This window comes from Xanthomonas sp. GPE 39, from assembly GCF_000963005.1.
GTDB lineage: Bacteria > Pseudomonadota > Gammaproteobacteria > Xanthomonadales > Xanthomonadaceae > Xanthomonas_A.
This window is the reverse complement of sequence record NZ_JZHZ01000007.1, coordinates 397,317-454,987: the sequence shown is the minus strand read 5'-3', so window position 1 is coordinate 454,987 and position 57,671 is coordinate 397,317. Positions and strand designations below refer to the sequence as shown.

General features: G+C 63.1%; 50 protein-coding genes and 1 tRNA gene (2 of these 51 cut by a window edge). 28 read left to right on the top strand and 23 right to left on the bottom strand.

Annotated features, from left to right (window positions below; all coding sequences use genetic code 11):
- The 3 genes in view from XALGPE39_RS01760 to XALGPE39_RS01750 are tightly spaced (at most 10 nt apart) and all read left to right on the top strand, a layout consistent with a single transcriptional unit that may run on beyond the window.
- Nucleotides 1-10, top strand: the 3' end of a protein-coding gene (locus tag XALGPE39_RS01760) for a hypothetical protein (protein ID WP_045726736.1). 284 nt of this gene lie to the left of the window's left edge; only the last 10 of its 294 coding nucleotides appear in the window; the start codon falls outside the window, past its left edge; it ends in the stop codon at nt 8-10.
- The gene (locus XALGPE39_RS14830; protein WP_052689959.1) at nt 7-483 is read left to right on the top strand and encodes a DUF5675 family protein; all 477 of its coding nucleotides are present in this window, start codon (nt 7-9) and stop codon (nt 481-483) included. Before XALGPE39_RS01760 ends, XALGPE39_RS14830 begins: the two co-directional genes overlap by 4 nt.
- 10 nt (nt 484-493) lie before the next feature.
- Nucleotides 494-871: a 3TM-type holin gene (locus tag XALGPE39_RS01750; RefSeq protein WP_045726735.1), complete on the top strand. Its 378-nt coding sequence runs from the start codon at nt 494-496 to the stop codon at nt 869-871.
- Between the two features lie 5 nt (nt 872-876).
- Here XALGPE39_RS01750 and XALGPE39_RS01745 read toward each other — a convergent pair whose 3' ends face one another.
- Nucleotides 877-1,113: a hypothetical protein gene (locus tag XALGPE39_RS01745; RefSeq protein WP_045726734.1), complete on the bottom strand. Its 237-nt coding sequence runs from the start codon at nt 1,111-1,113 to the stop codon at nt 877-879.
- 202 nt (nt 1,114-1,315) lie between these two features.
- Here XALGPE39_RS01745 and XALGPE39_RS01740 point away from each other — a divergent pair, with 202 nt between their 5' ends.
- Nucleotides 1,316-2,830, top strand: a complete 1,515-nt coding sequence (locus XALGPE39_RS01740; protein ID WP_082061799.1) for an MASE1 domain-containing protein — start codon at nt 1,316-1,318, stop codon at nt 2,828-2,830.
- On the opposite strand, the gene XALGPE39_RS01735 is transcribed toward XALGPE39_RS01740, so the two are convergent.
- Nucleotides 2,814-3,251: a hypothetical protein gene (locus tag XALGPE39_RS01735; protein ID WP_052689956.1), complete on the bottom strand. Its 438-nt coding sequence runs from the start codon at nt 3,249-3,251 to the stop codon at nt 2,814-2,816. The genes XALGPE39_RS01740 and XALGPE39_RS01735 overlap by 17 nt on opposite strands.
- Before the next feature lie 599 nt (nt 3,252-3,850).
- Nucleotides 3,851-3,927: transfer RNA gene (locus XALGPE39_RS01730), tRNA-Arg, on the bottom strand.
- 204 nt (nt 3,928-4,131) lie between these two features.
- Between XALGPE39_RS01730 and ubiA the strand changes: the two genes are divergently transcribed.
- Entirely contained in the window at nt 4,132-5,034 is a 903-nt protein-coding gene (gene ubiA, locus XALGPE39_RS01725) for a 4-hydroxybenzoate octaprenyltransferase (RefSeq protein WP_045726733.1), read from the top strand.
- A 148-nt stretch (nt 5,035-5,182) separates the two neighbouring features.
- Here the strand turns inward: ubiA and XALGPE39_RS01720 are convergent, their stop codons facing one another.
- On the bottom strand, nt 5,183-5,914 hold the full coding sequence (locus XALGPE39_RS01720; protein WP_152624797.1) for a ComF family protein: 732 nt from the start codon (nt 5,912-5,914) through the stop codon (nt 5,183-5,185).
- A gap of 49 nt (nt 5,915-5,963) precedes the next feature.
- On the opposite strand from XALGPE39_RS01720, the gene bioB reads away from it, so the two are divergent.
- The 4 genes from bioB (at nt 5,964) to bioC (ending at nt 10,388) form a co-directional block, all read left to right on the top strand.
- Nucleotides 5,964-7,007 carry a biotin synthase BioB gene (gene bioB / locus XALGPE39_RS01715; protein WP_045726731.1) on the top strand — a complete coding sequence of 348 codons (1,044 nt, stop codon included), beginning with the start codon at nt 5,964-5,966 and terminating at the stop codon, nt 7,005-7,007.
- 100 nt (nt 7,008-7,107) lie between these two features.
- Nucleotides 7,108-8,313, top strand: coding sequence for an 8-amino-7-oxononanoate synthase (gene bioF, locus XALGPE39_RS01710; RefSeq protein ID WP_045726730.1), 1,206 nt, complete (start codon nt 7,108-7,110; stop codon nt 8,311-8,313).
- 251 nt (nt 8,314-8,564) lie between these two features.
- Nucleotides 8,565-9,326 (top strand): pimeloyl-ACP methyl ester esterase BioH, encoded by a 762-nt coding sequence (gene bioH / locus XALGPE39_RS01705; protein WP_045726729.1) that lies wholly within the window; start codon nt 8,565-8,567, stop codon nt 9,324-9,326.
- A gap of 165 nt (nt 9,327-9,491) precedes the next feature.
- Nucleotides 9,492-10,388: a malonyl-ACP O-methyltransferase BioC gene (bioC, locus tag XALGPE39_RS01700; RefSeq protein WP_045728880.1), complete on the top strand. Its 897-nt coding sequence runs from the start codon at nt 9,492-9,494 to the stop codon at nt 10,386-10,388.
- 150 nt (nt 10,389-10,538) lie between these two features.
- Here bioC and XALGPE39_RS01695 read toward each other — a convergent pair whose 3' ends face one another.
- Together XALGPE39_RS01695 and XALGPE39_RS01690 are read right to left on the bottom strand one after the other, a co-directional pair.
- Complete coding sequence (locus tag XALGPE39_RS01695) at nt 10,539-11,153, bottom strand: YdcF family protein (RefSeq protein WP_045728879.1); 615 nt, start codon at nt 11,151-11,153, stop codon at nt 10,539-10,541.
- Between the two features lie 133 nt (nt 11,154-11,286).
- Entirely contained in the window at nt 11,287-11,508 is a 222-nt protein-coding gene (locus XALGPE39_RS01690) for a hypothetical protein (RefSeq protein WP_235429729.1), read from the bottom strand.
- A gap of 180 nt (nt 11,509-11,688) precedes the next feature.
- Between XALGPE39_RS01690 and XALGPE39_RS01685 the strand changes: the two genes are divergently transcribed.
- The gene (locus tag XALGPE39_RS01685) at nt 11,689-12,156 is read left to right on the top strand and encodes a hypothetical protein (protein ID WP_045726727.1); all 468 of its coding nucleotides are present in this window, start codon (nt 11,689-11,691) and stop codon (nt 12,154-12,156) included.
- 494 nt (nt 12,157-12,650) lie between these two features.
- Complete coding sequence (gene mnmG / locus XALGPE39_RS01680; RefSeq protein ID WP_045726726.1) at nt 12,651-14,543, top strand: tRNA uridine-5-carboxymethylaminomethyl(34) synthesis enzyme MnmG; 1,893 nt, start codon at nt 12,651-12,653, stop codon at nt 14,541-14,543.
- Between the two features lie 17 nt (nt 14,544-14,560).
- On the opposite strand, the gene XALGPE39_RS01675 is transcribed toward mnmG, so the two are convergent.
- The 6 genes from XALGPE39_RS01675 to XALGPE39_RS01650 form a co-directional block, all read right to left on the bottom strand.
- Nucleotides 14,561-15,520, bottom strand: coding sequence for an alpha/beta hydrolase (locus XALGPE39_RS01675; protein WP_045726725.1), 960 nt, complete (start codon nt 15,518-15,520; stop codon nt 14,561-14,563).
- Nucleotides 15,521-15,791: 271 nt separating this feature from the next.
- Nucleotides 15,792-16,649 carry a PA4780 family RIO1-like protein kinase gene (locus XALGPE39_RS01670; protein WP_045726724.1) on the bottom strand — a complete coding sequence of 286 codons (858 nt, stop codon included), beginning with the start codon at nt 16,647-16,649 and terminating at the stop codon, nt 15,792-15,794.
- Nucleotides 16,650-16,896: 247 nt separating this feature from the next.
- Complete coding sequence (locus tag XALGPE39_RS01665; protein WP_045726723.1) at nt 16,897-18,336, bottom strand: efflux transporter outer membrane subunit; 1,440 nt, start codon at nt 18,334-18,336, stop codon at nt 16,897-16,899.
- Entirely contained in the window at nt 18,333-21,461 is a 3,129-nt protein-coding gene (locus XALGPE39_RS01660; protein ID WP_045726722.1) for an efflux RND transporter permease subunit, read from the bottom strand. Before XALGPE39_RS01660 ends, XALGPE39_RS01665 begins: the two co-directional genes overlap by 4 nt.
- Nucleotides 21,462-21,471: 10 nt before the next feature.
- On the bottom strand, nt 21,472-22,536 hold the full coding sequence (locus XALGPE39_RS01655; RefSeq protein WP_304413336.1) for an efflux RND transporter periplasmic adaptor subunit: 1,065 nt from the start codon (nt 22,534-22,536) through the stop codon (nt 21,472-21,474).
- Between the two features lie 364 nt (nt 22,537-22,900).
- Nucleotides 22,901-24,211, bottom strand: coding sequence for an MFS transporter (locus XALGPE39_RS01650; protein ID WP_045726720.1), 1,311 nt, complete (start codon nt 24,209-24,211; stop codon nt 22,901-22,903).
- Nucleotides 24,212-24,475: 264 nt separating this feature from the next.
- On the opposite strand from XALGPE39_RS01650, the gene XALGPE39_RS01645 reads away from it, so the two are divergent.
- The gene (locus XALGPE39_RS01645) at nt 24,476-25,015 is read left to right on the top strand and encodes a gamma carbonic anhydrase family protein (RefSeq protein WP_045726719.1); all 540 of its coding nucleotides are present in this window, start codon (nt 24,476-24,478) and stop codon (nt 25,013-25,015) included.
- Nucleotides 25,016-25,220: 205 nt separating this feature from the next.
- Here the strand turns inward: XALGPE39_RS01645 and XALGPE39_RS01640 are convergent, their stop codons facing one another.
- Together XALGPE39_RS01640 and aceE are read right to left on the bottom strand one after the other, a co-directional pair.
- Nucleotides 25,221-25,862: a hypothetical protein gene (locus XALGPE39_RS01640; protein WP_235429728.1), complete on the bottom strand. Its 642-nt coding sequence runs from the start codon at nt 25,860-25,862 to the stop codon at nt 25,221-25,223.
- A gap of 364 nt (nt 25,863-26,226) precedes the next feature.
- Complete coding sequence (aceE, locus tag XALGPE39_RS01635; protein WP_045726718.1) at nt 26,227-28,917, bottom strand: pyruvate dehydrogenase (acetyl-transferring), homodimeric type; 2,691 nt, start codon at nt 28,915-28,917, stop codon at nt 26,227-26,229.
- A gap of 194 nt (nt 28,918-29,111) precedes the next feature.
- Here aceE and XALGPE39_RS01630 point away from each other — a divergent pair, with 194 nt between their 5' ends.
- From XALGPE39_RS01630 to XALGPE39_RS01610, 6 genes are all read left to right on the top strand, one after another.
- Complete coding sequence (locus XALGPE39_RS01630; RefSeq protein ID WP_045726717.1) at nt 29,112-31,103, top strand: SpoIIE family protein phosphatase; 1,992 nt, start codon at nt 29,112-29,114, stop codon at nt 31,101-31,103.
- Entirely contained in the window at nt 31,100-31,540 is a 441-nt protein-coding gene (locus XALGPE39_RS01625; protein WP_045726716.1) for an ATP-binding protein, read from the top strand. The genes XALGPE39_RS01630 and XALGPE39_RS01625 overlap by 4 nt, the downstream gene beginning before the upstream one ends.
- The gene (locus XALGPE39_RS01620) at nt 31,537-31,920 is read left to right on the top strand and encodes an STAS domain-containing protein (protein ID WP_045726715.1); all 384 of its coding nucleotides are present in this window, start codon (nt 31,537-31,539) and stop codon (nt 31,918-31,920) included. The genes XALGPE39_RS01625 and XALGPE39_RS01620 overlap by 4 nt, the downstream gene beginning before the upstream one ends.
- A 169-nt stretch (nt 31,921-32,089) precedes the next feature.
- Nucleotides 32,090-32,362, top strand: coding sequence for a hypothetical protein (locus tag XALGPE39_RS15405; RefSeq protein ID WP_152624795.1), 273 nt, complete (start codon nt 32,090-32,092; stop codon nt 32,360-32,362).
- Nucleotides 32,359-33,354: a radical SAM protein gene (locus tag XALGPE39_RS01615; RefSeq protein ID WP_045726714.1), complete on the top strand. Its 996-nt coding sequence runs from the start codon at nt 32,359-32,361 to the stop codon at nt 33,352-33,354. Before XALGPE39_RS15405 ends, XALGPE39_RS01615 begins: the two co-directional genes overlap by 4 nt.
- 89 nt (nt 33,355-33,443) lie before the next feature.
- Nucleotides 33,444-33,881 (top strand): hypothetical protein, encoded by a 438-nt coding sequence (locus XALGPE39_RS01610; protein ID WP_052689955.1) that lies wholly within the window; start codon nt 33,444-33,446, stop codon nt 33,879-33,881.
- 119 nt (nt 33,882-34,000) lie between these two features.
- Here XALGPE39_RS01610 and XALGPE39_RS01605 read toward each other — a convergent pair whose 3' ends face one another.
- Both XALGPE39_RS01605 and XALGPE39_RS01600 read right to left on the bottom strand, forming a co-directional pair.
- On the bottom strand, nt 34,001-34,630 hold the full coding sequence (locus XALGPE39_RS01605) for a YceI family protein (RefSeq protein WP_052688111.1): 630 nt from the start codon (nt 34,628-34,630) through the stop codon (nt 34,001-34,003).
- 80 nt (nt 34,631-34,710) lie between these two features.
- Nucleotides 34,711-35,301: a malonic semialdehyde reductase gene (locus tag XALGPE39_RS01600; RefSeq protein WP_045726713.1), complete on the bottom strand. Its 591-nt coding sequence runs from the start codon at nt 35,299-35,301 to the stop codon at nt 34,711-34,713.
- A 129-nt stretch (nt 35,302-35,430) separates the two neighbouring features.
- On the opposite strand from XALGPE39_RS01600, the gene XALGPE39_RS01595 reads away from it, so the two are divergent.
- Nucleotides 35,431-36,402 carry a mitochondrial fission ELM1 family protein gene (locus XALGPE39_RS01595; RefSeq protein WP_082061798.1) on the top strand — a complete coding sequence of 324 codons (972 nt, stop codon included), beginning with the start codon at nt 35,431-35,433 and terminating at the stop codon, nt 36,400-36,402.
- Nucleotides 36,403-36,468: 66 nt separating this feature from the next.
- On the opposite strand, the gene XALGPE39_RS01590 is transcribed toward XALGPE39_RS01595, so the two are convergent.
- Complete coding sequence (locus XALGPE39_RS01590) at nt 36,469-38,361, bottom strand: S53 family peptidase (protein WP_045726711.1); 1,893 nt, start codon at nt 38,359-38,361, stop codon at nt 36,469-36,471.
- 792 nt (nt 38,362-39,153) lie between these two features.
- Between XALGPE39_RS01590 and XALGPE39_RS01580 the strand changes: the two genes are divergently transcribed.
- Nucleotides 39,154-40,251: a glycerophosphodiester phosphodiesterase gene (locus XALGPE39_RS01580; RefSeq protein WP_200893847.1), complete on the top strand. Its 1,098-nt coding sequence runs from the start codon at nt 39,154-39,156 to the stop codon at nt 40,249-40,251.
- Nucleotides 40,252-40,300: 49 nt separating this feature from the next.
- On the opposite strand, the gene glnE is transcribed toward XALGPE39_RS01580, so the two are convergent.
- The 4 genes from glnE to XALGPE39_RS01560 form a co-directional block, all read right to left on the bottom strand.
- Nucleotides 40,301-43,141 (bottom strand): bifunctional [glutamate--ammonia ligase]-adenylyl-L-tyrosine phosphorylase/[glutamate--ammonia-ligase] adenylyltransferase, encoded by a 2,841-nt coding sequence (glnE, locus tag XALGPE39_RS01575; RefSeq protein WP_045726709.1) that lies wholly within the window; start codon nt 43,139-43,141, stop codon nt 40,301-40,303.
- Nucleotides 43,142-43,627: 486 nt separating this feature from the next.
- Nucleotides 43,628-43,915, bottom strand: coding sequence for a GIY-YIG nuclease family protein (locus XALGPE39_RS01570; RefSeq protein WP_045726708.1), 288 nt, complete (start codon nt 43,913-43,915; stop codon nt 43,628-43,630).
- Nucleotides 43,916-44,289: 374 nt separating this feature from the next.
- Nucleotides 44,290-45,363 carry a 3-deoxy-7-phosphoheptulonate synthase gene (locus XALGPE39_RS01565; protein ID WP_045726707.1) on the bottom strand — a complete coding sequence of 358 codons (1,074 nt, stop codon included), beginning with the start codon at nt 45,361-45,363 and terminating at the stop codon, nt 44,290-44,292.
- A 383-nt stretch (nt 45,364-45,746) separates the two neighbouring features.
- Complete coding sequence (locus tag XALGPE39_RS01560) at nt 45,747-48,629, bottom strand: TonB-dependent receptor (protein WP_152624794.1); 2,883 nt, start codon at nt 48,627-48,629, stop codon at nt 45,747-45,749.
- A gap of 198 nt (nt 48,630-48,827) precedes the next feature.
- On the opposite strand from XALGPE39_RS01560, the gene XALGPE39_RS16335 reads away from it, so the two are divergent.
- Complete coding sequence (locus XALGPE39_RS16335) at nt 48,828-49,148, top strand: hypothetical protein (RefSeq protein WP_235429727.1); 321 nt, start codon at nt 48,828-48,830, stop codon at nt 49,146-49,148.
- Between the two features lie 23 nt (nt 49,149-49,171).
- On the opposite strand, the gene groL is transcribed toward XALGPE39_RS16335, so the two are convergent.
- Both groL and XALGPE39_RS01550 read right to left on the bottom strand, forming a co-directional pair.
- The gene (gene groL / locus XALGPE39_RS01555) at nt 49,172-50,818 is read right to left on the bottom strand and encodes a chaperonin GroEL (RefSeq protein WP_045726705.1); all 1,647 of its coding nucleotides are present in this window, start codon (nt 50,816-50,818) and stop codon (nt 49,172-49,174) included.
- Between the two features lie 111 nt (nt 50,819-50,929).
- Nucleotides 50,930-51,217, bottom strand: a complete 288-nt coding sequence (locus XALGPE39_RS01550) for a co-chaperone GroES (RefSeq protein WP_045726704.1) — start codon at nt 51,215-51,217, stop codon at nt 50,930-50,932.
- Between the two features lie 251 nt (nt 51,218-51,468).
- On the opposite strand from XALGPE39_RS01550, the gene cutA reads away from it, so the two are divergent.
- The 7 genes from cutA to prmA form a co-directional block, all read left to right on the top strand.
- A complete protein-coding gene (cutA, locus tag XALGPE39_RS01545) occupies nt 51,469-51,801 on the top strand; it encodes a divalent-cation tolerance protein CutA (RefSeq protein WP_045726703.1) in 333 nt (110 codons plus the stop codon).
- Nucleotides 51,802-51,805: 4 nt separating this feature from the next.
- Nucleotides 51,806-54,091 carry a protein-disulfide reductase DsbD gene (locus XALGPE39_RS01540; protein WP_045726702.1) on the top strand — a complete coding sequence of 762 codons (2,286 nt, stop codon included), beginning with the start codon at nt 51,806-51,808 and terminating at the stop codon, nt 54,089-54,091.
- Entirely contained in the window at nt 54,088-54,606 is a 519-nt protein-coding gene (locus tag XALGPE39_RS01535) for a TlpA disulfide reductase family protein (RefSeq protein ID WP_082061797.1), read from the top strand. The genes XALGPE39_RS01540 and XALGPE39_RS01535 overlap by 4 nt, the downstream gene beginning before the upstream one ends.
- Nucleotides 54,607-54,806: 200 nt before the next feature.
- Nucleotides 54,807-55,283, top strand: coding sequence for a type II 3-dehydroquinate dehydratase (aroQ, locus tag XALGPE39_RS01530; protein WP_045726701.1), 477 nt, complete (start codon nt 54,807-54,809; stop codon nt 55,281-55,283).
- 52 nt (nt 55,284-55,335) lie between these two features.
- Entirely contained in the window at nt 55,336-55,818 is a 483-nt protein-coding gene (gene accB, locus XALGPE39_RS01525) for an acetyl-CoA carboxylase biotin carboxyl carrier protein (RefSeq protein WP_045726700.1), read from the top strand.
- Between the two features lie 129 nt (nt 55,819-55,947).
- A complete protein-coding gene (accC, locus tag XALGPE39_RS01520; protein ID WP_045726699.1) occupies nt 55,948-57,315 on the top strand; it encodes an acetyl-CoA carboxylase biotin carboxylase subunit in 1,368 nt (455 codons plus the stop codon).
- A gap of 220 nt (nt 57,316-57,535) precedes the next feature.
- A protein-coding gene (gene prmA, locus XALGPE39_RS01515) for a 50S ribosomal protein L11 methyltransferase (protein WP_045726698.1) crosses the window boundary here: on the top strand, nt 57,536-57,671 show its beginning. 785 nt of this gene lie beyond the right edge of the window; 136 of the gene's 921 nt are visible here — the first part of the coding sequence; its start codon is at nt 57,536-57,538; its stop codon lies off the right edge, out of view.

Here is a 57,671-nt window from a genome sequence, read left to right as displayed (position 1 = left end):
CTTCAAATGAACATCGTAATCACCCGAAAACACTCCACGCCCAATGGCACCCCCGGCGAGTTGATCGCCACGAACGACGCTGGCCAAGCCTTTACCTGCGACACCCTGGAACTGCCATGGCAGGACAACGCACCAGGCGTGTCCTGCATCATGAACGATCGTTACCGCGCCACGATCTGGCACTCCGATCACCTCGACTGCGACGTGCTGCGCCTGGAGGACAAGCATGGGCGGCAGAACTGCCTGATCCACTGCGGAAATTTCGCCGGCAATGTGTCTCAAGGCATGGAAACCCAGGTGCATGGATGCACGCTGGTCGGTAGCCGCTACGGAGCGCTGGTCAACGACGACGGGGGCGCGCAACTTGCCATCCTCGACAGCCGCATGACGCTGACCAGGCTGATCGCATTCGTCGGCAGCGGTACCCACACCGTCGACTATCAATGGGCGCAGGGCTGCGAACCTGTCGCCTGCCACGCTTGAGGAGATCACCATGGACATCAGCGGCATCGGTACGGCGGCAGAAGCCGCCAAAAGCATCATCGGGATGTTCTTCCCCGACAAGACCGAGGAGGACAAGGCCAAATTGGCGGCGACGCTTGCGCTCATTCAAACGCAGACCGACATCGACAAAGCCGAAGCGCAGAGTTCGGACCCTCTGCAACACTGGCGCGGGGGGCTGGGCTGGGTCTGCGTCGCCGGGTATTGCTGGAACTTCGTCGGCGGGCCACTCACCAACGCGGTGGCAGCAGCCGTCGGTCATCCTCTCAACCTGCCCTCACTCGACATTGGGCCGCTCGCCACCCTCACGCTCGGCATGTTGGGATTGGGCGGACTGCATGTGGCCGAGCGCGTAAAAGGAGCCGCGTAACGCCCTCATGCCTTGACGGCTTTGCGTCCATGCCTGCTCAGCCCACCACGTTGATTGCCGGCAGCCTCTGCATGACGGCGGGTACTGTGATCCAGTGCCGGACTCATGCGCGCGCGCTGCATCCCCAGATCGCCATGCGTTTGACAGCCCCGGCACAATGCCGTACCCAATAAGACGACGGTTTGCACATCGGTATCAAATAAAAAGCCCTCATTAATCAACACTGCAGCAAGTTGACCCATGCCATCACAACCGCCGAACAAGTGGCGAGGCGCACATCAGTCATTTAAGAATGACTGACAAATATGTGCCAAGCCACACCCGGGGAAATAAGAATCAAAACACTCAATTAATTAAAAAAATAACAATATATAATTGTCTACCATTTACTGAAAAATTTGGAATATATTTCAGTCATAAAAGCCAGGGAAAGGAGGGGTGGAAATGATAAGAGACATCGCCAGGGGAGTCTTCCTGAGTGCGGCTTACTGTGCTTCCTTCCTGTTAGCTTGGCAGCTCTCAGTCGATCAATGGTACTTACCAGCAGGACTGCGCGCAGCGTCCCTACTCTTCCTGCCTTACCGGCTATGGCCTTATCTGCTGCTGGGCGATGCAGCAGCACTCCTAGTGATCCGCGTGCCAATGGTGCATGAGGACGGCACCAATCGGATGTGGGCATACACGAGTCCCTTTCTACTGATGCCGTGCGTGGCTCTGATCGTACATACCGCCAGGCGTCATATGGTTCGACTGCTTGAGCAAGAATGCCTGCTGCTACCACTTACATTGACGCTGGCACTTTGGAGCACTCTATGCAACATGGCCTTAAGTGCCTTTTTAGAGGGCCACAGCATCCTTGAAATTCAGCCAATAGAGATGCTGGTACGTTACTGGCTCGGCGACTACATGGGCATGCTGATGTTCATCATGCCTACGCTGCTGTGGCTACGGCGCAAGGAATACGAGGCGGCCAACTCCAGATTTTTGAAGGATGGCATCCTGAGCACTGGAGTGGTGGTAGCAATGGTGATGATGGCAGTTATTACCCAAGACCGCCTATTGAATCAAATGCTCATGGCGATGATGGTAATTCCGGCAATTATGCTGACACTGCTACACGGCTGGAGCGGAGCGGCAATCGGCATCTTACTAGCCAACGTCGCTATCGGCATCATGCTACCCGATGCAAAAACTTATGGCGCTTACAACGCCAATGCGTTTTTCGTACAACTGGCACTTGCGGCAATCGCCACTGGAATTTTCGTATTCGGCTCCCGTTTGTCCTCCGCGTTTGAAAGGGCGCGTCGCTTCCGTCATGATCGAGAAGAAGCCCTGGATTTTGCACAAGCCAGCTATCTGCAAGCCGAACGCACCCTTAGACGGCGCGTCGTCGAGTACACCGACATTAATGTGCACATCAACAAACTGCGGAAGGACATCGTGGCCTACCTTCGCTCCAAGGGCCAGCATGCTGCAGCGATGGAAATGACACGAACTGGAATGATTCAAGCTAGGCTGCTCGACGAGTACGTGAACGCCCTGTACCCGCTCGGCATCGAAACCCATGGGCTTTATGAAATATTGCGATCTTTGACGTTTAGTAACCTGTGTAATACGGAGTTCCGGCTCATCCTAAAGGGTGAGCCAAAACGCCTATCATTGGGATTACAATTGGCCGCTTATCGCAGCGTACTCAATGTGATCGATACGCTACCACTAGCGAGTAGGCATCTTATCAAAGCAAGGGTCTGGCGCACGCGACACCATCAGGGGATCGCGGTGTGCGTTATCGCCTACGCATCGCCGCAGAATCCTGCCAAGTACGTTGTACACGATGCGGATTGGGAACTAGCCGCCAGGCTCAAAACGCATGGCGGCACCTGCCGGCGCCGCCATGCCTACAGCATTAGCTTCCTCGTTTCCGAAGTATTAGATAAAAGGATCAATCTGCGGCTTTGATCTCCCACTTATTACCATGGCTACCAGGTATGGCACGCACGATGAACGCCGATGTCTGGCACACCAACGTGCCCCTTGGGTCGCTCCCCTTCGCTGGTAACGACACGCGTGACACGTCCACGCCCATGGGCAGCACCCACAACGTGCCGCTGATATTGCCCACTGCGGCGCGCACTGTCCCTGTCAAATCACTGATCTGCAAATATCTCACGCCATCGCGATTAAACTCGTAGATGTGCCACGACGGATCTAGTGAGAGATCAGAGGCCTTCGGAGCACTTTCCCCAAGACCGGTGGCCATCATCGGGGCAATAGGCGCTCCGTGGGTAGTATCAGGGCAGCAAGCTTGAGCAGATATGGCAACGGTTTGGAGAACCCCCGCCAACACAATGTTCAGCATGGTATTTGTCTTGATTTCCATGAGTTTTCCTTTCCCCTGAATGGGGAGATTTCGCCTGCATTTCAGGCTCTCCCAAGGTACTTGTTGCAACAAGTCACCTGTTGACAAATGAAGCGGGCAATCTTGACCAACGGCAAGGTTTCACAACCCGTCGCCCCTAAGAGACACATCACAGCCATGCAACTCAAGTATTTGACGACACCTCATCGCCAATGACGAACCTTGATCTGCGCGATGCGCTCAGCGCATATGCGTTGACGCCTACTGGTCAGCGCTCACCGATGCGCTAGATCTGATCTGGTGGAGGGCAGCGAAATTCATGATTTTTCACACCTCAACTAGGGGCGGTTTTTGTACACCGCAAATCGCATTCTCGGTCGCCTCTGCTAGAGCATGCGAAGAAGCAAACCGATGGCGCGTAAACCCTCGTCAACACACGATCCTGCCTCTTGTATGTTCAAGAGGTCAGCAGAGAACGGAGAGAGAAAAACGTAGGAATGAACACCGAAAACGGCACCTGTGGCAGTTGCATGCTCAAGAGGCCAATGCCAGAAGCCCCGCCAACACTGGGGTTCCGGGCAGAAAAAAACCCAACCGAGAGCGGTTGGGTTCTAGATAACTGGTGCGCCCGGAGGGATTCGAACCCCCGACCAATGGCTTCGGAAGCCACTACTCTATCCGGCTGAGCTACGGGCGCAACGGACGCGCATTCTAACGGCAATCCGATGCCGCGTCTCCCCCTGACCTGCACGCGTGCAGGGGCCACGCTCCTTCACGCCGACACGCGCGCGCACCGACGTGTCCCGACATCGCATGCCCGTACCAAGACTGCGACCACCGCCACACCCACCCGTGCCAGCGCCGACTGCCGCCCGCACAACGCGACTGCTACCCTTGTGCGATGAGTGACGAACGTTATGAAACACCCGTTGCGCCGCCTGCGCGCCCGCGCATCGGCCAGTACTGGAAGCTGCTGCGTGGCGACAGTCCGATCGGCGCGCTCTTGCTGCTCTGGCCAACCTGGTGGGCGCTGTGGCTGGCCGCCGACGGGCTGCCGCCGCTCTGGACGCTGTGTGTGTTCACTGCCGGCGTCTGGCTGACCCGCTCGGCCGGCTGCGTGATCAACGACTACGCTGATCGCTGGCTGGATCCGCACGTCGAACGTACCCGCCACCGTCCGCTAGCCACGGGCGCGGTCAGCGGTCGCGAGGCGCTGGCGGTGTTCGCGTTGCTGATGCTCGCCGCCTTCGCGCTGGTGCTGACGATGAACCGATTGACCATCGGCCTGAGCGTGGTCGGTCTGTTGCTTGCCGCAAGTTATCCGTATCTGAAACGCTATACCTATCTGCCGCAGGTTTACCTGGGCATGGCCTTCGGCTGGGGCATTCCGATGGCCTTCGCGGCGGTGCGCGGCGAGGTGCCCGCGCTGGGCTGGCTGCTGTACGCGGCCAACATCCTGTGGTCCACCGCCTACGACACCTGGTACGCGATGGTCGACCGCGAGGACGATCTGCGCGTCGGCTCCAAGTCCACCGCGATTCTGTTCGGCGAACTGGACCTGCTCATCCTCGGCATCTTGTACACGCTGATGTTCGTCGCGCTGGTCTGCGTCGGCCAACGCGCCGCGTTGGGAATCTACTACTGGGCCGGGTTAGGGATCGCCGCGCTGCTGGTGGCAAGCGAATTCTTCATCGCACGCCAGCGCGAACGCGCTGCGTGTTTCCGCGCGTTTCTGCACAACAATTGGGTCGGCCTGGCGATCTTCACTGGTATCGCCGTGGCGCTGGCGCTGCGCGCACAGTAGCGTCAGCGCGACCACGACGCGCAATTGCTCGCCCCATCACAGCAAAAGCCATCGCGGTTATCGGCTATCCACGCTGCGCGAGAAATACGCCGCACGCCGCATCTATCCATGACCTGCTCCGCAGAGGCGCTCTGGCGCAGCGTGGCGCTCACGGCACCCGCGCCACCACCCAGGCATCGACCCTGGTCACGCCCGCGCGGCGCAACGCATGCGCGGCTGCATGCAACGTCGCGCCTGTGGTCATCACATCGTCGATCAATGCCACATGCGCCGGCAACGCCGCCGGATCGGCCACTGCGAACGCACGACGCAGATTGCGCCGACGTGCCCGTGCATCCAATTCAGACTGCGCGGCTGTCGCACGCACGCGTTGCAAACCGTGGCACACCGGCACATCCAGCGCGCGCGCCAGCGGCTGCGCCAATTCCAGCGCTTGGTCGTAACCACGCTCACGCAGCCGCGCGGTATGCAGCGGTATCGGCAGCAATGCCTGCGGACGCGGCAACCCCGCGCAGCGCGCCTGCAACAGCGCCGCCAGCAGGCGCCCGGCAACCAGATCCTGATGGAATTTGAAGCGGCGCAGCAGGCCATCGACCGGCGCGGCATACACGCAGGCGCTGACCACCAGATGCAACGGCGGCGGGCGACGTTGGCACGCACCGCAACGCTGGTCCGCATCCAGTCCCGGCAGTGGCAGCGCACAGCACCGACAGGCATGAGCGTTCCACGGTAAGGCATCGCAGCAGGCCGGACATAGATCCAGCCCAGGCGTGCCTGGCTCGGTGCAGACCAGGCAACGCTCCGGCAACAAGCGACGCTGTAACCATCGCCAGCCGCCGTCAACCCGATTTGCGATAGTGAAGTTGACAGGGCTTTCCATGCTCACCAGACTGCCTGTTTTCCAAGCCGCATACCGTCAGGAAACCCCCATGCACGCTGTCGTCCGACACGACTGGCAACGCCAGGAATTGCTCGCGCTGTTCGATCTGCCATTCCCGGAACTGCTGCATCGCGCCGCCCAGGTCCACCGCGAGCACTTCGACCCGGCGCAGGTGCAAGTGTCCACGCTGCTCTCGGTGAAGACCGGCGGCTGCCCCGAAGACTGCGCTTACTGCCCGCAGGCGCAGCGTTACGACACCGGTGTGGAAGCACAGAAATTGATGAGCACCGAAGCGGTGCTGACCAAGGCGCGTCAGGCCAAGGCCGCTGGCGCGTCGCGGTTCTGCATGGGCGCGGCCTGGCGCTCGCCCAAGGAACGCGACATCCCCAAGGTGGCGGAGATGATCCGTGAAGTGAAAGCACTGGGCCTGGAAACCTGTGCCACCCTGGGCATGCTCGACGGCGCGCAGGCGCAAGCGCTGAAGGCTGCCGGCCTGGACTACTACAACCACAATCTGGACACCGCGCCGGACTTCTACGACACCATCATCCACACCCGCCAGTACCAGGATCGCCTGGACACCCTGGCCCACGTGCGCGACGCCGGCCTGAAAACCTGCTGCGGCGGCATCGTCGGCATGGGCGAGTCACGCGACCAACGCGCCGGGCTACTGCAAGCCCTCGCCAATCTGCCGGTGCATCCGGACTCGGTGCCGATCAACCGCCTGGTGCAGGTCGCCGGCACGCCACTGCATGGTACCGTCGAACTGGATCCGTTCGAATTCGTGCGCACCATCGCCGTCGCCCGTATCGCCATGCCGCAGGCGATGGTGCGGTTGTCGGCCGGACGCGAGAGCATGAGCGACGAATTGCAGGCACTGTGCTTCTGCGCCGGCGCCAACTCGATCTTCTATGGCGAGAAGCTGTTGACCACCGGCAATCCGGACACCGAACGCGATCAGGCGCTGTTCGCGCGGCTGGGGCTGCGGCCGATGCAGGTGATGGTGGATGCCGAGGCGCACGATCATCCCGGCACCGTGCATGCAGACATCACCGCGCCAACCGACCCATTCCGCAACGTCGCGCTAGTCTGATATCTGTCGGCGTGGTGTGGTCGCGGCACATCCATCGGCCGGGTCATATCGGCCGTCACCACGACACGCTACGCTAGCCAGCCAGTCAGGCCCCATCGCCATGGCCCGTCCCAATCTGCACGACCGTCTCCAATCCTTGCGCAGCTTGCGCGAGGCACATGGCCGCCTACGCGTGCGCCGCAGCGTCGGTCGACGCGACGGCGTCCGCCTGGAACTGGACAACCGCTGGCTGACCGGCTTCTGCAGCAACGATTACCTTGGCTTGGCGCAGCAATTTGAAGTAATCGCGGCGCTGCAGGACGCCGTCGCACGCGAGGGGGTTGGGTCAACCGCCTCGCACCTGATCTGCGGCCACCACGCGCTACACGACACGCTGGAACGCGAGATCGCCGACTGGCTCGGCTACCCGCGTGCACTGCTGTTCGGCAGCGGCTTCATCGCCAATCTCGCAGTACAACAGGCGCTGTTGAGCGAAGAGGACGACGTGTGCGTGCAGGACCGGCTCAATCACGCCAGCCTGCTCGACGCTACCCGTCTGGCCGGCTGCCGCCTGCGTCGGTATCCGCACCTGGATGCCGAGGGTGCGATGCGCCAGCTCAAACACGCCGCCGAGGGCGCAGCCATGCTGGCCACCGACGGGGTATTCAGCATGGATGGCGACGTCGCCCCGCTGCGCTCGTTGGCGCTGGTCGCGCGTACACAACAGGCGTTGTTGTATGTGGACGATGCCCACGGCGTCGGCGTTGTCGGTCGGCATGGCCGCGGCTGCGTCGCCGAAGCCGGACTCGGTGCGGACGATGTGCCATTGCAGTTGGTGACGCTGGGCAAGGCGCTCGGCGGTTATGGCGCGGTGGTGGTCGGCGACCCCGTGCTGATCCAGCACCTGGCCGAAACCGCACGCCCGTATCTCTACACCACCGCGCTACCCCCAGCGCAGGCCGCCGCCACGCTGGCGGCGGTCAAGTTGGCGCGGCGTGACCAATGGCGGCGCGAGCGCCTGGTCGAATTGATCGCAGCATTCCGCGGCGGTGCGCGCCGCCATGGCCTGGAATTGATGGCCTCGGAGACGCCGATCCAGCCACTGTTGTGCGGCGAGGAGGCCAGCGCGCTGGCGCTGTCGGCAGCGCTGGAAGACGCCGGATTTCTAGTCTCTGCGATTCGCCCGCCAACCGTGCCGGAAGGCAAGTCGCGGCTGCGAGTGACGCTGTCGGCCTTGCACACACAAACGCAAGTGCAGGCGCTGCTGGATGCCTTGGCATTGGCCCGAGACCGTCTGGCGGCGCATCCGCTCAGCGTGCCCGCCTGAGCAAAGGGACGCGCGCCGCATGTGCCCGTGGACGAGGCTGTTCGAATTCGGCTGCCATGGCCGGCGTATTCGCGGCCTCGCCATTGCCGATCGCCGATGTCGCGCGCTGACCTGCATCGGGCTGGTCAGCGGCTGCATCGGCTGGCACGACATCCCGAACACCACGCAGCCTCGCTCCTGCTGACGCTGTACGTGGCGCGCTGCATGGGATTGCCACGACCTCCCCTTTACCTTCGCAACGACGAGCGACGATGCACATCGAAACCCTGGGACACGGCCCCGATCTGGTCCTACTGCATGGTTGGGCACTGAACGGCGGCATCTTCGCACCGCTGCTCGAACGCCTGTCGGCGCAGTACCGCATGCACGTGGTGGATCTGCCCGGACATGGCCACAGCCGTGGCGACGACACGCCACTGGCACTGCCGCATGTGGTCAGCGCGATCGCCGCAGCCACGCCGCCAGCGGTGTGGCTGGGCTGGTCGCTGGGCGGCCTGTTCGCACTGCATGCCGCCGCGACCCAACCGCAGGTACGTGGCGTGGCGATGCTGGCGGCAACGCCACGTTTCGTTCGCGGTAGCGACTGGCCGCACGCGGTGGCGCCGGAGGTATTCGCCCAGTTCGGCCACGACCTGACCCAGGACTACCGCGGCACGCTGGACCGGTTCCTGGCACTGGACACGCTCGGCTCGGCGCACGCGCAGGCCGAATTGCGCACACTGCGCGCCACCCTCTGCGCACGTGGCGAACCCGATGCGCAGGTACTGCAGGATGGACTGACGCTACTGGAACGCAGCGACCTGCGCCGTGCCCTACCCAGCCTGCGCGTGCCCAGTCTCTGGATCGGTGGCCAACGTGACCGCCTGGTTCCACCCGCAGGCATGGCCGCCGCCGCCGCGCTCGCACCGAACGCGCAATCGTTGTGCATCAAAGGCGGTGGTCACGCGCCGTTCCTCGGTCATGCCGACGACGTCGCCGAGGCGCTAGACGGATTTCTTTCCACGCTGGCGTAACGCCGTATCGTGTCAGGAGCAGGACTCGCGAAAGCATCTGCGCAACCGGCGATGTAACAGGCATGGCGCGCCCCTGCATCGCCGCTGCGCAGGACCGCGCACCGCCTCGCGACCACGGCAGCATGCGTCTGGCCGCAGCAATAGATGACCGGCGATAATACGCAGATGACGTCCTCCACATTCGATCCTCAGCATATCCGCCGGGCATTTTCGCGTGCCGCCAGCAGCTACGACGCCGCCGCTGCCCTACAGCACGAGGTCGAAAAACGCCTGTTGGAATCGCTGGACTATCTCGGCGACCGCGTGCCGCAGGTGGTGCTGGACGTGGGCAGCGGACCGGCACATGCCACGGCGACGATGAAAAAGCGCTGGCCACGTGCACAGGTGATTGCCCTGGATCAGGCGCTCCCGATGTTGCAGCAAGCCAAGCGGCAGGCGAGCTGGTGGAAACCGTTCGGTCGCGTCTGCGCCGATGCGCGCGCACTGCCGCTGGCCGAGCATAGCGTCGATGTGATTTTCAGCAATCTGTGCCTGCAGTGGGTCGAGGATCTACCGGCGGTGTTCGCCGGCTTCCGTCGCGTCCTGCGCCCAGGCGGCCTGTTGTTGTGCTCCAGCTTCGGCCCGGACACGCTGGTCGAACTGCGCGAGGCCTTCGCCCAGGCAGATCGCGAAACACCGCACGTGAGCCGCTTCGCGCCGATCGCGCAGTTTGGCGATGCACTGATGCTGGCGGGATTCCGCGATCCGGTGCTGGACCGCGACCTGTTCACCCTGACCTATCCCGATCTCACCGCACTGATGCTTGAACTGCGCGCAATCGGCGCCACCAACGCGCTGCACACGCGCCGCCACACGCTGACCGGACGCGGTCGTTTCGCCGCCGCCAGCGCCGCCTACGCCGCGCTACGCACCGCCGAAGGCAAGCTACCCAGCAGTTGGGAAGTGATCTACGCACACGCCTGGGCACCACCGCCAGGCACGCCGATCCGCGAGGGCCACGGCGAGATCGCCGCAGTACCGCTATCAGCAATCCCGATCCGCCGCCGCGACGCCGTCCAATAGCACGCGACCGGCGTCTGACTTCGGCAAGCTCCCAAGCGTGCATCATCCAATCCTGCGGGGTGTTGCGATTGCCGATCCGGACGACCCTGCCGCCTGTGGGCGAGATCATCGCTGCGCATTACGCTCAGGACGGCACGCTGGCACGCGGCGTCAGTTGGCCTGCTCCAACAGATCGCGATGGAAGAAATAGACCTCCTGAAGCAGAAAACGCCACCGCGTCTGGAAACTGCGGAAGCGACTGCTCGGCGTCGAAGAAGCCAGGGCCTCGATCTGCAATTCCCGACACAGCCGCAGCGCACGCGCCATGTGCAGGGGATCGCTGACCACAATGACCCGATGCAGACCATGCACACGCATGATCTGACGGGCTTGGATCAGGTTCTGTCGGGTCGTCCGCGAAACCGTCTCGATCAGGACCGCGTCGGCCGGAATACCCTGGCGCAACGCATAGCGGCGGGCCACCTGCGCCTCGGCGAAACGAGCACCGTTGCCGAAGCCACCAGTGAAGATCAACGTTGGCGCATAACCAAGCCGGTACAACTCCAGGGCGTGACGGATGCGCTCTTCGAAAACAGGCGAGGGCTTGGCGTCATAGGCGGCGGCACCGAGTACGATGATGGCATCGGCCGGCGCGGCCTGGTCGCGATCACCGACCCAGACGATGTAGATCGCCACGCCCAATAGCCACAGCCCCAGCAGAACACCCAGGCGAGTGATCCAGAACAGGCCGCCGCGCCATCGCCGCGACTTCGAACCGTCCTTCACGAACACGTCTCCGAATCGGCATGGCAGGCGCACAGGATGCCCGCACCGCAGCCCACCGCCAAGCCACTCAGCACCGCCATCCGGGCCGTCGGCAAGGACGCCTCTGCCTTGGGTTTGATGAGCGCACCGCCCCTCATCGCGCCCTCATCGCATCCTCGCGCACGCGGACTTCGGCACAGTCGTGCGGCAGGGCGAGGGCGTGGCGGGCCAGACTGTTGCGCATGTTGTCGGCGGCCCTGCGCCCACCACACGGGCCGACGGCAGCCTCCAGCACTCCCGAATGCAGCACCATCGGGGTGAGCTGGGCATGGGCGGCAAGACGCGCCAGCGCCATGACGTCGCCGAATTCGGGCAAGCAACATGAGACCATGCGCAAAAGGTTAACGTATCGTCCCGAACGCACAGCGTCCGCCGCCACTGCCAAGCGACCGCTGTTGCACTCGACTTAAGTATTTAACCCACCAACACACAAATTAAGGACGCATTCAATGCAGCAGGCCGAATCTGTCAGTCAGCTTATTGGAGAGCAAATACCATGACACTGCGCCTGATCTGCGCCGCTGGATTGCTCGCCGTGTTGGGTGGCTGCGCCACTTACGATTATGCCGGCGGTAGCGAGGGCGGATACTACCGTGGCGCCCCCTCGGTCGAGTATCGCTACCCCGCCGGCTACTCCGAGTACTACTCCCCATACGGGATGCCTCCCTACATCTATGGTCCCGGCTACTACGGGTCCTTCGGATACTACGGGTATTACAGTTACGGGGTTCCGTACTACTCCCATCGCGACGGCTACCACGGCGGTGATCGCCCGCCACGCGAGCGTCCGGTGCTCATGCCACCGAGCGGAGGCATCGGTATTCCGTCACCAATGCGTCAACAAACCGTCGGCGGCGCACCGCGGTCACAGTCTCTACGGCAACGGCCATCGATCATGCCGAGGATGATTGCACCGCACCCCAGTAACCTGGGGCACAGCAATGTGACACACCACACGTTCTAAAGCTTATAAGGGTCTTGCATCGGTGCCCCTGCAAGACGCACTCTATTTCCCACGGTGTGACCGCTTGCGTCGCTTTACGACCTGAAGCGTTACCCATCCGTTTTATGTCGATGTCCGGCAGGGAATTTGGATCCCCCCTGTTCCAGCCCTGTCGGATGTCGGCGCCTAAAACGAAAAGCCCCGCTGAGCCGGGGCTTTTTGCTTTTAAAGATTGATCGACCCAGGCCACGGACACAAAAAAAGGGCCGGTAGTCCCCCGACTACCGGCCCCGGCTCCCCCGACGCACGCGTGACTGGCCCCTGTTCCAATTCCAGTCATGCGCCCCTGACGCATTGCCACGTTGGGTGCAGTAGAGATATCTGCAGATTACGTGCCAACTTGAGCCTCGAACTCACAAATTGTGATATGAATCACAAATAATCTTTCACGTTTTACATGTCCTTGAACGTGTACCACACTTTCGTCGGTACCCACGCCGACTGACGATTCCCCCATGAGCGATTCCTCCTTCTACCGCTATGACGTGATCGTGATCGGCGGCGGCCATGCCGGCACCGAGGCGGCGCTGGCCTCCGCCCGTGCCGGCGCGCGCACCCTGCTGCTGACCCACAACATGGAAACCGTGGGAGCAATGAGCTGCAACCCGGCCATCGGCGGTATCGGCAAAGGCCATCTGGTCAAGGAAATCGACGCACTGGGCGGGGCCATGGCGCACGCCGCCGATCTGGCCGGCATCCAGTGGCGCACCCTCAATGCCTCCAAGGGTCCGGCCGTGCGCGCCACCCGCTGCCAGGCCGACCGTAGCCTGTACCGCAGCGCGATCAGACGCCTGGTCGAGGCTCAACCCAACCTGACCGTATTCCAGGCCGCCGTCGACGATCTGGTCATGGACGGCGAGCGCGTGCGCGGCGTGCTGACCCAGACCGGGCTGCGCTTCGAGGCGGTGGCGGTGGTGCTGACCGCCGGCACCTTCCTGGCCGGCAAGATCCACATCGGCCAGACCCAATACGCGGGCGGCCGTGCTGGCGACCCGCCAGCCACCGCGCTGGCGCAGGCGCTGCGCGACGGCCGCTTCGGCGTGGACCGACTCAAGACCGGTACCCCGCCACGCATCGATGGCCGCAGCCTGGACTACACGGCAATGGAAGAGCAGCCCGGCGACGCTCCCCTGCCGGTGATGTCCTTCCTCGGCGATGTCGCCCAGCATCCGCGCCAGGTGTCGTGCTGGATCACCCACACCACCGAACGCACCCACGCCATCATCCGCGGCGCACTGGACCGCTCGCCGCTGTACACCGGCCAGATCGAGGGCATCGGTCCGCGCTACTGTCCCTCAATCGAGGACAAAGTGGTGCGCTTCGCCGAGAAAGCCAGCCACCAGATCTTCGTCGAGCCGGAAGGTCTGGATGTGGTCGAGATCTATCCCAACGGCATCTCCACCTCGCTGCCGTTCGACGTGCAACTGGAGTTGGTGCGTTCGATCCGCGGTTTCGAGCGAGCGCATATCACCCGCCCCGGCTACGCGATCGAATACGACTTCTTCGACCCGCGCGGACTGAAGGCCTCGCTGGAGACCAAGGCCATGCCGGGGCTGTTCTTCGCCGGGCAGATCAACGGCACCACAGGCTACGAGGAAGCCGCCGCGCAGGGTCTGATCGCCGGGCTCAATGCGGCGCGTCAAGTGCAGGGGCTGGCAGCGTGGTCGCCGCGCCGCGACCAGGCTTACATCGGCGTCCTGATCGACGATCTAATCACTCACGGCACCAGCGAGCCGTACCGCATGTTCACCAGTCGCGCCGAATACCGGCTGCAGTTGCGCGAAGACAACGCCGACGCGCGCCTGACCAGTATCGGCCGCGAGCTAGGTCTGGTCGATGCGGCGCGCTGGGCGCGGTTCCAGACCAAGCAGGAGGCGGTCACACGCGAGAGCGAACGCCTGCGCGCGCTCTGGGCCACGCCGGGCAACGCGCTGGGCCGCGAGGTGGCACAGACGCTGGGCGTGGCGGTCAGCCGCGAGACCAACGTCCTGGACCTGATCAAACGACCGGAACTGGACTACGCCGCGCTGATGCGGGTGCCGTCGCTAGGCCCGGGTGTGGCCGACACGCAGGTGGCCGAACAGGTCGAGATCGGCATCAAATACGCCGGCTATCTGGAGCGCCAACGCGAAGAAATCGCGCGTCAGCAACGCCACGAGGACACGGCGATCCCGACCACGTTCGACTACGCGCAGGTGCGCGGGCTATCGGCCGAAGTGCAGCAGAAACTCGAACGCGTGCGCCCGCAGACCGTCGGTCAGGCGCAACGCATCCCCGGCATGACCCCGGCGGCGATTTCGCTGCTGCTGGTGCACCTGGAACGCGCGCGGCGCAGCCGGGTGGCCTGAACTGGCAAGTACGCGCGCTACCCCTGTGCGGCGACCGGCAGCAGGCGCTGGCGCAGTTGCAACGCGGCCAGGTCCATGGTCTCGCCCGCCGCGCGTAACACCGCCCCCATGTTGATGAAGCCATGGATCATCCCTGGGTAGACGCGCATGGTCACTTCCACCCCGGCTTGGCGCAGCCGCTGCGCGTAGTGCAGCCCCTCATCGTACAGCGCATCGCGATCAGCCAGTATCACCAGTGCGGGCGCGGCGCCGGCCACGTCCGCAGCCAGCGCCGGTGAAATGCGCCAGTCCGTCGTCACTGCCGGGTCTGGGAGTAATTGACTGTCGAAAAAGCGCATCGCCGCTTCGGTCAGCGGCGGAATGACCGCGTTGTGCACACGCGAGGGGAACGGATTGTCCGGCCGTGCGTCGGTCAGTGGATACATCAGCACCTGACAGCGCAGCGAGATGCCGGCATCGCGCGCGGCCAACGCAGCACTTGCCGCCATCGCGCCGCCGATGCTGTCGCCGGCAATCGCCAGACGCTGTGGATCAGCGCCGACCTCGGCGGGATTGGCGGCCAGCCACTGCACCACCGCGATCACGTCCTCGATGCCGGCCGGCGCCGGATGTTCTGGCGCGAGCCGGTAATCCACCGCCAGCAACTGACAGCCAGCGCGCGCGGCCAGGTGCCGGCAGACATCGTCGTGCGAGTCGAGATCGCCGAGCACTCCACCACCGCCATGCACATAGACGCAGGTGGGTGCCGGCAGCGACTCCATGCCAATCGGCCGGTACAGGCGCAACGGCACCGGTCCGCGCGGTCCTGGCGCCTGCGCTGTGCGCACTTCGGCCATCTCCAACGGCGGAAAACCGAACTGCGCCCCTAATGCAGAAAACGTCGCGCGCGCGGCGGGCAACGGCAATTGCTCCATCGGCGGTTGCCCGGACTGCTGCACCTGAGCGAAAAAACGAACGACGTCTGGATCGAAGTACATGGTTGGCCCTCCCGGGGCAGCTATGCAGACGGTGGCGTCCAGATTGTTATTTCTCATAACCATTTCTGCAAATAAACGAAATGACCATGCGGGAGATGGATCGCCGCACGGCCATGCGTTCAGCGCAGATGACGCCCTGCGATGCACACAAAGCGCAAGCAAGACAAGGCGATACACACTGGCATCGCCGGCCCAGGCCAGAGTGGCGGCACGGCGACACCGCATTGCATCGCAACATGCGCTTGCGCGAAGGTGCCCGCCGTACAGCGGATCAGTCGTCGCTGGCGGCGGCTTCGCGACCCTGCTGACGGATGAGCGCTTCCTGCCGTGCATCCTCGATCGAGGCACGCACCGCGCGCACGTCCGCACGACGGGTGTCGAACGCAAAGCGGCCAGTGAGCGGAGTATCCGAGCGCAATGCGCCCTTTTCGTAGAGCGCCCACATTTCCTCGCCGTAGTGGGTGGCGTTGAGATCGGGGGCGAAGCGGCCCAGGCAGTCGCGCAGGTTGTGCACGTCGCGCAACAGCATGGCACGCGCGGCGTTGTTGCCGGCAGCGCTGACCACCTGCGGAAAATCGATCACCACCGGGCCATCGGCGGCAACCAACACGTTGTATTCGGACAGATCGCCATGGATCAGGCCCAGGCACAGCATCTTCGCCACATCGCCGATCAAACGGGCGTGGAAGGCGCATGCCTGCTCCGGCGACAGTTCCACTTCGCTCAAGCGTGGCGCGCTCTGACCATCGGCATCAGTGACCAGTTCCATCAACAGCACACCGTGGAAATAGCCGCGCGGCTGCGGCACATGCACGCCCGCATCGACCAGTTGATACAACGTGTTGGCCTCGGTGTCTTTCCACGCGGCCTCCTGTTCGCGGCGACCGAACTTGGTGGCCTTGCCCATCGCTCGCGCCTGGCGGCTACCGCGCACCTTGCGCCCTTCCTGGTACTGCACCCGCGCCTGGAAACTGCGCTGGGCCATGTCCTTGTATACCTTGGCGCACAACACGTCGTCGCCAGCCTGGACCACGTAGACCGCAGCCTCCTTGCCACTTTTGAGCGGACGCAGCACGCCATCGATGACACCGTCATCGATTAGCGGTTGCAGGCCCTGCGGGATTTTCATCGGTCGCCGAATACCATGCGTGAGGAACTGTGATTATGGCGCAAGCCTGCCACAGTATCGGGTCACACGTACCACTACGGCGCAGCGCCGAGCGCGGACAATGTGCCGATGAACTCGCGCGCGGCGCACCACGCGATGCGACAACAGCACCGGCGTCGGCACGGATGGCACGCGGTCAGGCAGGGGCCTGCACAAGCAGGCACTGACCGCGTTAGCAGCAATCGCGAGCGTGGCCGAGCGCAGCAGGTCAGGGCGTGCCGGCCTGGGCATCGGCACCGCCACCCAGCACTTGGTACAGCGTCACTCGGTTGCTGGCATCCTGCAAACGCAGCGAGATCAACGCCTGCTGCGCGGCGAACAGCGAGCGCTGGGCATCCAGTACCGCCAGGTGACCATCCAGGCCAGCGCGGTAGCGCGCGTCGGCCAGCGTGTAGCTGCGCTGACTGGCAGCGACCAACGCCTGCTGCGCGGTGAGCTGCATCTGCATGTGATCCTGCGCGGCCAGGGCATCGGCAACTTCGGCAAAGGCCGACTGGATCGCCTTCTCGTACTGCGCCACCGCAATGTCCTTGCCGATCTTGGAGGCGTCGAGGGATGCCTTCAACGCGCCGGCATGGAAGATCGGCGTGGTGATGCTGGGCACGAACGACCAGGTGCGTGTGCCGGCAGAGAACAACGTGGACAACGCATCGCTGCTGCGGCCGGTGGAGGCGGTAAGGCTCAGCGACGGGAAGAACGCCGCGCGGGCCGCGCCGATGTCGGCATTGGCCGCCTGCAAGCTGTGCTCTGCAGCGAGTACGTCTGGACGTTGCAGTAGCACCGCAGAAGACAGATGCGCCGGCACCGGTGCCAATGCAACGCTGTGGTCGATGGCATGCTCGCTCGGCAACAGCGCCGCGTCCACCGGGGCACCCACCAGCAATTGCAAGGCATCGCGTGCCTGCGCGAGCTGCGTGGCGGCGCTGGCCACGCTCACCCGCGCGGCTTCGACACTGGTCTGCTGCTGGGCCAGGTCCAACGCCGACACGGTGCCGACGCTGTGCTGGCGTTCGGTCAATTGCAGCGTCTGCGTCTGGCTGTCCAGGGTCTGCTGCGCGAGCGCCAGTTGCGCTTGGTCGGCGGCGACCGTCAGCCATGCCTCGGCAACCTGGGCAATCAGGCTCAGGCGCACGCTGCGCTGGGTTTGCGCGCTGGCCAGCCAGTTCTGCAATGCCTCCTGCTTGAGGCTGCGCAATTGTCCGAACAAATCCAACTGCCAACTGCTGAAGCCGACCTGCAAGGTGTCACTGGTGTTGATCTGCGAGACGCCCGTGTCGCTGCTGGCAGCGTCGACCCGCTGGCGCGTCTGGCTGGCGCTGGCGTCCAGCGATGGCAACTGCGCGGCACGCTGGATGCGGTACTGCGCGCGCGCCTTGTCGATGGAGAGCATCGCCACGCGCAGGTCGCGGTTGTTTTGCAACGCCAGCGCGATGGTTTGGCGCAGGCGCGGATCCAGAAATACCGCCTGCCAATCCGGCATCGCCAGCGTATCGGCGACCGGGCCCGCAGCGTGCGCGGCGCTTGCATCGGCGGCGGCAAGATGCGCCGGCACCGGTGCCGCCGGACGCACGTAGGTCGGTGCCAAAGTGCAACCGGCCAACCCCAGCAACGTGGCAGCAGCCACGCTCACACGCAAGGGAGTGCTCATGAACCCACCTCCTCGCTCGCCACCCTGCGCTCGGGGAACAGGCGGCGCACGATCACGTAGAACAACGGCACGAAGAACAGGCCCAGGGTGATCGAGGCCAACGTACCGCCAGTGACGCCAGTGCCCAGCGAGTGACGCGCGGCAGAACCAGCGCCGTGACTGAACATCAACGGCAACACACCAAGCAGGAAGGCCAGCGAGGTCATCAGGATCGGCCGCAAGCGCATTTGTACCGCATGCAGGGTCGCGGCCAGCAGGCTTTCACCGCGCTGTTCCAACTCGCGGGCGAACTCGACGACGAGGATGCCGTTTTTAGCCGCCAAGCCAACCGTCGTGAGCAGGCCCACCTGGAAGTACACGTCGTTCTCCAAGCCACGCAGGGTCATCAGCAGCACCGCGCCGAACACGCCCACCGGCACCGCAAGCATCACCGCGAACGGGATCGACCAACTCTCGTACAACCCCGCCAAGCACAGGAACACGAACAGCAGCGAGATCGCGTACAGCGCCGGTGCCTGGTTGGCAGACAACTTCTCTTGATAGGCCATGTCCGACCAGGCATAGCCAAAGCCATGCGGTAGTTGCTTGCTCAACTCCGCCATCTCGTCCATCGCCGCGCCGGAGCTGACGCCCTTCACTGCCTGGCCGGTGAGTTCCATCGCCGACACGCCGTTGTAGCGTTCCAACGCCGCCGGCGCGCTGCTCCAGCGGGAGGTGGTGAAGGCGGACATCGGCACCATGTCGCTGTTGGTGTTGCGCACCGTCCAGCGCTCCAGGTCGTGCGGCGCCATGCGTGCATCTGCGTCGCCCTGGACGTAGACCTTCTTGATGCGGCCCTTGTAGATGAAGTTGTTGACGAAGTCGCCACCGAGCACGCTGTTGAGCGTGGCATTGATGTCGCCCGGATCCACGCCCAGCGCCTGCGCCTTGTTGTCGTCGATCTTGACCATGTACACCGGCGCATCCTCCAGACTGGCATAGCGCACGTTCACTAGCTTGGGATCATGCGCGGCCAGATGCAGCAACTTGTCGCGCGCGGCAAGCAGAGCGGCATGGCCGGCGCCTTCGTAGTCCATCAACTCGAAGGTGAAACCGGACGCGTCGCCGAGGCCGGTGATCGCCGGCGGCGAGGTCACGAACAGATCCGCATCGGGCACGTCGGCCAAGGCCTTTTTGAGACGCTCGGCAATGGTGTCGGCATCGTCGTCGCGGTCGTCCCAATCCTTCAGCCGCACGAAGGCCATGCCGACGTTCTGACCGGAACCGGTGACGCTGAAGCCAGCGGAAGACAGAACCGAGCGAACGCCAGGATCCTTCATCGCGACCTGGGTCAACCGGTCTGCCACCTGTTGGGTCTGCTCCAGGGTGGAGCCCGCCGGCAGCTTGACCAGCACATTGAGCATGCCCTCGTCTTCGTCGGGCAAAAAGGCGCCGGGCAAACGCCACAGCAGTAGACCGGTGACGCCCAGCAGCAACGCGTAGGCGAGCAGGCCCAGCGCACGCTGTCCAAGCACGCGCTCGACCAGCGCGCGATAGCGCTCGGACAGATGCCGAAAGCGCGTGTTGAACCAGACGAAGAACCAGCCCAGACGCCCATGCGAACCGATCGGCGCCTCGCCCTGATGCAGCGGCTTGAGAATGGTCACGCATAGCGCCGGGGTCAGGGTCATCGCGACCAATACCGACAGGATCATCGAGGCGGCGATGGTGATCGAGAACTGCCGGTAGATCACGCCAGTGACGCCGTTGAAGAAGGCCATCGGCACGAACACCGCCGTCAGTACCAGCACGATGCCTATCAACGCGCCGCCGATCTGCTGCATCGAGCGCAAGGTTGCTTCTTTCGGTGGCAGCCCTTCCTGGCCCATGACTCGCTCCACGTTCTCCACGACCACGATCGCATCGTCCACCAGCAAGCCAATCGCCAGCACCATCGCGAACATGGTCAACGTGTTGATCGAGTAACCGAACGCGGCGAGCACACCGAAGGTCCCCATCAGCACCACCGGCACCGCGATGGTCGGGATCAGCGTGGCGCGCCAGTTCTGCAGGAACAGGTACATCACCGCCACGACCAACAGCACCGCCTCGATCAGGGTGATGACCACTTCCTTGATCGAGGTGGTGACGAACGGAGTGCTGCTGAAAGCGATATGGTAGTTGTAGCCGTGCGGCCAATACTGTTTGAGCTCATCCAGGCGCCGTTCGATCGCCTCGGACACCTCGACGGCGTTGGCGTCGGAGTTGAGCTCGATCCCCAGCGACGCCGAGGGCTTGCCATTGAAGCGGGAAAGCGTGCCATAGGTCACCGGGCCCAGGCCGATCTTGGCCACGTCGGATAGGTGCACGGCGGCGCCACCGGGATCGCTCTTGAGCACGATCGCACCGAACTGCGCCGGCGTCTGCAGGCGGCTGCGGGTGGTCACGGTCGCATCCAGGCGCTGCCCACGCAGCGACGGCTGGCCACCGAGTTCGCCGGCCGACACGTCGGTGTTCTGCGATTGCAGCGCGTTCTCCACGTCCGATGGCATCAAGGCGTACTTGCGCAGCTTTTCCGGGTCCAGCCAGATGCGCATGGCGTATTCCGAACCAATCGGCTGGATATTGCCCACGCCGCTGACGCGGCTGATCTGGTCGTCGATGCGCGATTCCATGTAATTGGCGACATCGAAGCTGTCCATGCTGCCGTCGTCGGAAGTGAACGCCACCACTTCGAACAGCGAACCACTGGACTTGGTGATGATCAAGCCGTTCTGCTGCACCGCCTGCGGCAGTATCGACATCACCGACTGCAACTGGTTCTGCACCTGCACCTGCGCGGTGTCGGCGTTGGTGCCGGTCTGGAACACCAGATTGACCTGCGCGGTGCCATCCGAAGCACTGGTGGAAGTCATGTACAGCAGATGATCCAGGCTTTGCTGCGACTGCTCGATCAACTGGGTGACAGTGTTCTCCACGGTCTGCGCCGAGGCACCGTTGTAGGTGGCGCGCACCGTGATGGTCGGCGGCGCCATATGCGGATAGCGCTCGACCGGCAGCGCATGAATGGCCAACATGCCCATCAGCACGATCACGATGGCCATGACCCAGGCCACCATCGGGTGGTTGACGAAGAAACGCGACATGCGGAAGTCCTCAGTCGGCCTGGGCAGCGCCCGGCACCGCTGGCGCGGCGTCGAGTTCGGCGGCGCTGACCGGATACGGCGTCACCGTCTTGCCGATCTCGGCGCGGCTCCCGTTGACCACGATGAGCCGCTCGCCCGGTTTGAGTCCGGACTCCACCACCCAATCGTGACCCAACGTATCGCCGGTGTGGATGCGGCGCTCCACCACCCGATTTTGCGCATCGAGCAGCTTGACCAGCGGCTCACCCTTGCTGTCCCGGGCGACCGCCTGCTGCGGCACCAACATCGCGTCCTGATTGGTGGCCATCGGCAACACCGCCCGCAGATACATGCCCGGCAACAGCAGATGTTCCGGGTTGGGGACCACCGCGCGCAAGGTGACGTTACCGGTACCGGCATTGACCTGGGTCCCGACGAACTCCAGTGTGCCCGCATGCGGATAGGTGGTGCCATCCTCCAAGCGCACCTGCACCTGCGCCTTGCCATCGATGGCGCGGATGCGGCCAGCGTCGAGCTGGCGCCGCAGCGCGAGGATCTGCGTACTGGACTGGGTGACATCCAGATAGATCGGGTCCAGCCGCTGAATCGTGGTCAGCGCGGCATCCTGCGCGGCGGTGAGCAGCGCGCCGACGGTATAGGCCGAGGTGCCGATGCGGCCAGAAATGGGCGCGGTGATTCGGGTGTAATCCAGATTGATCCGTGCCGCCTGCAGCCCCGCCTTGGCCGCGATCACCGCCGCCTCATCCTGGCGCAGCGCGGAAATCGCATCGTCGGTGTCCTGCTTGCTGGCCGCGTCCATCCCGACCAGGGTGCGGTAACGCTCGGCCTTGGGCCGCGCACTGGCCAGAGCCGCCTCGGCCTGAACCAGATTGCCACGGGCGATGTCGTAGGCCGCCTGATAGGGCGCCGGATCGATCTGGTACAGCGGCTGCCCGGCCTTGACCTCCTGGCCCTCCACGAACAGTCGCTGGCGTAGCAGCCCGCCGACCTGCGGCCGCACATCCGCCGTCTCGTAAGCCACCGTGCGCCCAGGCAGGGTGCGCTCGACAGGAAGCGCATGGGCGCTCAAGGTCATCACCCCGACTCGCGGCAGCGCCGTAGCGGACGGCTTATCGCCAGAGCAGCCACCAACGCCAACAACCAGAGACAACAGCGCACAACAGGAGAGGCGACGGAGCCCCGGAACGACGTCGGACATGGGCAAGCGACTGTGATGAAACCGTCAACGATACTCCACTCACGTGTCGCACTGCACCATCGGCAACACAAAGGTGTTGTACGGCCTTCACAAATGACGCGGAAAACTGGGTAAAACGCGCATCGACCCGACCGTATTTAACGTTGATTTTATGGCGGCGAAGGCACATTTCGATCATCGAACATTTCGCGTTAGCCGCCGCCATCGACGCGGACGCGCGGGCCGACGACGGCCAGAGGATTTAACGCGCACGCAACGCCAGCAAGGACGCCGCAGCGAGCAATAAAGGCAACGTAAAGACCATGTACAGCCGCGACGGCTGCCACCCTGCATCGATCAACAGGCCCACGGTCGGCGGCGACAGGATCGCGCCGAGGCGGCCGATTCCAATCGCCCATCCCAGGCCGGTGCCGCGGATCGACGCATCGAATATCACCGGTGCGGTCGCGTACAGTCCGGACATCGCCGCGAACACCGCCGCACCGATGACCAGGGCAATCGCGAAAGCCGACGCCAGTTGGGTGCTGTAACCGGCGAAAACCAGCATCGCCAGCGCTGCCAGCAGGAACATCCCCAGCGTCAACCAACGCAAGGGCCAGCGCACTGCCAGCCAACTGAACACGCCGCCGCCGACAATACCGCCCAGGTTGAGCAAGGTGCCGCCCGTGATGCCCTGCTGCGCCGACATACCGGCGGCGACCAATAACTTGGGTGTCCAGCTCAGCACGAAATAGAACACGAACATGTGCAAGAAGAACGCCAGTGCAAGCAACAGCGAACGGCGACGCATCGCGCCGACGAACAACACGGCATAGCCCCGGCGTGGAACGGCATCGCGCGGCGGCAACGCGGGCAATTCCTGTAATGGCGCCTGCCGCATGCGCCGCAACGTCGCGTTGAGCTGTGCCAACGCGTTGGGCGGACGCCGGTTGATCAGGAAATCCAGCGACTCTGGCAAGCACGCCAGCACCAGCGGCATGCACAGCAGCGAACACCCCGCGCCGAACAGAAAGACCGCGTGCCAGTGCAAATGCCAATGTTCGAGGATCAAGCCGGCGATCACACCGCCGAGTGCGGCACCGATCGGATAACCGGTGGTCTGCAACACCACCGCCGTACTGCGCCATTTGGCGCTGGCGTATTCGGCGGTGATCGCCCCCACGCCAGGAAGCATGCCGCCGATGCCGAGGCCGGTGAACACCCGCAAGATCCAAAGCTGCTGCACATTCTGCGCCATCGCCGAGGCGCCCATGCCTACGGTGAGAATCGCCAGGCACCCCAGGATGAAGCGCCGCCGCCCCCAACGATCGGCCAACGGCGCCAGGCACAACGAGCCCACCGCCATGCCAATCAAACCGGCACTGAGCAACCCTCCCAGGAGCTTGCCGGATAACTGCCAATCGTCGGACACATGCGAGGCGGTGAATGCCATCACCATCACGTCGAAGCCATCGAGCATGGTCAACAACACGCAAATCCCGATGGCCATCCATTGGAAGCCACCCATGCGGTTCTGCACGAGAGAGCCGGGTACAGCGGCAGCATGCGGCATGACGAAATTCCTAAAGGGAAATGGGGGAAAGGCAGCAGCCGGACGCTACCGCGCCTGCCTGACCCGATGCAATGTACTGCGTTGCATTTACCTTAGACGTATCGCGTCCCCCGGCCGGATAAGCAAAAAGCGCGCGCATGCCCAAGGCCCGAATCGCGACGATGGCACCTGCATCCGCACGCAGTGCGCGACAGCGACTGGATCGGCACGCAAGCTATCATCGTCCGTCACTACGGCCATTGACCGCGCTCGTCGCAGACCGCCATGCCCACGATCCGCCCATTCCTCGATAAGACCCCTCGACTCGGCGACCGCGTCTATCTGGACCCGGCCTGCACCCTCATCGGCGACGTGGTGCTGGAGGACGACGTCTCGGTGTGGCCAGGCACGGTGATCCGCGGCGACGTCAACCATGTGCGCATCGGCGCACGCAGCAATCTTCAGGACGGCACCATCGTGCACGTCAGCCACCACAGTCCGTACAACAAGGCCGGCTATCCCACTGTCATCGGCGCGGACGTGACCGTCGGCCACGGCACTATTCTGCACGCCTGCACCATCGAGGACCTGTGCTTGATCGGCATGGGCGCATGCGTCCTCGACGGCGCCACGGTCAGGAAATATGGATTCGTCGGCGCTGGCGCGGTAGTCGGCCCAGGCAAGACCGTGGGCGAACGCGAACTGTGGCTGGGCAATCCCGCGCGGCCGGCGCGCCTGCTCAGCGACAAGGAAATCGAGAGCCTGCACTATTCCGCGCAGCACTACGTGCGGCTGAAGAACCAGTACATGGGCATCACCGACTAGCATGCTGCAAGCAAACGCGTTGTCAGGGGGCAATTGACGCCCCCTTTCGCATTTGCGCAACGCCTGCCGTCGCGTGTGCTTGAGTCGCCACAGGATCGAGGCGCTCGCACCCATCTGCCGCATCAGCCTCAATGCCGATAGGTACGTCTTGCTCTAGCCACGACGTACCCACCTACTCTCCGAGCCGCTTCGCCGCCGATATTCCCTATTCGCAGTGCTTGGGAGCGGGTTTGACATCGACCGGAGTGGTCTGCCCATCCGCGCCCACGCGATTGACGACCAGCACACAGACCGAATTGCGGAAGTCGATGTTCAAAGCGACTTCATAATCAGAACCCGCTTGCGGTACAAAGCTGGAGGCAAACGACGGAGCGCACTCCCACCCCGGATGAAAACTATGAAAACCTGGCGTTTGGCTCCAAACTGCAGGCGAACCGGCAGCAGCCTCCACCACAACAGGCTTACCCGCTTCCAGGGCATATTCCTTGTAGTACGGCTTGGAGCCGATCATCTTACGATTGCCGATATTCTTCGTATTGGACGTTTCTGGAATTCCGATTCCTTCATTCTTTACAGCGCCGAACAAGGAACCAAAGGCACTCCCCAGCGATCCAGAGACACGGATTTTTTCACCATACTTGGCGGTGCACACGGCATCCTTGTATAGCACTAGGCCGACACCATTCTGGCCAAACAAGCGAATGCGCGCACCCGCGTCATTTGCGTGTGGTGTCGCCTGCTCTTCTGCAAAGACAGACATCGTGCAAGCGCCGCTCAGCAGCACGATCAGAAACTTCCCCATTATTTTCAAAAAACTTTCTCCATTTGTGTTGATTTTTAAATACATTTCGACTCATCAGCAAAGAAAGATCTTCGCCGATGCAAGGATACTCTTGGCGATTCGCCCTTCAGGCCGGCATCTTTAAGGATGCGGTTCAACCTACCGGAACCACATCATTGCCTGGCATGCCGACCACTGTCACGCGGCCCGGGTAAACGAGGTACTTGAACTGGGGATGGCTCCCAATCCGGCCGAGTTGCTACCAGCCTGCGTCATTGAGGCATCGCAGCACTCGCGGATTTTCAGGAGCATGTTCTTCGCGCTCCTTGCGAATGCGGGAGCGGCTAGCGGAAGAGCGCTCTCTTCCATTTCAGGCACCCTCTCCCGCCTAGGCAGGAGAGGGGCAACACATGATTACAACGCGGGTCGGTCAAACCCCAACCGGATTCGCTTTCTCCGGATCGATCTTGTAGTGCTTGATCGCCTTCGCCACGTCCTTGCCGGTCATCTTGCCTTCCTTCGCCAACGCGGCGATGGCGGCGTGGGCGATGTAGTAGCGGTCCACCTCGAAGAAGCGGCGCAGGTTGGTGCGGGTATCGCTGCGGCCAAAGCCATCGGTGCCCAACACCGTGTAGCCCATCGGCACGAAGGCGCGGATCTGGTCGGCAAAGCCACGCACGTAGTCGGTGGCGGCAATGGCCGGACCTTGGCGGCCTTCCAGCAACTCGGTGACGTAAGGCTTGCGCTGCGCGGCCTCCGGATGCAGGCGGTTCCAACGCTCCACGTCGAAGCCGTCGCGGCGCAGTTCGTTGAAGCTGGGGCAGGACCAGATGTCGGCGGTGACACCGAAGTCCTTTTCCAGTAGCTCAGCCGCGGCGATGGCTTCGCGCAGGATGGTGCCCGAGCCCAGCAGTTGCACGCGCAGTTCGCCCTTCTTGAGCTTGCCGGCGTCCTTGAGCAGGTACATGCCCTTGATGATGCCCTGCTCCGCGCCCGCCGGCATGTCCGGGTGGGCGTAGTTTTCGTTCATCAGGGTGATGTAGTAGTACTCGTCCACCTGCTCTTGCATCATCTGCTGGATGCCGTGCTGCATGACCACAGTGACCTCGAAACCGAAGGTCGGGTCGTAGCTGCGCACGTTGGGAATCGAACCGGCGATGACCTGGCTGAAGCCGTCTTCGTGCTGCAAGCCTTCGCCATTGAGCGTGGTGCGACCGGCGGTGCCGCCGAGCAGGAAGCCGCGCGTGCGCATGTCCGCCGCCTGCCAGGCGATGTCGCCCACGCGCTGGAAACCGAACATGGAGTAGTAGATGTAGAACGGCAACATCGGCACGTTGCTGACCGAGTAGCTGGTGCCGGCGGCCATCCACGAGGAGATCGCGCCCGGCTCGCTGATGCCTTGTTGCAACACCTGACCGGACTGGTCTTCGCGGTAGAACATCAACTGATCCGCGTCCACCGGCTTGTACTTCTGGCCGAACGGAGCGTAGATGCCGATCTGCCGGAACATGCCTTCCATGCCGAAGGTGCGCGCTTCGTCGGCCACGATCGGCACGATGCGCGGGCCCAGTTCCTTATCGCGCAGGGCGATGTTGAGGCTCTGCACGAACGCCATGGTGGTGGAGTAGGTGCGCTCGCCGCTGTCCTTGAGCAGGCGCTCGAACTTGTCCAGGCCCGGTGCGGGGATGGACAGGCTGGCCTTGCGACGACGCTGCGGCAGGTAGCCGCCGAGCGCGGCGCGGCGCTGCTGCAGATACTGCACTTCCGGCGAATCCGGGCCGGGATGGTAGAACGGCACCTGTTCGGCGTCGGCCAGTTGTTTGTCGCTGAGCGGGATGTTGAAGCGGTCGCGGAACGCGCGCACGGCATCGTCGTCCAGCTTCTTGGTCTGGTGGGTCGGGTTCAGCGCTTCGCCGGCCGAGCCCATGCCGTAGCCCTTGACCGTCTTGGCCAGGATCACGGTGGGCATGCCCTTGGTGTTCACCGCCTGGTGGTAGGCGGCGTAGACCTTGTGCGGATCGTGGCCGCCACGGTTCAAGCGCCAGATGTCGTCGTCGGACAGACCAGCGACCATGGCAGCGGTCTCCGGGTACTTACCGAAGAAATTGGCGCGGGTATAGGCGCCGCCGAAGGCCTTGCAGTTCTGATATTCACCGTCGACGGTTTCCATCATCAACTTCTTCAGCACGCCATTGCTGTCCTTGGCGAGCAGGGCATCCCAATAGCCGCCCCACAGCAGCTTGATGACATTCCAGCCGCCACCACGGAACACGCCTTCCAACTCTTGGATGATCTTGCCGTTGCCGCGCACCGGGCCATCCAGGCGCTGCAGGTTGCAGTTGACCACGAAGATCAGGTTGTCCAGGCCTTCGCGGCCGGCCAGAGCGATGGCGCCCAGGGTCTCGGGTTCGTCGCTCTCGCCGTCGCCGATGAAGCACCACACCTTGCGGTCGGATTTTTCGATCAGACCGCGGTGTTCCAGGTACTTCATGAACTGCGCCTGGTAGATGGCGCTGAGCGGGCCCAGGCCCATCGACACGGTGGGGGTCTGCCAGAAGTCCGGCATCAACCACGGGTGCGGATAGGAGGAGATGCCCTGCCCACCGACTTCCATGCGGAAATTGTTGAGCTGGTCTTCGCTGATGCGGCCTTCGAGGAAGGCGCGGGAATAGATGCCCGGGGAGCTGTGACCCTGGATGTAGAGCAAGTCGCCGGGATGCTGTTCCGAAGGCGCACGCCAGAAGTGGTTGAAGCCCACGTCGTACAGGGTGGCGCTGGAGGCGAAGGAGGCGATATGGCCGCCCAAATCGCCCGGCTTGCGGTTGGCGCGCACCACGGTGGCCATCGCGTTCCAGCGGATGATCGAGCGGATCTTCCACTCGATGGCCGCATCGCCGGGGCTCTTGGCCTCGTTGGCGGGCGAGATGGTGTTGACGTACTCGGTGGTCGGCGAGAACGGCAGATAGGCACCGGAACGACGGGTCAGTTCGACCATGTCCTCCAGCAATTGATGCGCGCGCTCGGGGCCTGCGACATCGATGACGGCCTTGAGCGATTCGATCCACTCCTGGGTTTCAGTGGGATTCGGATCGTTCTGCAGCACCTCGTTCAACCAATTCATAACGCTCCCGTAGGTCGCACGCACGCGCGCGATGGCTGTGTTCTCTTGAAGCCTCCAAGTGTAGCGCAACCGCTCGCCCGCACCTCGTACGCCAGCGTATGGATGGCCTGCACTGTCACATTGGCCCGGGGACACGCGCCAGGCCAAACACGCTGAACAGAGGCGGCTAGGCTTATGATCGCCCACCCCGGCCCCTGCGGAGCGCCGCCATCGCCGCCTTATCGCCAATACAGGACGCCTCTGCGGTCGCCTGGCGGCACAGCTTGCGCACGCGGCTATTGCTGTGGGTCAGCCTGTTGCAGGTGGCGCTGCTGCTCGGCTTAGCCCTGCTGTTCTACCTGGGCGCGCGTCAGGTGATGGTGGGTAACGCGCGCGAGGAGGTCGCCGGACTGACCCAGCAGACCGCGCGCAGTCTGGAGGCCACACTCGGTTCGGTGCAGGTGAGCGGGCGCACGCTGGCCGCCGCTGCCGCCGGCGTGGGGCGGCAACCCTTCAACCTGCGCAGCCTGTTGCAGGGCACCCTGCAAGGCGACCCCGATATCGCCGGGGCCGTGTTGGTGATCGAGCCCGGCACGCTGAAAGGCGACGACCGCGGTTTCGCCTGGCGGCTACAGCACACACGCGACCGCGTGCTGGAACAACCTGTCACGGCAGCAGAACTGGACGATCAACGCACCCCATGGTGCCGACGCACACTGGTGGCAACGGCACCGTGGTGGTCTGAACCATATCGCGATGCCTTGGCTGGCGACCTATTACTCACCAGCTACAACTTGCCACTGCGCCTGCAGGGCGATGGTGCGCAAGCGCGGGCGATCGGCATGGTCCGTGTGGACGTGCCACTGCAACGACTACAAGCCATCGTCGCCAAACTGCCGGCCAAGGCCGGACTGCAACCGATGCTGTTATCGCCGGATGGGCTGTTCGTGCTGCATCCGGACCCGACACTGCATTTCCACCGCATTTTGGAAGCGCACGCAGTGCAGACCCGGCCGGACCTCTCGCCACTGGCCGCAGCGGTGCAGACACACAGGCCGGTACGTTTCGTCCACACCGCGCCCGACGGTCAGCGCTATCTGACCGAAAGCGCGGCGGTCGGCGACACCGGCTGGACCTTCGCATTGAGCGTGTCCGAGCGCTACATCCTGGCCGGACTCAACCGCATCGCACTGTGGGGCGGGCTGGTCGGCGCCACCGCGTTGGCACTGTGGCTGTGGCTGCTGCACCGCTATACCGCGCGACTGGTCGGGCCACTGGAGGACCTGACCGACTCGGCGGTGCATTTGAGCCAAGGCGCGTTCGACTACCCATTGGGCCACATCGAACGGCAGGACGAAGTGGGGGTGATGGCGCGCGCCTTCGACAGCGCACGCACCTCGATCAAACAACAATTGCAGGAAATCGCCACGCTGGCGCAAGCGCGGCAGCGCATGCAGAGCGAGCTATCGATCGCGCGCGACATCCAGCACGCCATGCTGCCGGCCGGGCGCACCTTCGTCAGCGCACACAAACACCTGGAAACCTACGCACTGCTGGAACCGGCCACGATGGTCGGCGGCGATTTTTACCAGTTCGTCGAAACCGAACCGGGGCTGCTGTGGTTCGTGGTCGGCGACGTCTCGGACAAGGGCGTGCCGGCAGCGCTGTTCATGGCCCGGGCGATCACGGTACTGGAGGTCGCCGCGCGCCGACACACGCGGCCGGACGCGATCCTGATCGCGGCCTCGCAGCGGCTGGTGGAAGGCAACGAACCATGCATGTTCGCCACCGTGCTATGCGGGCTGATCAACGTGCATAGCGGCGACTACTGGCTCGCCAGTGCTGGCCACGAACCGCCACTGCTGCTCGATGCCGATGGTCATGCACAGATACTGTCGTTGGAATCGGGTCCGCCGTTGGGCTTGGAGCCGCAGGAGCGCTACCCGGTGCTGCAAGGGCGTCTGGCCGCCGGTGCCACCCTGCTGAGCTACACCGACGGCATCACCGAAGCGATGGACGCGCAGGATCGACCTTATGGCGAGGCACGGCTATTGGCCGCACTGCAACCCGATGCCGATGCGCAAGCGCAGTGCTTGGCGGTGCTGGCCGATGTGCAGGCGTTCACCGAACCGGCGGCACAGTCCGACGACATCACCCTGCTGGCGATTCGGCTACGCCAGGGTTCGGCCGAGGAGACGACAGCATGAAACAACGGCTGTACATGACACCGGCACTGGACAGCCTGGCGCAACTGACCGACAGCGTGGAAACCACGCTGCTACACCACGGCGTGCGTACCGATCACGTGCAGCGCGCCCGACTGATCGTGGAGGAGCTGGCCTGCAACACACTCGAACATGGTCATCTACGCCGCGAGCAGACACCGATGGAGCTGATCCTGCAACTGGAACGCGCCGAGTTAGTGTTGGAATTCCACGACAGCGGCCCCGCTTTCGACCCACGTAGCACGCCGCTACCGGACCTGGACGCGGACATCGCCGAGCGCCCGATCGGCGGGCTGGGCCTGCACATGGTCAAGCAACTGGCCGACCGCATCGACTACCACCACGACGCTGGTCGCAACGTCGTGCGCATTACCTTACTACACCCTTTCGACCCTTCCCCCCAGGAGTTTCCCGCATGACCACATTGAGCCTGCAGATCGACCCGGCGCAGGACAAGCGCCAGCGCATCACCCTGAGCGGGCGTCTGGACACCCACACCTACCAGACCCTGGACGACGCCCTGGCACCGCTGCTCGCCACGCCCATCACCACCCTGGTGCTGGACCTATCGCAACTGGACTACATCAGCAGCGCCGGCATCCGCTCGATTTTCAAAGCGCGCAAAGTGCTGGCCGCGCGCGAGGGCCAGGTGCTGGTGGTCAACCCCGCACCGCAAATCCGTAAGGTTTTCGACCTGGTCAAGGCGGTGCCATTGAACGAGATATTCACCTCGCTACAGGAACTGGACGCCTACCTGGACGAAATGCAGCGACGCGTGCTGGAGCAAGGCGAGGGCTGAGCGCAAGGATATCGCCTGCGAGAATGCTCGGAGAAAGCGGCGTGGCTACATGCACTGCCGCCTGAGTAGACATGCATTGAATTTGCGATGCGGTCCGCGCCACAGAGTTCGGAAAGCCGATATTTTCAGACCGACTCATCACAAGGCATGCGAAGAGACGACTGCGCAAATGGACAAAGCATTTCACGAGATAGACCCGCGCGGCATTACGCTGAATCCTGACGGATCAATTCACTTCGCCAACCATCGTTTGCGGGCGGCAGCGATTTCCTCAGCAACGCAAGAAGCCATTCGCCCCATGAGCGAGAATGCGGGGAAGTGCACCAACTCCGGCACATGCACCGCGACCAACTATACGTGCAACAACAGCGGTAACTGCCAAAGTTCATCCAATGTCGGCGCTTGCAGCGGTTCGTCCAGCCCGCAACCCGGCAACGGATGAGCAAGACGATGCTCAGTGAAACCATCGTCGCCGAGGCGCTCTCCCCACGCATCTTCTCACTCATCCTGCTTCCCACGGAGAAGTGCAATTTCCGCTGCACGTATTGCTACGAGGACTTCGCAACAGGGCGCATGCAACCCAAGGTCGTTGAGGGCATCAAGGCCTTGATCTCCAAGCGCATAGCGTCTCTGGACCGACTGAATATTTCCTGGTTCGGCGGCGAACCACTGCTGGCCCGCGAGGTGGTGATGGACATCGGCCAGCATGCACACGCGGCATGCGCGCAACACGGCGTGGCCTTCAATGCCGGCTTCACCACCAACGGCTACCTGCTGGAACCGGACTTGCTGCAACGACTCGTCGCATTGCGCCATCGCGAATTCCAGATCACCCTGGATGGCGATGCCGACTGGCACGACAAAACCCGCATCACCGCCAACAAGGGCGGCACATTCCAGAAAATATGGTCCAACCTCATCGCCTATCGTGCGCTGCCGTCGGACTTCGCCATTTCGCTGCGCCTGCACCTGCATCAAGACAATATCGATTCGGTCAAGCGGCTCTATACCAAGCTACATCACGCACTATTGGACGACCCCCGTTTCTCGGTCTATTTCCACAAGGTCTCCAACCTCAACCCAAGCAGCAAGATCGAAGAAACCGTGTTGCCGCGCGAGCGTTACCTGGAAGCCATCGCCTATATCACCGACAACACCGATCGCACGAAGAACAGCGAACGCCCCATCTCCGAAGAGCATCTGGATGGCTACATCTGCTACGCGGCCAAGCCCAATTCCCTGATGATTCGCGCCAATGGCCGGATCGGCAAATGCACCGTCGCCCTCAACGACGACCGCAACGATCTCGGGGAACTCCATGCCGATGGCACCATCGAGATTGCAAACGACAAGCTGCGCTTGTGGATGAATGGCTTTTCGAATCTATCCGAACAATCGCTGGGTTGCCCGCTCTCGAGCTTGGCAACGCTATGAGGTGAATCGACAGACACTGATTTGTATCGACCCAGATCAAGATATCCCTGGGGAAGAATGATGCATGAACACATGACAGGTAGACCACCATGACAACGCACAGCAACGACAGCCGCCGCAACTTCCTTCTCGGCAGCGCCGCCACGGCGATCGCCGCGATCGTGCCTGTAGCAACGGCCGCGGTGGTCAATACCGTCGCCAAGCAGGCATCTGCACACGGTCGCGCACTTGCCCAGACGCAGACCTTCATGATGCAGGTGCTCGGCGACCTGCGCCAACCATCGACCGACCTGAAACTTGCCCCCGGCCAACTCTCCGAGCCGATCACACTCGCGGGCAACGGCACCTATCGGGTGAAGATCAGCCACACGGACATCACCACGCGCTTCGGGCCGATCTACAAACTGGTCCTGGCCGATGCCCACGGCACACCGCTGGAAGAAATGAACATCGGCAGCGACACCACCGCAACCTTCACCCGCCACGGCGTGCAGGTCTACGCGCTGTCGATTGAGCAGGCGCTGTAACGCAGGCAGCTACCGCTGTGTCTGTGGCGGCACCTGAAAACGCAAACGCCCGCTGTTCGGCGGGCGTTTGCGTTGCGGGAGTCCGGCGCCGCGTAGCGGTGCCTCGTCCATGCGTCGGCTTACTTCGCTTCCTGCAACGCCTCGGTGGTGATGCGGATCTTGACCTCATCGCTGACGTTGGGGACGTAGGCGCTCAGACCGAAATCGCTACGCTTGACCGTGGTGGTGGCGTCGAAGCCCAGCGCCTGCACCTTGTGCATCGGATGCGGACCGGCACCGTTGAGCGTCACCGCCAGCACTACCGGCTTGGTCGTGCCCTTGATGGTCAGCTCGCCGGCCACGTTCAACTTGTTGGCACCAGCCGCAGTGACCTTGGTGCTCTTGAAAGTGGCAGTGGGAAACTTGGCCGCGTCGAAGAAATCGGCGCTCTTCAGGTGTTCATCGAGCTTGGCGCTGAAGGTACTCAGACCCGATAGCGGCAGGGTCACCTTGACGCTGGATTTGCTTACGTCCTGGGCGTTGTAAATCAGCGTGCCGTCGACGTCGCCAAAGTTCGCAGACGGGTTGGAAAAGCCGAAGTGACTCCACTGCACCAACACGTCAGTGTGTGCAGGATCCAGTTTGTAAGTACCGGAAACACCTTTCAATACGGCAGCGGCGGCAGGCGCGGCGAAGGCGGTGCTGACGGGTTGAGTGACGAGGACAGCCAGAGATAGGGCAAGCGGAAGCAGGAAATTACGCGTTTTCATGGAGAGGCTCTCTTGGTTGAGACGATGGATGGAACTGCGGCAGGCAGCCTGCGAGCGCCTGGATCATCACCAGGCCGCATTTACGCGATCCGTGCGGCCTCGTCGAAACTCAGTCGTGGCAAGCGCGGGTGCAAACCCTTGGAATCGCCATAACCGAGGTTGACTAGGAAGTTGGACTTGATCGTTGTGCCGGCGAAGAACGCCGCATCGACCTTGGCATTGTCGAAACCGGACATCGGGCCGGCGTCCAGGCCCAACGCACGCGCAGCCAGGATCAGATACGCACCCTGCAACGAACCGTTGCGGAACGCACCTTCGCTGCGGCTTTCGCGCGGGCCGTCGAACCAGCTCTTGGCGTCGGTATGCGGGAACAGGTAGGGCAGCTTTTCGTGGAAGTCTTCGTCGTGGGCCACGATCACCGTCACCGGCGCGGCCATGGTCTTGGTCACGTTGCCTTCGGACAACGCCGGCTTGAGCGTTTCCTTGCCCTGCGGCGAGGTCACGAACACGAACCGTGCCGGACTACCGTTGGCGGCGGTCGGCCCCCACTTCATCAAGTCGTACAGGGCACGCAACGTGGCTTCATCGACTGGCTTGTCCAGAAACGCGTTGTGGGTGCGGGCGGTGCGGAACAACTGATCGAGGGCAGCGGCGTGCAAGACGTCGGACATGCGAGAAACTCCTATATTGACAAAAGCGCGAGATGACTCGTGAGGAGCCATGCCGAGGCGATGGTAGCCAGTGTAGAGTGAGACAACCGTGGCAGCAGCCAGTGGCAATGCAATGGATTACTACCAAAGGTGAAACGATTGGATCTGTGTTGGGCGCTCAGCGACGGGCGTGCCGGTAACGCTCGCCAGGCAGAAGCCTTGGCCCTGGCACTGGTCGCACAGCCGGCACAACCGGCGCAAACGCTCGTGTTGCAGCCACATCCGCCATGGCGCTGGCTGGCGCCGCGCCAGCTCCCCGGCGCGAAACGCGCCTACGGCCAGGAGTTTGCCGATCTACTACGTCATCCACCAGCGCTTGCAATCGGCTGCGGACGCCAAGCCGCACTGGCCACACGCCTGTTGCGCACGCGCGGCAGCCAAGTGGTACAGGTGCTGGACCCTCGCCTGCCGACGCGGCATTGGGACATAGTAGTCGTGCCGCAGCACGACCGACGGCGTGGCGACAATGTCCTCACCCTGCTCGGCAGCTTGCACCCCATCGACGATGGCTGGCTGGCGCAGGGACGCGCGGCATTTCCTGCATTGGGGATGTTACCTTCACCGCGCACCGGCTTGCTGATCGGCGGCCCGTCGAGCCTGGCCGCGTGGAGCGGTGCACAGGCCAGCGCCGCCTTCGAGGTGATCGCTGCGGACTTGCGCGCAACCGGCGGCAGCATTCTGGCCAGCACCTCGCGGCGCACACCAGCGGAAGTCGCCATCGCGTTGCGGCGTCTGTTTGCCGATTTACCGGGGGTAATCTGGTGCGATGAGCACGACGGTGCGAATCCTTATGCCGGCATTCTTGGTTGGGCAGAACGCCTCATCTGCACGCCGGACTCGGTGAATCTGCTATCGGAGGCGTGTGCGACGCGCGCACCGGTGCGCGTACTGATGCCCGAACTGGCACGTGACCGGGCCCAGGCGTTCCACCGCGCACTACGCGAACGCGGACGGCTCGCCAACCTGCACGATGCCGACGACACTGCGGCCGTCGGCATCGAACCACTGCGCGAAACCGCACGCATCGCAGCGCGGATTCGCGAGCATCTGCAACTGCGCTGAGGGCAACCCCGCGCAGCATGCCCACATCGCCGCTGCGACGTGGGCAGATGCGTTGACACGCCAACCTCAGGGATTGCTGGGAGAGCGCGGCACGCCCGCCGGAGCCGCGTCCATCGCACCAATCAGCAGGCGTACATCCGGAGTCCCCAGGCCCACCGTGTAGTTGTATTTGCCCTGGAGCGGCACATCGTTGCTGACCACGCCGTTGTAACCGGCAATGTCGCGGTGGAAGGCTTGCGGATAATTAGCCGCCAGCCGGTAAAGGTAGAGATTGAGATTTCCCTGGCGGCCCTGCTTCTCCACCAGCAGCGCCGCGACACTGGCGAACTCGGGGGCGGCGACGCTGGTGCCGATGTTCGCATAGAATTCACCCTTGTAAGCTGCCACTACCGCGCTGGCGAAAGGCGCACGACCCTCCTGGCACGGCTGCGTCGCAATATTCGGACAACCACCAACCAACATCCCGACATCGGGCAACAGCCGCATCTTGTCGGAACTGCCGCCCAGCGCGCGCGATTGATAGACCGGACGTTTGAAGATCGTACTGACGCCTCCACCAGCCCCCCAGTAACCACCGGACAACATCGCCCCTGCCCCGTAATAATCTTTGGCGATCAAGGGATCGGCATAAGCGGTCTCACGCAGGTAGCTGGAGTCCGCACTACCCTTCTTGTAAGCAGTGAACAGATTGCCGCCACCGACCGCGGTCACGTGCGGATCGGCTGCGGGATGTGAAACGCCAGCCACAAAGCGACCGTCTTTGCCATCAACCGCGTAATTGGTATCCGCACAGCTCAAGCCTGCATTGTCGCCACTGGAGGCGATAAAGGTGATGCCCTGCGCGTTGCCCTGCCGGAACAGCGCATCGTAAATACGATACACAGCGGTGAGATCTTTGCCGCCGTTGTAGGCTGGGGTGCTATACAACTCGCAACCACCGAACGAAACACTGACCACATCGGCCTCGTTGTCCTGCACGATCTGCCGGTAACCGGCGAGAATCGATTGGTCAGTGAGTTCAGGCATCACATACAAGATGACATGCGCGCCCGGCGCACCGGACAGGGCCATTTCCACATCCAGCGCCGCCTCGGCCCCTGCGCCACTTTCCTCGTTGATACCTGGTTTGGCGCCGGCAAGATAACGGCGTGCGTACAACTTCGGATTCACATTACCCACACCATGACGGCTGAATTTTTCTTCGTTGAACAGCAGGTCCAAGTCCGAGTCCAGCACATCGCTGGAAATCAAGATGGCGATGGTCGTGCCCGTGCCGTCGAGGCGTTTGTGATGGCCAGCCGGACCGATCATCGCCTGGTAGGACGGATAGTCATAGGCCTGCTTCAGATCGTTGTAGGCATAGATACCGGTGGGACCACGGCGGTTATTCGGATCGACATTCTGCAGTTGCCTGGAGTGCACATGATACGGCGGCAGGCCGCGCTCCAGGCCGGTGATAACGGCACCGCTATCGCGCAGGGCCGCCGGCAATTGCAAGGGACTGGCAGCAGCGAGGCGGATCTGCTTGCCCGCTTGCAGATCAACAGTCAAAGGTGCGGCGAACAGACGCTCGACATTGTTCGCGCTGGCGCTGACGTGCAAGGTCGCGCCCTGCTGGGTGACGGTCATATGCGCGCCCTCCAGAGCAGCACGCGCCTTCGCCACTTGCGCCGGCGTCGGGCCGAAGCGGCGCTCGAATTCGTCAGGCTTCAACCAATGATGGTATTGCGGCGATTGCGGGTCCTCTATGTCCGCCAGCAACGCGTCCAGACCTGCCTCATCGCGCAACGGCAGATGCACATCGAAGTTGACCGGTGCAACGCGCAACGCGCTGGTCAGCGCGTCCAGGTCAGCGTTCTGGAGCGCGCCGTTCTGGGCCGCTTGCGCACCACTGCACATGAGCATGGCAGCGGACAGCACGGTCGTCAGCAACCGCCGGTGAGGCATACGATCAATCATGGGGGATCTCTCCATTGGGTAACGCAGGTGAACGATGCATCACTGCATCGCGACAGGGGACATTGGCCAGGCACGACACACGCAGCCTGGCATAAATTTCACTGACAACAGGGAATTAGGAATTGCTTGGCCGATGACGGGACAAACCCATCGCCATTGCGCTTGCTTCGATCAACCACGAACACGAATAGGTAATGGCATCGCATGGTTACCCGCTTATTGCATTCCAAACTTTGACGCCATTCGAAATTTGCGATTTTGGAAAGAAAACCCTCCACTGTTCGAACGATGCAACGCTGCGCATCAACGCCATCGCACAGACGCATCGCAGCCCATGATCCGTGGCATCCCGCATCTTCATTACATGTGAAACCCAATGCCGGTGCGGCAAAGCTGAAATGCTGTCAACTGAAACATCGTCAACGCAATGTCGATGCACTCCCTGCGCGAATCTGCCGTGTGCTCCCACATAGCTTGCAGGACGAAACGACACTCGCCGCGTTGTTGGCGCGCTTGGTCTACGATGCTGCCCATATCGCCAACAGCTATGCGTTGGCCACCGCGCCATGACTGGCCCCCATCGCGATGACTGGACAAAGCCAGATCCGCCAGGCACGGCACATCAGCTTGCTCATCGACACGCGCGATGCCTTGGACTGATCGCCTTGGAGGACGGCACCCGAACGGGCGCTCTGCGCTGTTTGATGCCAGCACGCCATGGCAGATATTTCTGACATGAGACACACACTTGCGAACAGGCACATGCTGTCCACTCACTACGGAGTCAATGCGATGATCCAATCTCCTCCCTGGTTGCTTGGCTTTACGGTGGCGATAGTGGCATTCACAGCGATGGCGGCATCGCACGAGAGCAAACCGCTGGTGATCGGCCACCGCGGTGCCAGTGCGCTGCGCCCGGAACACACACTGGCTTCTTACGCCAGAGCCATTGCCGACGGTGCCGACTACATCGAACCGGATCTGGTCTCGACCAAAGACGGTGTGCTGGTGGCGCGCCACGAGAACGAGATCGGCGGCACCACCGACATCGCTACGCATCCAGAGTTCGCCGCGCGCAAGACCGTCAAGCAAATCGACGGGCAACGCGTGGAAGGCTGGTTCACCGAGGACTTCACCCTGGCCGAACTGAAGACCCTACGCGCACGCGAGCGCCTGCCGCAGCTACGCAGCAACGCCTTCGACGACCAATTTCAGCTCCCCACTCTCGAGGAGATCATCGATTTCACCGCAGCCGAGTCGGCCACCCACGGACGCCTGATCGGACTGATTCCGGAAATCAAGCACGGCACCTACTTCCGCACGCATGGTCTGGCAATGGAGGACACACTGCTGAAGACACTGGACGCACACGCCTACACCCGCCGCGCACCGGTGGTGATCCAGTCGTTCGAAATCGGCAACCTGAAAGCCCTGCATCGCGCCCTTGGCCACACACATCCGAATGTTCGCCTGGTGCAGTTGCTGGGCGATCCGCAAGCGCGTCCCGGCGATCACCTGGACGACGGTCCAACCTACGCGCAGATGAGTACGGCCCAAGGCCTGCGTGCGATCGCCAAATACGCGCAGTTGGTCAGCCCGAACCTGCGCGCGATCGTGCCGGTAGAGGCGAATGGCAGATTGGCCGCAGCAACGGCTTTCGTCGCCGATGCGCATGCGGCCGGCTTGCAAGTGGTGCCCTACACCTTCCGTGCCGAAAATACATTTTTGCCCAAGCAACTGCAGGACACGCGCGGCCCGGCCGCGATGAACGTCGCCGGCAGCATCGCCGAGATGCACGCATTGCTCAGCGCAGGCATCGATGGCTTCTTCACCGACGACCCGGCGGTGGGGCGCGCAGCGGTGGATGGCACCCCGCCACCGACGCGTTGATACGGCTTAGCGACTATCGCCCTGACGCCCACTCCAACGCCATATCCACTCAGCGCTCGGCGACACCGCTCGCGCGGTCCTCGACGAACGCCAGACCCAAGTACGCAGCCACATCGCGGATCGACGCACGTGCGGCCTCGATCTCGGCACTGGGAGCGATCAGTTGCGCACGCCGGTCCAACGTGCAGGCCAGACCGGCCTCCACCAGCACCGCATGTGCGGCATGCAAGCGTGCCGCCATCGTCGAATCCAAATAGCCGGCGTGTGCCAATGCGCCGATCAACGTCGCGGTGTCACGCGGCTGTAGCAGCGCCGGTTGTTGCGCGGCGCCGAGCAGCACGCCGGCCTGCATCAGGAATTCCAGGTCAATCAATCCACCCGCGCCCTGCTTGAGATCGAAGTGCGCGGCATCGCTGCGATCCAGTTCGGCCCGCATCCGCGCGCGCATGTTGCGCACATCCTCGCGCAAGGCCGCCGCTTCGCGCGTGCGCGCCAGGGTCTGCGCGCGTACCTGTTCGAAACGCTGCAACAGCGTGTGATCGCCGGCAACACCACGCGCGCGCACCAGTGCCTGATGCTCCCACGTCCAGGCACGGTCGCGCTGGTAATCACTGTAGCTAGCCAACGACGACACCAACGCGCCCTTGCCACCATCCGGACGCAGACGCACATCGATGTCGTACAGACGCCCACCAGCGGTGACCGTACCGAGCAGCGCAATCACCTTCTGCGCGAGCCGTGCGAACCAGCGCCCGCTCTCCATTGCGCGAGGTCCATCGGAGACCTCGACGCTGGGCGGGTGGTCGTACAGAAACACCAGGTCCAGATCCGAACCGATGCCCATTTCCAGCCCGCCGAGACTGCCGTAGCCGATGATCGCGAAGCTGCCGCCAGGTACCTGACCATGCGCCGCAACAAGCTCGGCGTGCGCCAGACGCAGCACTGTCACCACCACCGCTTCGGCCAATTGTGCAAGCTGACGGTTGCTATGGAGCACAGGCTGACGTCGATCCAGCGTGGCCAGCGCGATACGAAAACTCAACGCCTGACGCGCTTCGTTGAGACTGCGCAGCGCCGCTTCCGGATCGTCGGCGGCAGCGACCACCGCGCTGTCGCATAACTGCTGCATCGCGGTCGGCTCCGGCATCGGCGCGGTCACGCGGCTGTCGAGCAACTCATCGAGCAGCAACGGATGCGCGGCAAGACGCTCGGACAGGAAGGCGCTACGCGCCAGCACATCGACCAGCCGTTCCAGGGCACTGGGTTGCTCGTCGAGCAAGGCGATATAACTGGAACGACGCAGCACCGCTTGCAGCAAACCCAGTACCCGGTGCAGCGCGGCATCGGCCTGCGACGAACGCGTGGCGGCATGCAGCAGCGCGGGCACGACACGATCCAAACGCGCGCGTGCGGTGTCGGACAGGCTGCGCACGCCCAGCGATTGCGCAAACCCGCGCAATGCCTGATCGGCCGCGTCGGCTGCGGCAAAGCCCGCCTCGCCCAGCACCTGCGCACCATCGCCAGCAGCCACATTGCGCCAGTAATCGGCCAGCACATCCGACGCCAGTGTGCGCCTGCGCGGTGCCAGCAATTGAGCGAATTCAGCAGCGACGCGGTCGCGCTGACATTGCAACGCTGCATGCAATTCGGCCCAGTCGACATACCCCAGACCGAAGGCGATGCGCGCGCGATCCAGCGGATCTTCCGGTAACGCATGCGTCTGTGCATCGCGCAGCATTTGCAGGCGATTTTCCACCCGACGCAAAAAACAGTATGCCTGCGCCAATGCAGCGCCATCCGTGGCGGCGATCTGGCCGGCCGCGATCAATGCGTGCAAGGCCGATAACAGGTGCGGTTCGCGCAGTGCCGCTTCGCGACCGCCGCGAATCAATTGCAGCGACTGCACCAGAAATTCAATCTCGCGAATGCCGCCAGCGCCGCGTTTGATATCGTCCAGGCGGTCGTGACGTGCCACTTCGGCGACGATCGCCGCCTTCATCGCGCGCAGTCCGTCCAGCGCGGTGTAGTCCAGATAGCGTCGGTACACGAACGGGCGTAGCGACTGCAGCCAGTGTTCGCCAGCGGCGATGTCGCCGGCCACTGTGCGCGCCTTCAGCCAGGCATAGCGTTCCCAGTCGCGGCCTTCGCGCTGGAAATATTGGTCCATCCCGGCGAACGACAACGCGACCCGACCCGCAGTGCCGAATGGGCGCAGACGCAAGTCCACGCGATGCACGAATCCATCGATGGTGGTTTCATCGAGCAGCCGCGCCAGGCGCTGACCGAAACGCGCGAAATATTCCTCGGCGGCGAGCGGACGCGCGCCATCGGAATCGCCAGCCTGCGGATAGGCGTAGACCAGATCCACGTCGGAAGAGAAATTCAATTCGCCGCCGCCGAGCTTACCCAGGCCAAACACCACCAGCCGCTGCACACTGCCATCGGCGGCGCGGACCACGCCATGGCGCGCGGCAAACTCGCTTTCCAGCGCCTGCAACGCGAGCCTCATGCAGTCTTCGGCAAGCTGCGTGCTGCCGGCCAGGGTCGTCTGGACATCGTCCAGTCCGAACACATCGCGCCACACCAGACGCGCCGAGGCAGCAGCACGATAGCGGCGCAGCGACGCAGGCCAGGTTGCCGGCTGTGCTGGGTCGAGCACGGGTAACGGCAGCGGCGCCGGATCCGGTTGTGCAAGATGGACGAACAACGCTGGCTGCAGACACAGCGTGTCGAGTAGAAAATCGCTGGCGAGCAGGGCACGCGCAAGCTGTGCATCGAACTGTAGACCGGACGGCCATGGCTGTGCCGCCACGGCCTGACGCAACCGCGCCAACTGACGTGCGAGTGTGGGCTGGAGGACGGTGGGGACGGACTGAATAACCGCAGGCATGAGGAGATTCTTGCATTGCCGTGTCCGCGCGGACAGCCTCTACGCCGCAATGCCGGTGAGCCCATGCTCTACACAGCTCGCCAGCACGATCAGGGCTGGGGGAGAAGGAGACGACACAACACGAATAAAAAAGCCCACTGTCAGCGGACTGCCAGTGGGCTTTGCTCCCTCCCCCACGTCGGGATGCGCAGTGATCGTGAGTGCTTTTTTTCTTGAATGCACGCTGCAGTGCAAAAAAACTGCACAATTCATTCTTTCTAGAGACAGCCCATTTTGTCTACTTTTCGGTACACAGCATCCTGATAGTAGATCGCACTGAAGCACGGAATATGCTCATGAGCGCTGGACACTGCTGTATTGGCGTCGCGGGTCGACGTTTCTCCGACATACTCTCAACAATCTGAGAGAACGCGCGATGGGAGAAATCTCAGTCGCGCTCGATCAGAAGAGAAAATGTCTGGCGGCTGAGGCCACCGCTATCGGCGATCATGGCGCACTGTCGGCTTCAGTGAGCGAGTCTGGCGCGCACAGGAACGCCAACTTGCGTGCGCGCGGCAGCCGTTTGAGCGCCCATTCGGCACGCGCGGCGGCGGCACGGTCGGGGTAGAGCCGGCTCGCCAGCAACCGTAGCGGCGGATTGGCACGGGTGTACTTGGCGCCGCTGCCGCGCAGGTGCGCCTGATAGCGCGCCTGCAAATCGGGGGTGATGCCTGCGTAGTAGCTGCCGTTGCGGCATTCAAGCAGATACAGGAACCAGGGTGTGGACACGGCCATGGCGACATTATGCCGACAATGCAGTGACGCTGAACCGCGCGCATCCAGGCTTTAACGTGGTTAACAACATGTCGCAAGCGCTGTCGGGTGAGTGCGGATAGCGCGCAGAGCGCAGTGTACAGCGGTCATGACAAGCACTGTCCGCGCCCGTGCAACGGCGAGGCCGTCGTTTTGCTAGCGAGTCTTAACGCAAAATCCATCACTTGCCAGCGCATGGCACACATCGGCATACCGGTGTCACCACGCCGATGGATAACGTCACCACCGGCGTGCAGCCGCCGATGCCGAAGTTCTCTCCCTTCGGCATCGACGGCGCGGCCGGCTCTGTTTTCCAGTGGCATTACCGGGCATTACGCACGATACCGATGCCGCACTCAGGCCGCCTGCGCCGTTCGCGCACGGCGCCGCGCCCGCACGGCCTGCGCTAAGCGTTCCAGCACCTGCACCGAGGTGTCCCAATCGATGCAGCCGTCGGTGATGCTCTGACCGTACACCAGCGGCTGGCCAGGGCGCAGATCCTGACGACCACCACGCAAATGACTTTCTATCATCGCGCCAACAATACGGGACTGTCCGGCTTCGAGCTGGCTGGCGATGTTGTCGATCACCTTGGGCTGATTCTCCGGATTCTTGGCGCTGTTGGCGTGGCTGGCATCGATCATCAGCCGCGCCGGCAAACCGGCTTTTCCCAATATCTGCGCAGCGGCGGCAACGCTATCGGCATCGTAGTTGGGTTGGGTGCCGCCGCGCAGGATCACATGGCAATCCGGATTCCCCGCAGTGGCCGCGACGGCGGTGTGCCCGTCTTTGGTCACAGCCAGGAAATGATGCGGATGCGAGACCGCGCCGACTGCATCGACAGCGATTTTAACGTCGCCGCTGGTGCCGTTCTTGAAACCGACCGGACACGACAGCCCGGAAGCCATCTCGCGATGCACCTGACTTTCGGTGGTGCGCGCGCCAATCGCGCCCCAGGCCACCAGATCGGCGATGTATTGCGGCGAGATGATGTCGAGGAATTCCACCCCAGCAGGCAGGCCCAGGCGGTTGATATCGCGCAACAGGCCGCGCGCTAGCCGCAGGCCCTTGTTGATATCGAAGCTGCCATCGAGGTCCGGATCGTTGATCAAGCCCTTCCAGCCGACCGTCGTGCGTGGCTTCTCGAAGTACACCCGCATCACGATCTCCAACGCATCGCCATAGGTGTCGCGCAGCGGGCGCAGACGCTGCGCATACTCCAGCGCCGCCACCGGGTCGTGGATCGAGCAGGGACCAATGACCACCGCCAAACGGTCGTCGTCGCCGTGTAGGATCGCGTGCAGCGCCGCGCGCGCGCTGGCGACGGTCTGCGAAGCGCTCTCATCGCAGGGCAACAACGCCAGCAGTTGCGAGGGCGGGATGAGCGGTTCGATCCTACGGATGCGCAAATCGTCGGTATGGGGAGCCATGTGCATTCTCATCTGGTGACTGGGGGTGCCAGGTCCAGCGGCATGAAAAAAGCCGCCAGGTTCGCTGGCGGCTTTCGGGATGGCGGCTGAAGTGGTCCTCAGCTTGAACGCGATCCTTCCTCCGCCAGCGGCATCGGAAAATCGTAATACCAAAAGTAAAAGCTGCGGCAGGAAGCGTTCATGTTCAACATTGATAACACAGGGTCGCGAAGAGCGCCACAGTTGCCGATGCAACCGATGCGACGGTGATGCAGGCACCGAGGACTCGCCATACGCGACATCAAAAAGCATCCCTTGCATCGCGTTGCCAAGCACCGCACCCCATCACGCGGGAAACGCAAGCCAGCGCGACCGCAATGTGATCGAGCTGCGCGGCATCGCAGTTAAAAATTCAGCACATACTCCACCGCCACTTCGCGACCGACCGCGTCGTACAGCGTGGTGTTGTAGAACTGATAGCCGTAGTAGCGCTCTTTGTTGTCGTAACCGACGGTGTTGAACACATTGTTGACGTACAGGTTGACCTTCATCGTCGGCGTGATGCGATAACCGGCGGTGAGGTTCCAATACAACGCTGGGCCAACGCGACCGAAGTAGCGCGCGGTGCTCTGGCCAAAATGGCGATTAGCACTATCGCTGACCCGGCATTCGTTCGAGGGACTGGGCTGATACCCATCGTCGAAGCGCGCGCAGGTGCCCCAGTTCACCGCCTCGGTGGAACCGAAGCGTTTGCCATACACGGTCAGATCCAGCGGACCGCCATTTTCCCAATGCACGCTGCCGCGTAATTTGGTGCGGATCTTCTGATCGCGCAGGTTCTTGTCGTCGTCGATGCGGTAGGTCTGTTCGTGATAACCGATCAGGTTGTTGTAATCCAGCGCGAAGCTGAAGTTGCCCCATTGCGCTGTGCTCAATCGGTACTTCAATGCAGCGTCGATACCGGACACACGCATCTGCGCGATGTTGATCGGCCCTTGTTCGATGCCGGTCACGCGGCCAGCGGCATCGCGCGACACGCGCGAGACGATACGCGCGCAGTATTCGGCGCCACCGGGATTGACCCACACGCCACCGGCGGTGGTCAGGCCGGTGCGGCACCCTGCCTCGCCGGTGAGAATCTCGTCGCGGTTAAGGTCTTTGATCATGTCTTGCAGGCGGATCTTGTAGTAATCCGTGGTCAACGACAGACCTTCGGCGATATCCCAGACAAAACCAGCGGTCACCGAGCGTCCGTGTTCCGATTCCAGGTCCGGGGTGCCGCGACGATTGACCTGCATCAAGTAGTAGATGTCGCTGTTCTCGGCGTTGCAGGCGCCGGTGAGGTAATACCCCTTCTGGATGCAGCGGTATTGATCGATCACTGTTTGCTGGGTCGAGCTGGGTTCGCCGAGCACGTATTGCATGTCCGGTGCGCGGAAACTGGTGGCAACACTACCGCGCAACAGCAGCGTGCTGAGCGGCCGCCATTCCAGCCCAGCGCTCCAGGTGGTGTCACGCTGAGTGCCGATGGCTGCGCCGAGATCGCTGCTGTAGGAGCGGTAGTCGCCATAACGGTCGTGACGCGCCGCCAGGCTGGCATTGAGCGAGGACAGCAGCGGCACATCGAATTCGAGACCGCCGGAATAACGCAAGCGTTCGCCACCGCCATGATCGACCACATCCAGTGGATAGCAATCGTTGGCGCACGGATCCGGCACCAGTCGGTAGCCTTGCTTGGCGACTTCACCGACGGCGGCGAATTTGATCGGCCCAGCCCACCCCTGAATCAGCTCGCCGGTGATGTTGGCGCTGGCCTGGTTGACCCACGAATCAGCGCGGTTTTCCGCTTTGACCGCCAACGCGTTGTACTGCGCGCCGGTGAGTGGCTGGTACCAGCGATTTTCGTTGAGCGTGTAGATCGGCGTTCCGTCGGCGGTACTGCCCAGTTGCGGGCCGAGGAAGTAGTCGGTGGCCTTCTGGGTATCCACCGTGCGCACGTACTCATCGACGGTATAGCGCGCACGACCGACCGCGACTTCCCAATCGAAGCGGTCAGCAAGGCGTCCCTTGAAGCCGGCGCTCAGATCCCAAGAGAATTCATCGGTGATATTGGCCAGGTTCTTCCAGCCGCCGGATTCGTAGCGGGTCAACTGGCGGATCGCGTACAGGTTGCGATTGCTCCCGGTGTCGTGGAATGGCCCGAGGTAGACGTAGGGCGGATCATAGGTCCAGTAACCCCGGCTCTTGGTCGTCGATAGCGTGCTCCAGGCCTGCACGCCGTTGTCGAAATCGAACGTGCCGTACAGATACGCCGAGCCGTTGTCGCCGCCCTTGGCCGCCATCCAGTCGGCGTAGTCATGGGCCATCCCGCAATAACCACCGCGATTGCGCACCGTATCGCTGTTGTAGTCATAGCTCAGCCGCTGCGCATCGATGAACTGACCACCGAAGCGCGCGCAGGTGCCGCTGGGCGGAGCCAGACGTCGATTGCTATCGGCATCGACCAGGCTCAGCCCCGTGAACGGATTGAAGCCGTATTTGCGCGCCTGCGCGGTCCAGTTGCTATACGACTCGTCGTTTTGAGAGTCCATCTTCGGCCGTTCGCCCACCGACAGCGGATCGCGCCGCGTCCACTGCAACGCATAGGTGAGATTCCACTTGTCGCCGCCGTGACCACCGACCCAGGACAGGTCGAACACATCGCGCCCACCTTCGGTCGCGGTGCCGCCACGCAAGCGTACCTGGTTGCCCTTGTAGCCCTTTTTCAAGATCACGTTGATAACGCCGGCCACGGCATCGGAACCGTAGATCGCCGATGCGCCGCCAGTGAGGATCTCGATCCGTTCCACTGCCGCAGAGGGAATGTTGGCGAAGTTGGCGAAGTTGCTCTCGCCGGCATAGGGCTGCGGATAATCGGCGACGCGATGGCCGTTGACCAACAACAGCGTGCGCCCTGGACCGAGATCGCGCAGGTTGATCGGCGCGGCGTTGGGCGTATGCGAACCGTATTTGGTATCGGCCTCGACGCTGCCCTGCTGGTTCATCGTCTTGAGCACGTCGTAGACGGTCAGGAAACCTTCCTGTTGGATCTGCTGCGCACTGATCACCACCACCGGCTGGACCCCTTCCACCTCGGCGCGTTTGATCCGCGAGCCGGTGACCACGACCTGACCAAGATCGGTAGCATCGGCATCGGTACTGGTGCTTTGCGCCCATGCGTCGGACACGGTGTGCAACGCCAGTGCGATGCCCAAGGCAAGCATGGTGAAAGATCGGGTGTGGTGCATGCGCTATCCCCTGCGGCAAAGATGGAAGTACCGTCGCAAAGCGGCGGTGTGCAGCGTCCTGTTCACCGCCTCGCGCGCCCACAGCAGCATCGCGCGTGCCACCGGCACGCGCCACGCTGCGCCGACGACGACGCAAAGAAAAAGGACGAACATGCGGGTGCGTGCAGCTCCCCTGGGCACCCGTGCGCCCTAACCTGCATGTCGTCGACAACCCTGTCAACACACTGCAACGCGATGCCTGTAGACGGTTTCGACGTTATGCGCGATTCGCCGTCGCTCACACCGATTCCCGCCGCATTGCCGCAACGCGCCGATCTCGTTCGAGCAGACGCCCTCACCTGGCGACAACCCCGGAGGATCTGCCCATCGGATTGGCAGAACGCAACAGCCCGATTGCGCCATGCGTGCTGTAATAGCAAGGCTTATCGCGCATCGGCATGCCACCCCATGACCATGCACAACGTGGCCGGCAACGAAAAAAGCCCCGCATCGCTGCGGGGCTTTTTCGACTACGTATGACTGGTCGGCTCGCGCCGGCTGGATCAGAAATCCATGCCGCCCATGCCGCCCATGCCACCGCCCATGCCACCGCCGGCGGCCGGCTCTTCCTTCTTCGGCGCTTCGGCCACCATCGCTTCGGTGGTGATCATCAGGCCGGCGATCGAGGACGCATTCAGCAGGGCCAGACGGGTCACCTTGGTCGGATCCAGGATACCGAACGCAACCATGTCGCCGAACTGGCCGGTGGCGGCGTCGTAACCGAAGTTGCCGGTGCCTTCCTTGACTTTGTTGAGGATCACCGACGGCTCTTCGCCGGCGTTGGTGACGATCTCGCGCAGCGGTGCTTCCATCGCACGCAGCGCGATCTGCACACCGTGGGTCTGATCTTCGTTATCGCCCTTGAGCGAACCGATCGCGCTCAACGCACGCACCAGGGCCACGCCACCGCCGGGGACCACGCCTTCTTCCACCGCCGCACGGGTGGCGTGCAGGGCGTCTTCGACGCGCGCCTTCTTTTCTTTCATTTCGATCTCGGTGGCAGCGCCGACCTTGATCACCGCCACGCCGCCAGCCAGCTTGGCCATGCGCTCTTGCAGCTTCTCTTTGTCGTAGTCCGACGAGGTCTCGGCGATCTGCGATTCGATCTGCTTGATGCGCGACTCGATCCCGGCGGTATCGCCGACGCCATCGATGATGGTGGTGTTTTCTTTGGAGACCTGCACCTTCTTGGCGCGGCCCAGATCCTTGAGGGTAGCCTTCTCCAGCGACAGGCCCACTTCATCGGAGATCACGGTGCCGCCGGTCAGCACGGCCATGTCTTCCAACATCGCCTTGCGACGGTCGCCGAAGCCCGGCGCCTTGACCGCCACGACCTTGACGATGCCACGGATGGTGTTGACCACCAGGGTCGCCAGCGCCTCGCCTTCCACTTCCTCGGCGACGATCAGCAGCGGCTTACCCGCTTTGGCCACGCCTTCCAGCAGCGGCAGCAGGTCACGCACGTTGGAGATCTTCTTGTCGTGCAGCAGGATGAACGGATCGTCCAGGTCGGCCGACTGGCTCTGCTGGTTGTTGATGAAGTACGGCGACAGGTAGCCGCGGTCGAACTGCATGCCCTCGACCACGTCCAGCTCGTTGTCCAGGCCCGAGCCTTCCTCGACCGTGATCACGCCCTTCTTGCCGACCTTCTTCATCGCATCGGCGATGATGTCGCCGATCGCCTTATCGGAGTTGGCCGAAATGGTGCCGACCTGAGCGATGGCCTTGTCATCGGCGGTGGGCTTGCTGATCTTCTTCAGTTCAGCCACGGCAGCCTCAACGGCCTTGTCGATACCGCGCTTGAGGTCCATCGGGTTCATGCCGGCAGCGACGGCCTTGGAGCCTTCGCGGATCAGCGCCTGCGCCAGCACGGTGGCGGTGGTGGTGCCGTCGCCGGCGTTGTCGGAGGTCTTGGAGGCGACTTCCTTCACCATCTGCGCGCCCATGTTCTCGAACTTGTCCGCCAGCTCGATTTCCTTGGCAACGGAGACGCCGTCCTTGGTGATGGTCGGGGCACCGAAGCTCTTCTCGAGCACGACGTTGCGGCCCTTCGGGCCAAGGGTCGCCTTGACGGCATTGGCGAGGATATTGACACCGCGCACCATGCGCGAACGGGCGTCTTCACCGAAACGGATATCTTTGGCAGCCATATGGGTAACTCCAGTAATGCGTGATTTGGGGATTTAGGAATCGACAGCCAGCAGGGCTTAGGAGGGCCGGAGCGCACAGCGCATCCAGCTCCTGGCCCGGCGTGAGCGCCTTTAGCCGACGATGGCCAGGATGTCGTCTTCGCGCAGCACCTTGTACTCGACGCCTTCGGACTTGTAGCTGGAACCGGCGTACTGGCCGTAGATGACCTTGTCGCCAACCTTCAGCGCCGGCGCGCGCACGCTGCCGTTGTCCAGCGGCTTGCCTTGGCCGATGGCCACGACTTCGCCCTTGGTGGACTTTTCTTTGGCCGAATCCGGGATCACGATGCCGCCGGCGGAGATTTCGTCGGCTTCGATCGGCTTGACTACGACGCGGTCGTGAAGCGGCTTGATGCTCATTGAGAGGGGCCTCTTAAATGATTGATTAGTCTAGTGAAATTAGGCGGCATTAGCACTCGCACATGACGAGTGCCAGCAACGCTCGCGAAAAAACCCGGCACGCCGGGATGCGCAAGATGTAGTGCCAAGCGACAGGCTTTCAAGGGGCGAGAGCAAAAAATTTTCGCACCCACCGTTCTCCACGCCAGGACATCGAACATCGCTCCGGGCGCCACCACAGCCCGATTGGGCGTCCCTATACTGTGGCCTATATGGTCATGCCCGCGCTCCGCCTATTGTTCAGCACCTGCCCCGATCCGGCCTGCGCCGCGCGGATCGCACGAACGCTGGTCGACGAGCGGCTGGCCGCATGCGTGAGCCGCCTACCAGGCCTGCACTCCACTTACCGCTGGCAGGGCACGGTGGAACAGGCCGAGGAAGTACTGCTGCTGATCAAAACCGCTGCCGACCGCCTGCCTGCGCTACGGCAGCGGCTGTGCGAACTGCACCCCTATGCTGTCCCTGAGCTGGTCGAAGTCGAGGTCGCCGATGGCCTGCCCGCCTACCTGCAATGGCTGCATGCCGAAACCCGTGAGGAACCATAAGCCAATGACCTTGCTGCAACGTATCGTCGCTGTGTGCCTGCTGGCCATGGCCGCCTTCCCCGCCCTGGCGATCAGCGAAAAAGACCTGCTGCCGGTGGACAAGGCCTTCGTGCTGAGCGCGCAAGCGCCCGAACGCGGCCGCATCGTGCTGCACTGGGACATTGCCAAGGGTTACTACCTGTATCGGCACCGGATCGCAGTCCGGGTGATCGGTGACTTCAAACCTAACCCGACCCTGCAATTGCCAGCCGGACACAAAAAGATCGATCCGTATTTCGGCGAAGTGGAGACCTACCGCGACGAACTGACCGCAGTGCAGAGCGGCATTGCCGACCCCGGCACCAAGCACCTTCAACTGGAAGTGCGCTACCAGGGCTGCGCCGACGCCGGCGTGTGCTACCCGCCACAGAAACGCATGCTCGATGTGGCGCTACCGGCGGCCGTTGCCGCGGATGCGGTGCCGCCCAGCAAATCTGCACTAGTAGACAACCACTCCGATAACGAGGAAAAACCGCTGCTCGGCACCAGTGCAGCGACCGACATGCTGCAGGGCCTGCCGCTGCCATCGGATCAGGCATTCGGCTTCGAAGCCATCGTCAGCGACGGCAATACCTTGCTGTTGCGCTTCACGCCTGCACCCGGCTATTACCTGTACCGCGACCGCACCGCGCTGGTACTGGAAGGTGCCCCCGGCATTCGCACCGGCATACCGCGTTGGCCGCCGGGCCGCTCGCACCAGGACGAGCACTTCGGCAATGTGGTGGTGTACTTCGACCAAAGCGAAGTGACCGTGCCGCTGCAACGACAACGCACCAATGCCGCCGAAGCGACCTTGGTGACGACCTTCCAGGGCTGTCAGACCAATGGCATCTGCTATCCGCCCATGACCCGGCGGGTGAAGCTGTCGCTGCCCAAGGGCAAGCTCACTTCGCCCGATCAAGCAGCGGTCACCCCGCTCATGGTGACTCCGCTGGACAGCAGCCAGAGTGACGCCAACGACGCGACGACCGCCGCCAGCCAAACGACAGCGCCTGCGCCCAAGCCTGCGCCGGATGCCCCGGCGTACCGTGACGCAAGCCACGCCGCGACGCCGCCCGCACCGCAAAACCTGCTGTGGATCCTACTGCTGGCATTGGGCGGGGGCTTGGTGCTGAACCTGTTGCCCTGCGTGCTGCCGATCCTATCGTTGAAGGTTCTGGGCTTGGCGCAAAGCGGCGAAAGCCGCAGCCGCGCTCGCCGCCATGCGCTCTGGTACACCATGGGAGTCTTGACCTCCTTCGCCGTGGTCGGCGGTATCGCCGTGGCTGCGCGCCTGCTATGGGGGTTCCAATTGCAGCGTCCGGGCTTCGTCGCGGTCCTGGTGTATCTGATGTTCGTGGTCGGGCTCAGCCTGTCCGGCGTCTTCACCCTCAGCACCAATCTCGGCGGCCTGGGTCAGTCGCTCTCGGCGCGCAGCGGACCGGTCGGGGATTTCTTCACCGGCGTACTGGCCTGCGTGGTGTCTAGTGCCTGTATCGGGCCATTCATGGGTCCGGCACTGGGCTATGCACTGACCGCCCCGCCAGCCACAGCCATGCTGGTGTTCCTGACCCTCGGCCTGGGCCTGGCGCTGCCATTCCTGTTGATCGGCTTCGTACCGTCCCTTGCCACGCGCCTACCCAAGCCGGGCGCATGGATGGAAACGCTCAAGCAGGTGCTGGCGTTCCCGATGTACCTGACCGCGATCTGGCTGCTGTGGGTGCTGGGCAAGCAGCGCGGCGTAGACGCGGTCGCCCTGCTGTTGATCGGCACCACGCTACTGGCCCTGGGCCTGTGGTGGTTCGAACGCGCACGCTGGCACGGCCATACGTGGGGCATGCGCGCGGCCAGCGTATTGCTGCTGCTGGCGCTGCTGCCGGCCTGGGGCGTGACCCGACTGCCCCCCCCCAGTGCCACGGTGGAAGAGGGCAATACCGTGGCCTATTCGCCGGAGATGCTCGACCGTCTGCGCACCGACAACCGCGTGGTGTTCGTCAACATGACCGCGGACTGGTGCGTCACCTGCAAGGCCAACGAGCGCAACGTCTTCCGCAGCGACGCGTTCCGCGACACGCTCAAACGCGTGGACGCGGTGTACATGAAGGGCGACTGGACCAACGAGGACCAGCGCATCAGCGCCTTCCTCGCCGAGCACAAGGCGGTCGGTGTGCCGCTGTACGTGGTCTACGGTCCTGGCGCACCGCCAACCGTGCTGCCGCCAATGCTGACCCAGGCCGTGGTCGAAGACGCGCTGCTACGCGCGGCGCGATGACCGCCACGCCGGAACGCCTGCTCGTGGTCGCAGTGGTCGCGGCGGTGCTGGGATTGATCGCCGCACACGCGTTGGACGTGCGACACGGCAAACGCGCACCAGCGCTGCAACTCACCACGCTCAATGGCGAGCACATCAGTCTGGCGCAGTTCCGTGGCAGGCCGCTGTTGGTCAACGTCTGGGCCAGTTGGTGCGAACAATGCGTGCGTGAAATACCAGAAGTGGACCGTCTGGCACGCACGCCAAACCAAGGCGGCCTGCAGGTGTTGGGTATCGCCCTGGACCGGGTCGAGGATGTGCGCGCATTGCTGCAACGGATACCGATCAGCTACCCGATCGCGCTGGAGCCTCCCGGCCCGGCCGACGCCAGCGTGCGCCTGGGCGACACTCAGGGCTTATTGCCGTATAGCGTGCTGATCGACGCCGATGGCCGCATTGTGAAACAAAAACTCGGTCCGTTCGCCGCAGGCGAGGCCGAGCGCTGGACACGCGACGGCCACTCGCCAGCGCATTGAGCGACACAACGCAGGCGATCCCGCACGGATGGAACCGTGGCGCGTCCACGCTCACGGCATGATCGTGGACGCTGACCTGGCGCAGCGCAGCAGGGAATCGAGGAAATCAAACGGACGCTTAAAACATCTGCAACTTCGCCGAACTGGACAGCAATGCCGGCTTCGCGCAGACTGCCGCCCTTTCCAATGTTGTGCCCTCGATGTCCCGACTGCTGCTGCTGCATGGCCCCAACCTCAACCTGCTCGGCAGCCGCGAGCCGGACGTGTACGGGCACACCACGCTGGCGCAGATCGATGCAGCCCTGCTGGCCCAGGCCGGCGCGGCGGGTTACCAGTTGGACAGCCTGCAGTCCAACGCCGAGCATGTGCTGGTGGAGCGGGTGCAAGCCGCACGCGAGGACGGTACCGCGTTCATCCTAATCAACCCGGCCGCATTCACCCACACCTCGGTGGCGCTGCGCGATGCGCTGGCGGCGGTGGCGATTCCGTTCATCGAAATCCACCTGTCCAATCCGCACAGCCGCGAGCCATTCCGCCACCACAGCTATTTCAGCGATCACGCGGTCGGCGTGGTCTGCGGGTTCGGCGCAGATAGCTACCGCTATGCGATGGACGCGGCGCTGACACGGCTGGAAGCGACCGCATGCGCCATGCCAGCACGCCGCACTCCCATCTAAGTCGCCGGGCCGCACGCCCGGTCTTTATTCCGATTCACCTCACGAGGCCGTTATGGATCTGCGCAAAATCAAGAAGCTGATCGACCTGCTGGAAGAATCCAATCTCGCCGAGATCGAGATCAAGGAAGGCGAGGAAAGTGTGCGCCTGGCGCGCACGCCCAAGGGGATGGCCGGCAGCGCGCCGCAGTACGTCGCCGCAGCGCCGGTGGCTGCGCCTGCGCCGACCGCCGCAATGCCGATGCATTCGCCAACCGAAGCCTCCACCGGCGGCAGCGCCAAGCCCGGCAACGCCCTGCCCGAGGGCCACGTGCTGCGTGCGCCGATGGTCGGCACCTTCTATACCTCCCCATCCCCGGACAAGCCCGCGTTCGTCAGCGTCGGCCAGACGGTGAAGATCGGCGAGACGCTGGCGATCATCGAAGCGATGAAGATGTTCAACCCGATCGAAGCCGACGTCGCCGGCACCATCGTGGCGATCCTGGGCGAAAGCGGCCAACCCGTGGAGTTCGATCAGCCACTGTTCGTGATCGGTTGAAGCGCCGGGACGCAGGACCGGGACCTGTGACGCGGAAAAGCAAGCGCCTGCGCGCCAATTTGCTTTTCCGCGTCCAGCGCCTCGCAATCCCACGTCCAGAACCACATCCCGCGTTCGGAATCCTTTCCCATGCTAGATAAAGTCGTCATCGCCAATCGCGGCGAAATCGCCCTGCGCATCCTGCGCGCGTGCCATACGCTGGGCATCCGCACGGTCGCGGTGCATTCCACCGTGGACCGCAACCTCAAGCACGTGGCCATGGCCGACGAGTCGGTGTGTATCGGCCCGGCCGCGTCGTCGGAGAGCTACCTCAATATCCCGGCACTGATCGCGGCGGCCGAAGTCACCGACGCGCAAGCGATCCATCCCGGCTACGGCTTCCTGTCGGAGAACGCCGACTTCGCCGAACGCGTGGAGCAGTCCGGCTTCATCTTCATCGGCCCCAAGGCCGACACCATCCGTCTGATGGGCGACAAGGTGGAAGCGATTCGCGCGATGAAGGCCGCTGGCGTGCCGTGCGTGCCCGGCTCGGGTGGCCCGCTGGGCGAGGACATCGTCGCCAACACCAAGATTGCGCGCGAAATCGGCTATCCGGTGATTATCAAGGCCGCTGGCGGCGGCGGCGGTCGCGGCATGCGCGTGGTGCATTCGGAGGCGGCATTGAAGGCCGCGATCGAGACCACCAAATCCGAAGCCAAGGCCGCTTTCAGCAACGACCAGGTGTACATGGAGAAATTCCTGGAGAATCCACGCCATGTGGAAATCCAGGTACTGGCCGATGGCCAGGGCAATGCCATCCACCTGGGCGAGCGCGACTGCTCGATGCAGCGTCGCCATCAAAAAGTGGTCGAGGAAGCGCCAGCGCCGGGCATTACCGAGGAACTGCGCAACGAAATCGGCAAGGTGTGCGTGGACGCCTGCATCCGCATCGGCTATCGCGGTGCCGGCACCTTCGAGTTCCTGTTCGAAAACGGGCGCTTTTACTTCATCGAAATGAACACCCGCATCCAGGTCGAGCACCCCGTCACCGAGCGCATCACCGGCATCGACCTGGTCTGCGAACAGTTGCGTATTGCGGCCGGGCACAAGCTAAGCATCAAGCAAAAAGACATCGTGCTGCGTGGTCATGCGATCGAGTGCCGCATCAACGCCGAGGATCCGGAAACCTTCATGCCCAATCCGGGCCTGATCACCGGCTTCCACCCACCCGGTGGCCCCGGCGTGCGCGTGGACACGCACATCTACAGCGGCTACAAAGTGCCGCCGAACTACGACTCGATGATCGGCAAGTTGATCGTGCATGGCCCCGACCGCGAGACCGCGATCGCGCGCATGCGCGTGGCGCTGAGCGAGATGGTGGTGGACGGCATCAAGACCAACATTCCGCTACAGCAGCGGATCATGCGCGATAAGGGTTTCCAGGCTGGTGGACAGAACATCCACTACCTGGAAAAACGTCTGGCCGAGCGCAAGAACAAGTCCATCGCGCTGGTGTGATGAAGCCAGTGGCTCCGGACAGCGACATGCGCTCCGGAGCCAAATTGCGCTCCAATACCGTGACGAAAAAAGCGGCAAGGCGTTGCCGCCATCGCACGTAGCAACATGCCGTTGGCCCTGTATGCCGCCGCCATGACAGCACCACCTGCGGCTTACACCTGGAAAAGGCCAAGTTCCGAGTCCGCGACTCGCCCTCACTCCCCTGATTGCCCGCCGACCGATGCCGTTCCTCGAACTGACCCTGCGCTGCACCGACGCGACCCAGCCCCGTTACGAGACTGCGCTGGAGGATGTCGGTGCGCTGGCCGTCACCTTGCTCGATGCCGATGCCGACACCAGCAACGAACGCGCGATTC

Coding starts and splice junctions, on each gene's coding strand:
- XALGPE39_RS14830 (WP_052689959.1), top strand. CDS start 7: ATGAACATCGTAATCACCCGAAAACACTCCACGCCCAATGGCACCCCC.
- XALGPE39_RS01750 (WP_045726735.1), top strand. CDS start 494: ATGGACATCAGCGGCATCGGTACGGCGGCAGAAGCCGCCAAAAGCATC.
- XALGPE39_RS01745 (WP_045726734.1), bottom strand. CDS start 1,113: ATGGGTCAACTTGCTGCAGTGTTGATTAATGAGGGCTTTTTATTTGAT.
- XALGPE39_RS01740 (WP_082061799.1), top strand. CDS start 1,316: ATGATAAGAGACATCGCCAGGGGAGTCTTCCTGAGTGCGGCTTACTGT.
- XALGPE39_RS01735 (WP_052689956.1), bottom strand. CDS start 3,251: ATGGAAATCAAGACAAATACCATGCTGAACATTGTGTTGGCGGGGGTT.
- ubiA (WP_045726733.1), top strand. CDS start 4,132: ATGAGTGACGAACGTTATGAAACACCCGTTGCGCCGCCTGCGCGCCCG.
- XALGPE39_RS01720 (WP_152624797.1), bottom strand. CDS start 5,914: ATGGAAAGCCCTGTCAACTTCACTATCGCAAATCGGGTTGACGGCGGC.
- bioB (WP_045726731.1), top strand. CDS start 5,964: ATGCACGCTGTCGTCCGACACGACTGGCAACGCCAGGAATTGCTCGCG.
- bioF (WP_045726730.1), top strand. CDS start 7,108: ATGGCCCGTCCCAATCTGCACGACCGTCTCCAATCCTTGCGCAGCTTG.
- bioH (WP_045726729.1), top strand. CDS start 8,565: ATGCACATCGAAACCCTGGGACACGGCCCCGATCTGGTCCTACTGCAT.
- bioC (WP_045728880.1), top strand. CDS start 9,492: ATGACGTCCTCCACATTCGATCCTCAGCATATCCGCCGGGCATTTTCG.
- XALGPE39_RS01685 (WP_045726727.1), top strand. CDS start 11,689: ATGACACTGCGCCTGATCTGCGCCGCTGGATTGCTCGCCGTGTTGGGT.
- mnmG (WP_045726726.1), top strand. CDS start 12,651: ATGAGCGATTCCTCCTTCTACCGCTATGACGTGATCGTGATCGGCGGC.
- XALGPE39_RS01675 (WP_045726725.1), bottom strand. CDS start 15,520: ATGTACTTCGATCCAGACGTCGTTCGTTTTTTCGCTCAGGTGCAGCAG.
- XALGPE39_RS01670 (WP_045726724.1), bottom strand. CDS start 16,649: ATGAAAATCCCGCAGGGCCTGCAACCGCTAATCGATGACGGTGTCATC.
- XALGPE39_RS01665 (WP_045726723.1), bottom strand. CDS start 18,336: ATGAGCACTCCCTTGCGTGTGAGCGTGGCTGCTGCCACGTTGCTGGGG.
- XALGPE39_RS01660 (WP_045726722.1), bottom strand. CDS start 21,461: ATGTCGCGTTTCTTCGTCAACCACCCGATGGTGGCCTGGGTCATGGCC.
- XALGPE39_RS01655 (WP_304413336.1), bottom strand. CDS start 22,536: ATGACCTTGAGCGCCCATGCGCTTCCTGTCGAGCGCACCCTGCCTGGG.
- XALGPE39_RS01650 (WP_045726720.1), bottom strand. CDS start 24,211: ATGCCGCATGCTGCCGCTGTACCCGGCTCTCTCGTGCAGAACCGCATG.
- XALGPE39_RS01645 (WP_045726719.1), top strand. CDS start 24,476: ATGCCCACGATCCGCCCATTCCTCGATAAGACCCCTCGACTCGGCGAC.
- XALGPE39_RS01640 (WP_235429728.1), bottom strand. CDS start 25,862: ATGTATTTAAAAATCAACACAAATGGAGAAAGTTTTTTGAAAATAATG.
- aceE (WP_045726718.1), bottom strand. CDS start 28,917: ATGAATTGGTTGAACGAGGTGCTGCAGAACGATCCGAATCCCACTGAA.
- XALGPE39_RS01625 (WP_045726716.1), top strand. CDS start 31,100: ATGAAACAACGGCTGTACATGACACCGGCACTGGACAGCCTGGCGCAA.
- XALGPE39_RS01620 (WP_045726715.1), top strand. CDS start 31,537: ATGACCACATTGAGCCTGCAGATCGACCCGGCGCAGGACAAGCGCCAG.
- XALGPE39_RS15405 (WP_152624795.1), top strand. CDS start 32,090: ATGGACAAAGCATTTCACGAGATAGACCCGCGCGGCATTACGCTGAAT.
- XALGPE39_RS01615 (WP_045726714.1), top strand. CDS start 32,359: ATGAGCAAGACGATGCTCAGTGAAACCATCGTCGCCGAGGCGCTCTCC.
- XALGPE39_RS01610 (WP_052689955.1), top strand. CDS start 33,444: ATGACAACGCACAGCAACGACAGCCGCCGCAACTTCCTTCTCGGCAGC.
- XALGPE39_RS01605 (WP_052688111.1), bottom strand. CDS start 34,630: ATGAAAACGCGTAATTTCCTGCTTCCGCTTGCCCTATCTCTGGCTGTC.
- XALGPE39_RS01600 (WP_045726713.1), bottom strand. CDS start 35,301: ATGTCCGACGTCTTGCACGCCGCTGCCCTCGATCAGTTGTTCCGCACC.
- XALGPE39_RS01590 (WP_045726711.1), bottom strand. CDS start 38,361: ATGATTGATCGTATGCCTCACCGGCGGTTGCTGACGACCGTGCTGTCC.
- XALGPE39_RS01580 (WP_200893847.1), top strand. CDS start 39,154: ATGATCCAATCTCCTCCCTGGTTGCTTGGCTTTACGGTGGCGATAGTG.
- glnE (WP_045726709.1), bottom strand. CDS start 43,141: ATGCCTGCGGTTATTCAGTCCGTCCCCACCGTCCTCCAGCCCACACTC.
- XALGPE39_RS01570 (WP_045726708.1), bottom strand. CDS start 43,915: ATGGCCGTGTCCACACCCTGGTTCCTGTATCTGCTTGAATGCCGCAAC.
- XALGPE39_RS01565 (WP_045726707.1), bottom strand. CDS start 45,363: ATGGCTCCCCATACCGACGATTTGCGCATCCGTAGGATCGAACCGCTC.
- XALGPE39_RS01560 (WP_152624794.1), bottom strand. CDS start 48,629: ATGCACCACACCCGATCTTTCACCATGCTTGCCTTGGGCATCGCACTG.
- XALGPE39_RS16335 (WP_235429727.1), top strand. CDS start 48,828: ATGTCGTCGACAACCCTGTCAACACACTGCAACGCGATGCCTGTAGAC.
- groL (WP_045726705.1), bottom strand. CDS start 50,818: ATGGCTGCCAAAGATATCCGTTTCGGTGAAGACGCCCGTTCGCGCATG.
- XALGPE39_RS01550 (WP_045726704.1), bottom strand. CDS start 51,217: ATGAGCATCAAGCCGCTTCACGACCGCGTCGTAGTCAAGCCGATCGAA.
- cutA (WP_045726703.1), top strand. CDS start 51,469: ATGGTCATGCCCGCGCTCCGCCTATTGTTCAGCACCTGCCCCGATCCG.
- XALGPE39_RS01540 (WP_045726702.1), top strand. CDS start 51,806: ATGACCTTGCTGCAACGTATCGTCGCTGTGTGCCTGCTGGCCATGGCC.
- XALGPE39_RS01535 (WP_082061797.1), top strand. CDS start 54,088: ATGACCGCCACGCCGGAACGCCTGCTCGTGGTCGCAGTGGTCGCGGCG.
- aroQ (WP_045726701.1), top strand. CDS start 54,807: ATGTCCCGACTGCTGCTGCTGCATGGCCCCAACCTCAACCTGCTCGGC.
- accB (WP_045726700.1), top strand. CDS start 55,336: ATGGATCTGCGCAAAATCAAGAAGCTGATCGACCTGCTGGAAGAATCC.
- accC (WP_045726699.1), top strand. CDS start 55,948: ATGCTAGATAAAGTCGTCATCGCCAATCGCGGCGAAATCGCCCTGCGC.